The sequence below is a fragment of the Sphingomonas canadensis genome, from assembly GCF_026013525.1.
Lineage (GTDB): Bacteria > Pseudomonadota > Alphaproteobacteria > Sphingomonadales > Sphingomonadaceae > Sphingomonas > Sphingomonas canadensis.
In genome coordinates this window covers 776,361-832,598 of the sequence record NZ_JAPDRA010000001.1, presented here as the reverse complement: position 1 = coordinate 832,598, position 56,238 = coordinate 776,361, and the positions used below count along the sequence as shown (strand labels likewise).

Genomic DNA, 56,238 nt, shown 5'->3' with positions numbered 1-56,238 from the left:
CGTCCTGGCCGTCGCCTTCCGGCGCGGCGACGATGTCGCGCGTGGTCGTGCCCTTGTCGATCACATTGGTGCCCGGGCTGCCCGCAGTGCTGCGCGCGCCCAGATCGGCGGCGTTGCGGCCGGCCGAATCGAGCGCGGCGGCCTCGCCGGGGCTGCGCGGGGCGGTGCCGCCGAACATCGCGTCGAGCGCCTGGCTCTGCGGCGTGGTCTCCTGCGGACGCGGGGCGCCGGGGCGCGGCGGCACCAGCGCGTAATCGGGCGGGATCACCAGCGGCGCCTGGCGCGCGACGGCGAACTCGTCCGGCCGCTCGCGGTTGAGGCCGCGGCTGCCGCAGGCCGAAAGGGTAGCGGCCAGCGCAAAGCCGGCGGTGACGAGGACGAGCTTACGCATTGACTTCCTTCTCCACGGGATCCGAGGCCGCTCTCGGCTGCTCGCGCACGAAGATCGCACGCACCAGCAGGATCACCACGCCAATGGTAATCGCCGCATCGGCGACATTGAAGACCAAAAAGGGCCGCCATGTGCCGATATGCAGATCGGCGTAATCGACGACATAGCCCAGCCGGGTGCGATCCAGGATATTTCCCGCCGCGCCGCCCAGCACCAGGCCCAGCGAAACCACGTCGGGCAGCTTGTGCTCGCGCAGCAGCCACCACAGCACGCCGGCCGCGATCGCGGCGGTCAGCACCACCAGCCCCCAGCGCATCGCCTCCGTCGTCGCCTGAAGCGCGCCCAGCGAAACGCCGATATTCTGCACGAAGCGCAGGTCGAAGAAGGGCAATACCTCCATCGCCGCGCCCTCGTAGCTGATGCCGAGCGGCCCGGTGACCCAATATTTGATTCCCTGATCGAGCAGGAAGATCAGCAGGGCCGTCATCAGCCCGATGGCGCGCGTCACGTTCATATTCAGCCCACAACCCCCGCGCACCGGTCGCACAGCGCGCCGTCTTCGGCAACCTCCGGCAGATGCCGCCAGCATCGGCCGCATTTATGGTTGCCCGTGGGCCGAACCGTGGCAAGCCCCTCGCCGTTCGCCGGGTCCCCATAATGGACGGTGGAGGTGATGCAGATTTCCTGCATGTCCAGCGGCTGGACGCGCACCGCGATCTCGGGCTCCAGGTGCAGCGTCACCTCCGCCTCCAGGCTGGAGCGGATCGCCTTCGCGCGCCGGTGCGGCTCGATCGCCTCGGTCACGGCCTCGCGCACGCGGCGCACCGTTTCCCATTCGGCGGCGAGCAGGTCGGTCGCCAGATGCGGCAGTTCCGGCCATTCGAGCAGGTGGACCGAGCTGTCCTCGTCCGGATAGCGCGCCTGCCACACCTCCTCGGCGGTGAAGCTCAGGATCGGCGCGGCATAGCGCACCAGCGCGTGGAACAGCAGGTCCAGCACCGTCCGGTACGCGCGCCGCTTCGGGTCCGCGGGCGCGTCGCAATAGAGGCAGTCCTTGCGGATATCGAAATAGAAGGCGGACAGGTCTTCGTTCGCGAAATCGGTGAGCGCCCGGCTGTAGCGGTTGAACTCGAACGCCTCCGCCGCCGCGCGCAGCTCGGTATCCAGCGCCGCCAGCTTGTGGACGATATAGCGGTCCAGCTCCGGCATCCGCGCCACCGGCAGCTTCTCCGCATCGGTGAAGCCGTCGAGCGCGCCGAGCAGGTAGCGGAAGGTGTTGCGCAGCTTGCGATAGGCGTCGGACGTGCCGGCCAGCACCTCCTTGCCGATACGCACATCCTCGAAATAATCGGTCTGCGCGACCCACAGGCGCAGGATGTCCGCCCCGCTCTCGTCGATCACCTTCAGCGGATCGACGACGTTCTTGAGCGATTTGGACATCTTCTTGCCCTGCGAATCGAGCGCGAAGCCGTGCGTCAGCACCGCTTCATAGGGCGCCCGCCCGCGCGTGCCGCAGCTTTCGAGCAGCGACGACTGGAACCAGCCGCGATGCTGGTCCGATCCTTCCAGATACAGGTCGGCGCGCACGCCCTCGCCATAGCGCGCCTCGACCGTGAACACGTGCGTGCTGCCCGAATCGAACCACACGTCCAGGATGTCGTTGATCACCTCATAATCGGCGAGATCGTATTTTTCGCCGAGCAGCGCCTGGTGGTCGGCGGCGAACCATGCGTCGGCCCCGCCCGCGCGGAAGGCGGCCAGGATGCGCGCGTTCACCTCCGGATCGCGCAGGTAATCGCCGGTCTGGCGGTTGACGTAGAGCGCGATCGGCACGCCCCAGGCGCGCTGGCGGCTGATCACCCAGTCCGGGCGGCCCTCCACCATCGCATGGATGCGGTTGCGGCTCTTCTCGGGCACCCAGCGCGTGCGCGCGATCGCGTCCAGCGCCAGATCGCGCAGCGTGGGGCCGTTGCCCGTCTGCATCGGCACGCCCATCCCCATCGGCGCGGGCACGTCCACCGCGACATTGCCCGCAGGCTTGTCCATCGGGATGAACCATTGCGGCGTGCAGCGGAAGATGATCGGAGCTTTGGAACGCCAACTATGGGGATAGCTGTGCCGGGTGCTCTCGTCGTTGCGCGCGGAAAGCAGGGCACCCACGTCCCTCAGATCGTTACAGATCGGCCCGTCCGGCGCGACCAACTTCTTGTTGATGACCGAGAGCGACTTGTCCTCGGGCCACAACCAGTCGTCCCGATATCTGCCGTCACCCTCGACCGCGAACACCGGATCGATCCCATGCGCCTTGCACAGCAGGAAATCGTCCTCGCCATGGTCCGGCGCCATATGGACAAGGCCGGTACCCGCATCGGTGGTGACGAAATCACCCGGCAGAAACGGACGCGGCTTGGCGAAGAAGCCGCCGAGATGGTGCATCGGGTGACGGGCGACGGCACCGGCGAGGTCGGAACCTTTGAATTGACCGAACGCCTGAAGGCCGTTCTTGCCCGCACGTCGCCTTTGAAACTCAGTGAACAGTTGCTCAGCGACGATGACCATCCGGCCTTCCTCGTCCGGCGCCATCACATAAGTGATGTCCGGCCCGTACGCCAAAGCCTGGTTCACCGGGATCGTCCACGGCGTGGTCGTCCAGATCACCGCATGCGCGCCGACCAGTCCGGGCGCGTTGGGCGCCTCCACGATTTCGAACGCGACGTCGATCTGCGTCGACACCACGTCCTCATACTCAACCTCGGCCTCGGCCAGCGCGGTCTTTTCCACGGGCGACCACATCACCGGCTTCGCGCCGCGATAAAGCTGGCCCTCCATCGCGAACTTCAACAGCTCGCCGGCGATGATCGCCTCGCTGTCGAAATTCATCGTGAGGTACGGGTCTTCCCAATCGCCCAGCACGCCCAGCCGCTTGAACTGTTCGCGCTGCACGCCCACCCAATTCGCGGCATAGGCGCGGCATTCGGCGCGGAACTCGGCCGGGGGAACCTCGTCCTTGTTCAGCTTCTTGGCGCGATAGGCCTCCTCGATCTTCCATTCGATCGGCAGGCCGTGGCAATCCCAGCCGGGAACATAGGGCGCGTCCTTGCCCATCAGCGTCTGCGAACGGACGATGATGTCCTTCAGGACCTTGTTCATCGCATGGCCCATGTGGATGTCGCCATTGGCATAGGGCGGGCCATCGTGGAGCAGGAAGCGGGTGCGCCCGGCGCGTTCGCTGCGCAGCCGCTGGTACAGCCCGATCTTCTCCCAGCGCGCAAGGATGGCGGGCTCCTTTTCGGAGAGCCCGGCCTTCATGGGGAACTCGGTCTTCGGCAGGAAGACGGTGTCGCGCCAGTCGCGCGGAGATTCTTTTGCGTCGCTCATGGGTCCGCGCGGATTAGCGACTCTGCCCAAGCGTTGCAAAGCGGGAGTTGTTCCTGATATGTACCAATCCGATCGCGTGAGGATAGGCTGAGCGCGCCAGGCGTTTAGCGGATCAGCGAGAGGAGAGCCCATGGCGACAACCCTGGACGATACCGGCACCCGCGGCCTGTGGGCCAATATCGCGCTGCCCGTGGCGGCGGTGGTGATCGGCAATGCGATCATCTTCGGCCTGGGTGCCGCGCGCAGCGATCTGACCCCCGCGCAGCAGCAATGGGTGCCGCCGGGCGCGGTTGTGGGCAGCGTGTGGGTGGTGCTGTTCGCGCTGCTCGGCATGTCGCGCTGGCTGTATCTGCGCGGCGGCGGCCGCGGCGGGCGATCCTGGCTGCCGGCCTGGCTGGCGCTGCTGGGGCTGGCCTTCCCGGTCTACACCGGGCTGTTCACCGATTCGGGCCTGGGCGCGGCGGGCACGGCGGTCACGCTGGCGGCGACGGTGGCGGTGATGCTGGCGATGGGGCGGCGCGTGCCCGCGGCAGCCTGGGCGATCCTGCCGATGGCATGCTGGCTCGGCTATGTCGCCTGCGTCTATTTCCTGGCCTGATCCGCCAGCGCCGCCCTCGCCGCCTCGGCATCGCGGTCCATCTGGGCCTTGAGCGCGTCGAGCGAATCGAACTTGGCCTCGGGCCGCAGATATTCGATCAGCTCGACCTCGATCGTCTGGCCATAGAGATCGCCCGAGAAATCGAAGAAGAACGGCTCCAGCAGCTCAACCGGCGGATCGAAGCTGGGCCGCAGCCCCAGGTTCGCCACCCCGTCCACGACGCGCCCGCCGGGCAGCCGCCCGCGCACCGCATAGATGCCATATGCCGGCCGCAGGTAATTGCCCATACGCAGGTTGGCGGTTGGGAAATCCAGCGTGCGGCCCAGCTTGGCGCCATGTTCCACCACGCCCTCGATCGCGAAGGGGCGCGTCAGCAGCGCCGCCGCCTCGCGCGGGCGCCCCGCGCGAAGCAGATCGCGGATGCGGCTGGAGGAGATGATCGCGCCGTCCTGCGCCACGGGCGGCACCGTCTCGGCCGAAAAGCCCAGCTCCGCGCCTAGCCGGGCAAGCGCCGCGGCATCGCCCTCGCGCCCGCGGCCGAAGGTGAAATCGTCCCCGGTCACCACGCCCGCGGCGCCCAGCCCGGCCACCAGCCGCTGCTCGGCAAAGGCCCGCGCGCCCAGCGCCGCCAGTTCGGAATCGAAGCGGAAGACGTACATCGCGTCCGCCCCGGCATCCGCGATCAGCTGCGCGCGCTGATCCAGCGTGGTGAGGCGGAACCAGTCGGAATCGGGGCGGAAGAAGCGCTGCGGATGCGGATCGAAGGTGGCGACCAGCGCCGGCCGCCCCTCGGCGCGCGCGCGCGCCACGGCGCGGCCCACCACCGCCTGGTGGCCGAGGTGAAATCCGTCGAAGTTGCCGAGCGCGACGATCCCCCCGCGCAAGCGCCCCGGAACCGCCGAGCCGCTGTCCAGCCGCTCCATGGCGCGGGCGTATAGGCACGCGCCGTCCCGCAATCAAATCCCCGCGGGGGCGTCAGCCCCTGGGCACGATCCCCGCGCGCAGCACGCGCAGCACATTGCCGCCCATCACCTTGCGGATATCCTCCGGCGTGAAGCCGCGATCGACCAGCGCCTGGGTTACGGCGGCAAGCTGCGAGGTATCGAATCCGGTGGTCACCGCCCCGTCGAAATCCGATCCCAGCCCGACGTGATCGATCCCCACCAGATCGCGGACATAGGCGATGGCGCGCGCGATCTCGGCCGGGGCGGTGGAGCAGATCGCGGCATCCCAGTAACCGATGCCGATCACGCCGCCGGTGCGCGCCACGCCGCGGATCTCGTCGTCGGTCAGGTTGCGGTTCACCTTGCAGGTGGCCTGCACCCCGCCGTGGCTGGAAACCACCGGGCGGCGGGCCAGCGCCAGAATCTCCGCCACCGCCGCATGGCTGGAATGGGCGATGTCGACCACCATGCCGATCTGCTCCATCCGCGCCATCACCTGGCGGCCGAACGGGGTCAGCCCGCCCTTCTTCTCGCCGTGCATCGATCCGGCGACCTCATTGTCGAAGAAATGCGCCAGCCCCGCCATGCGGAAACCCGCGCCATAGAGGATGTCGAGGTTGCCGATCTTGCCCTCCAGATTCTGGAGCCCTTCGATCGAGAGCATGCCGCCCACCACGCGCGATCCCGCCGCGCGCTGCGCCAGCAGATGGTCCAGGTCCGCAGGCGTGCGGATCACGCGAAGCCGGCCGCCCGATCCGGCCGCCGCGCGATCCAGCTTGGTGGCGTGCCATAGCGATCGTTCGAGCAGCGATCCCCAGGTCCGCACCGGCTGGAGCTGGGCGATCACCAGCGGGGTGATGTTGTCGCCGTCCGCCGAGTTCGAATCGTAATTCTGCCCCTTCGGCGTCTTGGTGACCGAGGAGAATATCTGGAGCGCGACATTGCCCTGCTGCAGCCGCGGCAGGTCCACCTGGCCGCGCGTGCCCGCCGCCAGCAGGTCGCGCCGCCACATCAGCGTGTCGCCGTGCATGTCCGCGATCTGGAGCGATGCGTGCAGCTTGCGCGTCGCATCGGTCACCTTGGGCATGGTGGTGCTCACCACGCGGTTCATCCCCGATTCGATCAGCGCGGGCGCCAGCCCGAAGAATATCAGCGCGCCCGCGCACAGCAGCACGCCGGTCCAGATCAGCAGCCTCTTCATCGCACCCTCTCCAAGGTGACGAAGCTGTAGGCGGGACGCCCCGCTTCGCTTTCGAAATCCTCGCGCGCCGTCTCGCGCCATGCAAGCGGATCGAACGGCGGGACGATCGCATCGCCTGCGATATCGCCATGCACCTCGGTCAGCTCGATGCGGTCCGCCATCGGCAGGAACATCGCGAATATCTCCGCGCCGCCGATCACCGCCGCGTCGCCGCCCGCCAGCGCCAGCGCCTGATCGATCGAATGCGCCGCCTCGGCCCCCGGCGCGCTCCAGCGGGGATCGCGCGTCAGCACGATGTGGCGGCGCCCAGGCAGCGGCGCGGGAAAACTGTCGAAGGTCTTGCGGCCCATCACCATCGGCCGCCCCATCGTCTCCACCTTGAAGCGCCTCAGGTCCGCCGGGATATGCCAGGGCAGCTTGCCCTCGCGGCCGATCACGCCGTTCGCGGCGCGCGCCAGGTGAAAGCTGATCACACCGCCACCGGCGCCTTGATGTGCGGCTGGGCCTCATATCCATGGATCAGGAAATCCTCGAACTCATAGGCGTCGATCGACGGCGGGCGGCGCAGAATCTCCAGCCGCGGCAGCGCGCCGGGCTTGCGCGATAGCTGCTCGCGCGCCTGATCGAGATGGTTCGAATAGAGGTGGCAATCGCCGCCGGTCCATACGAACTCGCCCGGCTCCAGCCCGCATTGCTGCGCCAGGATATGGGTGAGCAGCGCATAGCTGGCGATGTTGAACGGCACGCCCAGGAAGATGTCGGCCGAACGCTGGTAGAGCTGGAGCGAGAGCCGCCCGTTCGCGACATAGGTCTGGAACAGGCAATGGCACGGCGCCAGCGCCATCGCGCCCAGCTCGCCGGGGTTCCACGCGCTCACCACCTGGCGGCGCGATCCGGGATTGGTGCGGATGATCCCGATCAGCTCCGCGATCTGGTCGACATGGGTGCCGTCCGGCGCCGCCCAGTCGCGCCACTGCTTGCCATAGACGGGGCCGAGATCGCCGTTCGCATCGGCCCATTCGTCCCAGATGCTCACGCCGCGCTCCTGCAGCCAGCGCACGTTGGTGTCGCCGCGCAGGAACCACAGCAGCTCGATCACGATCGAGCGGAGGTGAAGCTTCTTGGTGGTCAGCAGCGGAAAACCTTCGGACAGGTCGAAGCGCATCTGATGGCCGAACACGCTCAGCGTGCCGGTGCCGGTGCGGTCCATGGTTTCCGCGCCATGGTTCAACGCGCGGGCCATCAGGTCGAGATATTGCTGCATGGGCGGGCTCTAAATTCTGTCTCAGCCAGGCTGAACCGATTCAACGAAGCAGGGCAGGACCCTAGCCCCGGTGCGGCCACGCGCCAAGCAGACGTTCGGACGGGCATGATTCCTCCGGAACGGAGCAACCCGCCGCCGCATCGGACCCGGTAGCGCTTCGGCGCGGGCGGCGGCGGTGGCAGCCTCGGCGGCATGACCCAGCCCCCGCCCCGCACGCTCGCCGGACCCGAGGAAGCCGCGCGCCTCTTCGCGCCGATCGCGCGCGAGCCGGTGGAGGTGCTGGCCTTCGCCTATCTGGGCGCGGACCTGGGCCGGGGCCGCCATCTGCTCGGGCTGCGCCAGCGCCGCTCCGAATCGGCGCACGGGCTGGACATGACGATCCGGGAAGTGGCCGCCGACGCGCTGGCGTTCGGCGCGGAGGCGCTGGTGATGGCCCACAATCACCCGTGCGGCGATCCCACGCCCAGCGACGCCGATCATGCCGCCACACGGCGGCTGGCCGGCGCGCTCGATCCGCTGGGGGTGCGGCTGATGGATCATCTGGTGCTGGCCGAAGGCGGCGTCACCAGCTTCCGCACGCTGGGGCTGCTTTAGGAAACCCCGCGCGAACGGATGGGGCTGACCTCAGCCCGCCTTGCCGGTGGCGGGGGTGGGGCCTTTGCACGCCTTGATCGTGCGCGGCTCGGGGCGTTCGCCGCTGGCCTGGAAGATCGCGATATAGCCGCCCGCCTTGGGCATCTTCTCCATCGAGACCAGCGAATAGCCGACCGCCGCGAATTCGCACTTCAGCAGCTCGGGCGGAGTGCCGTGGTGCTGGGTCGGCCGGTCGGCGTCGACCACGATCACCTGCCCGCCGGGGCGCAGCGACGGGCGCATCCGCCACAGGAACTCATAAGGCTCGCCGATCTCATGGTACATATGGACCATCAGCACGCGATCGAAGCTGTTCTCCGGCAGCCGCGGATCGGCGGGCAGGCCAAGCACGACGCTGACGTTGTTCAGCCGCTCGCGCGCCACGCGCGTGGCCAGCGCGTCGCGCACGTCGGGGATGATATCCTCGGCCAGCACGCGGCCTTCCTTGCCCACGCGCTGCGCCAGGCGGATCGTGTAATAGCCCTCGCCCGCGCCGATATCGGCCACGGTCATGCCCGGCTTGATGCCGGCGCGGTCCATCACCTCCTCGGCCTCGTTCACGCGGTCGCGCGCTTCCTCGCTAGACCAGCGGGCGGAAACGATCTCGGCCACCGGCCGGTCCGCCGCGGGGAAGCCGACATGCCCCTCCTGCCGCTCGCGCGATGCGTTGGCCGGTCCGCCCTCGCACGAAGCGAGCAACGCCAGCAGCACCAGCGGCAGGAACGGCATCCGGCGCATCAATCCACGTCCTCCACAACGACCTGCTCGCCGGTCACGCGCTGCGAGAGCGCGGCGGCCATGAAGGGATCCAGCGCGCCGTCCAGCACGTCCGATGGCGCGGTGGAGGCGACGCCGGTGCGCAGGTCCTTCACAAGCTGATAGGGCTGGAGGACATAGCTGCGGATCTGGTGGCCCCAGCCGATGTCGGTCTTGGTCGCGTTCTCCGCATTGGCCTGCGCCTCGCGGATCGCCAGCTCGCGTTCGTAGAGGCGCGCGCGGAGCTGGTTATAGGCCTCGGCGCGGTTCTTGTGCTGGCTGCGCTGGTTCTGGCACTGCACCACGATGCCGGTGGGCAGGTGGGTGATGCGCACCGCCGAATCGGTGGTGTTGATGTGCTGCCCGCCCGCGCCCGACGCGCGATAGGTATCGATGCGCAGATCGGATTCGTTGATCTCCACCTCGATATTCTCGTCGATCACCGGATAGACCCACACGCTGGCGAAGCTGGTCTGGCGCCGCGCGTTCGAATCGAACGGGCTGATGCGGACCAGCCGGTGTACCCCGCTCTCGGTCTTGGCATAGCCATAGGCGTTCTCGCCCTTGATCAGCAGCGTGGCGGACTTGATGCCCGCCTGTTCGCCGGCATGATAGTCCACCAGCTCGACCTTGTATCCATGGCGTTCGGCCCAGCGCGTGTACATGCGCTGCAGCATCTCCGCCCAGTCGTTGCTTTCGGTGCCGCCGGCGCCGGCGTTGATTTCCAGATAGGTGTCGTTGGCGTCGGCCTCGCCCGAAAGCAGCGCCTTCACCTTGTCCTGCTCGGCGCGCTCGGCCAGCGCGGAAAGGCCCGCGGTGCCGTCCGCCGCCATCTCCTCGTCGCCCTCGGCCTCGGCCAGCTCGATCAGCTCGACGGTGTCGTTCAGCTCGCTCTCGATCGCGCGGGTGGCGGTGATCGCCTCGTCCAGCCGGCGGCGTTCGCGCATCACGTCCTGCGCCTGCTTGGCGTCGTTCCACAGGTCGGGGTCCTCGACGCGCGCGTTCAGCTCGTCGAGCCGGCGCAGCGCGCGGTCCCAGTCGAGCGAGCGGCGCAGCAGCGCCAGCGCCTCGGTGATCTTGTCGGCATAGGCCTGCGCTTCGGCGCGCATCACGAAAACTCCGGGTCGGTCCGCGGGGGCGGACACGCAATAGGTTGGCGGCCACTATCAGGCGCGCAAGGGCTTAGGAAGATGCCGAAAGCCCAGCGCGGGCGCGATGCGGTGCGCCGCGGCTAATAGATGCCGCCCTCGCGCTGCAGGAACTCGTCGTCCTTGGGCGCGTCGTTGCGGCGCTCGACGCGCTTCTTCTCCTCGACCTTGGGCGCGGTCTCCTCCTGGCCGGCCGTGCGATCGGGCTCGCTCTCGGCCTTGAAGGCTTCCCAGATCACCGACGACATCGGATCGTTGCCCGGCCAGCCGCCATAGACGCGGCGGCCGCTCGCCCGGTCGATGCGCACCATGCGGATGCCCGGCGGGGCGACGAAGGGCAGCCTGTCGAGCCCCTCATAGGCCTTGACCGCGAAATCCTTGAAGATCGGCGCCGCGATCGATCCGCCCTGGGCATAGCCGCCCAGGTTGGTCGGCGTGTCATAGCCGATGTAGAGCCCGGCCAGCATCTGCGCCGCGCCACCCACGAACCACACGTCGGTGGGGCCGGATGTGGTGCCCGTCTTGCCCATCAGCGGGCGGTTCAGGTCGCGCAGGATGGTGGCGGTGCCGCGCTGGATCACGCCTTCGGTGATATGCACCATCTGATAGGCGCTCTGCGCGTCCACCACCTGGCGTGCGCGGGGGGCCGGGCGGGGCATCGGCTTGCCGTCCCAATCCGGCATGTTGCACCCTTCGCAGGCGCGCCAGTTCTCAGGCCAGATCACCTCGCCGCGGCGGTTCTGGACGAAATCGATCAGCGTGGGATTCAGCGCGCGGCCCTGGTTCACCAGGATCGAATAGGCGTTCACCATGCGCAGTACGGTCGTCTCGCCCGCGCCCAGCGCGTAGGAGAGATAGGGATCGTACTTCCGCTTCGACACGCCGACGCGCTGGATCAGGTCGACGACATGCTCCATGCCGACCTGGTTTGCGGCCTGGACGGTCATCAGGTTGCGCGATTGCTCGACGCCCCAGCGCATCGTGTGCGGCCCCGATCCCGCGCCGCCGCCGAAGTTGCGGAAGCATTTCTGGCCAAGCTGCGCGCCCTGCCACACGCAGAAGGGGCCATCGACGATGATCGTCGCGGGCGTCATCCCCTGTTCCAGCGCGGCGGCATAGACCAGCGGCTTGATCGTCGATCCCGGCTGGCGCTGCGCCTGGGTGGCGCGGTTGAAGCTCTGGATGCGCGAATCGAACCCGCCCTGCATCGCCAGGATGCGGCCGGTGCGTGGATCCTCCACCACCATGCCGCCCGAAACCTTGGGAATGCTGCGCAGCGCGAAGGCGCCGCCCTCGGGCGCCACCGCCAGTATGTCCCCGGCCTTGATCGCGCCGAACGCCTGCGCGCCCTGGCCGCGCACCTGCATCGCCGCCGCCCATTTGGGCAGGCCGCCGGTGCTGCCGTCGTCGAAGCCGATCTTCCACACGTCGCCGGTGCGTTCGATCGCGATCGCCGCGCGCCAGTCCTCGTAATCCAGGCCGATGTTGGTGTTCAGCAGCGCGCTTTGCCACGCGCCGTTGCGGATCTCGACATGCGCGATAGGGCCGGACCAGCCGCGCCCGCGCTCGAACCGGATCAGCCCGTCGCGTAGCGCCTTCTGCGCATATTGCTGGAGCTTGGGATCGAGCGAGGTGCGCACCCACAACCCGCCCGAATAGACGCTGTACGGCCCGTCCTCGGCCTTCTCGCCGAACTTGTCGATAAGCTGGCGGCGCACCTCCTCGACGAAATAGCCGCCGACGCGCTCGAACTTGGGCGTCTGGCGCGGCACGGTGCCCAGCGGCTTGTTGACCGCATCGTCATACTGCGCCTGATCGATGAAGCGGTTGCGCAGCATCTCGCTGAGCACCCAGTTGCGCCGCTCCAGCGCGCGTTCGCCGAATCGCTCGGGATCGTAATTGGCCGGGCCTTTGGGCAGGATCGCCAGATAGGCCATCTGCTCCAGACTCAGGTCCTTCAGCTCCTTGCCGAAATAGGCGTGGCTGGCGGCGTCCACGCCGCCCGCGTTGCGGCCGAGCTCGATCGAGTTGAGGTACAGCTCCAGGATCTGCTGCTTGGTCAGCGTATCCTCGATTCGCCAGGCGAGGATCGCCTCCTTCAGCTTGCGCAGGTAGCTGACCTCGTTGCCGACGACCAGGTTCTTGGCCACCTGCTGCGTGATCGTGGAGGTGCCGCGCGGCGTGCTGCCGCTGGTGATCCCGTCCAGCGCGGCGCGCACCAGCCCGGGGAAGTCGAGCCCGTGGTGCTCGAAGAAGGTCCGGTCCTCCGCCGCCAGAAAGGCGAACACCAGCGGCTTCGGATATTCGGCGTAGCTGAGCTGGACGCGGCGCTCGCGCGCATAGCTGTGGATCGGCTCGCCGCTGATCGAGCGGACATAGGTGGGCAGCGGCGGCTCGTAATGGCGCAGCGTGTCGACCGAGGGCAGGTGCCGCGCGACGAAGAACCACAGCAGGAAGAAGAAGGCGCCGGCCAGCAGCGCCAGCCAGGACAGGATCCGGAACCACAGCTTGTAGCGGACGCTGTCGTACCAGCCGCGCAGCCCCCCGATCTCGCGCGTGATGCGCATCTTTACGCTGCTGAGGTCGGCTTCGGCCATGATGGCGGGGGTCTAGCAGGATTCGATGCGGATTCCAGCGGCAGCGCGCAACGCCGGAGCGGAGCCTGCCCGCTCCGGCGTCGCCGGAAGAATCAGCGCGACGCCATCCGCGTCGCGAAATGGATCTCCACCGCGCGCCGCACCGTCGCCGCCACCCGGCGCTGCCCCTCCTCGGAAGCCAGGAAGCGGGCGTCCGATGCGTTGGAGATATAGCCCGTCTCGAACAGCACGCTCGGCATGTCCGGCGCCTTGAGCACCATCAGCGATGCCATGCGGTGGAAATTGTCCTTGATCGGGATCAGCGGCATCGCCTCGCGCCCCAGCAGCCGGGCAAAGCTGGCGGACATGTTCATCGTCTCGCGCTGGGTCAGGTCGATCAGGATCGACGAGATGTCGGGGCTGGTACCGCCCAGGTCCACGCCGGCCAGGATGTCCGCCTTGTTCTCGCGCGCGGCCAGGCGGGCGGCCTCCTTGTCGGATGCCACTTCGGACAGGGTATAGACGGTGGCGCCCGATGCTTCGGCGCTGGTCGCGCTGTCGCAATGGACCGAGATGAACAGGCTGGCGCCCAGCTTGCGTGCCAGGCCGAAGCGCTCCTGCAGGATCAGGAAGCGGTCGTCCTCGCGGGTCAGCGCCACGCGCACCCGGCCCGACTTGAGCAGTTCGTCCCGGATCGCCAGCGCGACCCGCAGCGTCAGGTCCTTCTCGCGCAGCCCGTTGGGGCCGATCGCGCCGGGATCATGCCCGCCGTGGCCCGCATCGATCACCACCAGCGGACGGCTGGCGTCGTTGCCATAGATGCGCGGCAGCGCGGCCGGAGCCACCCGCGGCGGCACGTTGACGCGCTCGCTGTAGCGGCTGCGCTGCACCGGCTGGAAATAGCTGAAGGGCGGCAGGAAGCTCATCCGCCCCTCCGCCGCAGCGCGCGCGAAGCTGGCGTTGTCCACCGGGCGCAGCGCAAGCGTGAGGGTGGTGCCGTCCTTGCCGAAGCGGCCTTCGGTCACGATCGCCGGCCGCGCGAGATCCAGGACGATGCGCGCGTTGCCGCCGTCCTGCACGCCCTGGCGGACGCGCGTCACCGAACCGCCGGCACGCACGCTGCCGCCCGGCGCCGCTCCGGCGACATCGACCGCGATCCGATCCGGCCCGGCCAGCACGAACGCGCTCGCACGCGCCACGGGCTCGTCGAAACGGATGACCACGCGGTCACCCTTGACACTGATCTCCTGCACCGCACCCGCCCAGCTTGGTACTCCGGTCAACCAGCCGGAAAGCAAGGCGAGAAGGAACAGCACCCGCGCGATATGCCGCGCAGGCTGGCGGGGGGTCCAGCCTAAATGCATACTCGGTTTACTCGGCTCTAAAAGAAGCCCTGACGGTGCCGCTGTAGGGGCCTGGCCCTCAAACCGCGGTGAAGCAGGGCGGTTAATCCTGCATCAGTCATGATTTGATTCCGGGTCCGAATCGATCCGGGAACGTCACGCTAAGGGTTCGTGCTTTCAGGGATTCTCCGGAACCCCGCGCGACAATTCGGCGCGGTGCGGTTGCCGCCCCGGCGGCGGGATGCTAGGCAGCGCATGTGCCCCGGCTTGCGCCGGCCGCACGCGCTGGCCACATTCGGCCCGCGAAACTTTTCAGGTTGACGCTGCATGAGGCAATTTCCCCCCAGACCGCATTGTCCGGCCCGTTCGGCCGGCGGCGCGGTGGCGGTGGAGCATCCGGGCCAGGCGCCCGGACGTGCCCGGGCAGCAGAGGCATTTCTTGAAACCCGCGGGATTTCCGCCGGCGCCGCCGGCCGGAGCCGCACACTATCTCGCGCGTCCGCGCTCCCGCCCTGCGGGAAAGCGCGCCGGCGCGCCCGGAGAACAATAAATGACGATGCGCATGTTGATCGACGCACGCCACCGGGAAGAAACCCGCGTGGCGGTCGTCAAAGGGAATCGAATCGAGGAATTTGATTTCGAGAGCGCCGAGCGCAAGCAGCTCAAAGGCAACATCTATCTGGCCAAGGTGACCCGCGTCGAACCGTCGCTGCAGGCGGCGTTCGTCGATTACGGCGGGAACCGCCACGGCTTCCTGGCCTTCTCGGAAATCCATCCCGATTACTATCAGATCCCCAAGGAGGATCGCGACGCGCTGCTCCGCGAGGAGGCCGAGCACGCGGCCGAGGAAGCCGCGCTGCGCGCCGAGGAAGACGGCGACTATGACGACGCCGAGGGCGATGCCGACGGCGTCGAGGTGCTCGAGCGTCCCGTCGACGACGAGGACGATTCCGACGGCGAAACCGCCGAGGGCGACGGCGAGGGCGGCGAGGAAGGCGGCGAGGCGCCCGCGCGCGGCCGCCGCAAGCGCCGCGGCAAGGGCGGCGGCGACGAAAGCGCCGCCGATCAGCTTCGCGAACGCCGCATGGCGCTGCGCCGCCGCTACAAGATCCAGGACGTGATCCGCCGCCGCCAGGTGCTGCTGGTTCAGGTCGTGAAGGAAGAGCGCGGCAACAAGGGCGCGGCGCTGACCACCTATCTGTCGCTCGCGGGCCGCTATTGCGTGCTGATGCCCAACACCGCGCATGGCGGCGGGATCAGCCGCAAGATCAGCTCCTCTGCCGATCGCAAGCGGCTGAAGCAGATCATGGCTGATCTGAAGCTGCCGCCGTCGATGGGCTGCATCGTCCGCACCGCGGGGCTCCAGCGCACCAAGACCGAGATCAAGCGCGACTTCGACTATCTCGCCCGGCTGTGGGACGAGATCCGCGAGAAGACGCTTTCCTCCACCGCCCCGGCGCTGGTCTATGGCGACAGCGACCTGATCAAGCGCGCGATCCGCGACATCTACAACAAGGACATCGACGAGGTGATCGTCGAGGGCGACGAGGGCTATCGCCAGGCCAAGGACTTCATGAAGCTGCTGATGCCCAGCCACGCGCGGCGGGTGAAGCATTATGCGGACAGCGTGCCGCTGTTCCAGCGCAGCCATGTCGAGGATCAGCTCGCGGCGATGTATCACCCGGTCGTCCAGCTCAAGTCGGGCGGCTATCTGGTGATCAACCCCACCGAAGCGCTGGTTTCGATCGACATCAACTCGGGCCGCTCGACGCGCGAGCACAATATCGAGCAGACCGCCACCGCCACCAACCTGGAAGCCGCGCAGGAAATCGCGCGCCAGCTCCGCCTGCGCGACATGGCCGGCCTGGTCGTGATCGACTTCATCGACATGGAGCATGGCTCCAACGTCCGTAAGGTCGAGAAGGCGATGAAGGAGGCGCTGAAGAACGATCGCGCCCGCATCCAGGTGGGCCGCATCTCGGCGTTCGGCCTGATGGAGATGAGCCGCCAGCGCCTGCGCACCGGCGTGCTGGAGGCGTCCACCCGCCAGTGCCCGCATTGCGAAGGCACCGGGCTGGTGCGCACCGCTTCTTCGGCAGGACTTTCGGCGCTGCGCATGCTGGAGGACGAGGCCGGCCGCGGCCGCGGTTCCGCGCTGCTGCTGCGCGCGAGCCAGGAGGCCGCCTTCTACGTGCTCAACCGCAAGCGCGCCGAGCTGGCCGAGATCGAGGATCGCTACGGCGTCACCGTCGAGGTCGCGTCGGACGGCGAGCTTGAAGGGGCGCGCATGGCGGTAGAGGTCTCCGGCCCGCCGCCCGCACGCGCGCCGCGCTTGCCGGTGCTGATCGAGGAGCCCGAGGAAGAGGACTTCATCGAGGAGATCGAGGAAGAGGAAGAAGAGGCCGAAGAGGCCGCCGCCCCGCGCGAGCGCACCGGACGCGGTGATCGCGGCGAGCGTGACGAAGGCGAGGGCCGCGGCAAGCGCCGCCGCCGCCGCCGCGGCCGCCGCGGCCGCCCGGGCGAGGACGGCCGTGCCCCCGGCGATGGCGAGCAGGACGCCGCCGACGAGGCGGAGGAAGCGGCGGACGCCGTGGAATCCGGCGAGGGCGAGGAAGCGGCCGAGGGTGCCGGTGAGGCCGTTTCCGCCGATGGCGAAGCGCCGCGCAAGCGCCGCCGCCGCGGCCGCCGCGGCGGACGCCGCGCGGGCAACGGCGAAGCCGCCGGCACGGTCGAAGGCGAAACCGAAGCCGACGCTGAGGCGGATGCAACGGAAGCGGTGACCGAAGCCGCCGCCGAGGTTCCCGTCGAGGAAGCCCCTGCCGCCGAGGCCAAGCCGAAGCGCTCGCGCAGCCGCAAGAAGGCGGTAACCGAGACCGAAGCGGAAGCTCCGGAAGCCGTGGAGGAAACCCCCGCGGCCGAAGCTCCCGTCGAGGAAGCGCCCGCCGCCGAGGCCAAGCCGAAGCGCTCGCGCAGCCGCAAGAAGGCCGTAGCCGAGACCGAGGCGGAAGCGCCCGCCCCCGTCGCGGAAGAAACCCCCGCCGCCGAAGCTCCGGCCGAGGAAGCGCCCGCCGCCGAGGCCAAGCCGAAGCGCTCGCGCAGCCGCAAGAAGGCCGTAGCCGAGACCGAGGCGGAAGCGCCCGCCACCGTCGCGGAGGAAGCTCCGGCGGTCGAAGCCCCTGCCGGGGAGACGGAGGCAGAGCCGGAGCCTGAGACCGCCGACGCCGGGGAGGAATCCGCAGCCGATTCCGCGCCGCGCCGCGGCTGGTGGCAACGCACCTTCGGCCAGTAACCGGCCGGGGTAACGCGGCCGCTCGCTTAATCCGGGGTTCATCGCCCCGGATCGAGCTTGCGGCCCCGGGAGTTTGGTAGGATCATGCAGGCAATGAAACGCTTCTCGGCTCTGCTGGCGTTCCTTTGCCTGCTGGTCTTCGCCGCCCAGCCGGCGGCGGCGCAGGGCATTCTGCGCGATGCCGAAACCGAATCGCTGCTTTCGGACATCGCCCGCCCGCTGGTTGTCGCCGCCGGGCTGAACCCCCAGAATTTCCGCGTCGTGCTGATCCACGACAATTCGATCAACGCCTTCGTGGCGGGCGGGCAGATCATCTATGTCCACACCGGGCTGATCGACGCGGCCGATACCGCCAACGAGGTGCAGGGCGTGCTGGCGCACGAACTGGGCCACATCACCGGCGGCCATGCGGTGTTCCAGAACGATGGCGGGGCGGGCGGCATCTCGCTGCTCAGCCTCGCGCTGGGCCTCGCCGCCATCGCGGCGGGCGCGCCGGAGGCGGGCAGCGGCATCATGATGGCCGGCCAGCGCGCGGCGATCGGCAAATATCTCGCCTTCTCGCGCACACAGGAGGCATCGGCCGATGCCGCGGGCGTGCGCTATCTCAACACCGCCGGGATCAGCGGCCGGGGGATGTTGGAGTTCTTCAAGAAGCTCCAGAACCTCGAATACCGCTATGGCTATTATGCCTCCGATCCGGACAACGACCCCTTTTACCGCACCCACCCGATGTCGGCCGATCGCGTCGCGACGCTGACCACCGACCTGCAGAAGTCGGCGGCTTGGAGCGCTCCCACCGATGCCGCGATCGAGCTGCGGTTCAAGCGGGTGCAGGCCAAGCTGCGCGGCTTCGTCAACGAGCCGAAGAAGACGCTGGCCGCCTATCCGCTGTCGAACCAGTCGATCTTCGCCCATTATGCGCGCGCCTATGCCTATCACCTGTCGGGCTATCCCGATCAGGCGGCGGCCGAGAGCATGGCGCTGGTGAAGATCGCGCCCGATGACCCCTATTTCCTCGAACTCGAAGGGCAGATCCTGCTCGAATCGGGCAAGCCGGCCGAGGCGCTGGTGCCGCTCCGCAAGGCGACGGAGGCGACCAATTATCAGCCGCTGATCGCCACGTTGTTCGGCCACGCCCTGATCGCGACCGAAGACCCGAAGCATCTGGAAGAGGCCGAGAAGGTGCTCCGCCAGGCGGTCGCGCGCGACAAGGAGAACCCCGCCGCCTGGTATCAGCTCGGCATGGTCTATGAACGCAAGGGCGATATCGCGCGCACCGCGCTGGCCACCGCCGAACGCGCCAACCTGACCGGCGATCCGATGACCGCGCTGGCCAGCGCCCGCGCCGCCATGGCCGGGCTGCCCCAGGGTTCGTCCGACTGGATCCGCGCGCAGGACATCATGATGGTATCGCAGACCGCGGTCGAGGAACTCCGCAAGAACCAGGGCCGCCGCCGGTGATCGAAAAGCTGACGAAGAACCGCTGGGCGTTCGCCGCGGCGCTGGCCGGCGCGGCCGCGGCCGGCGCGCTGATCTATATGTTCGCCCAGCGCGCACTGCCCGGATCGCCCGGCGATCGCGCGCAGGTGGAGCAGGTCGTCCGCGATTACCTGCTGGAGCATCCCGAGATTCTGCCCGAGGCGATGGAGCGCCTCCAGGCCAAGCAGGAAGCAGCGGCGATCGCGCGGATGCCCGGCGTCACCACGCCCTATGCCGGCGCATGGATGGGCAATCCGAAGGGCGACGTCACCGTCGTCGCCTTCCTCGATTACAACTGCGGCTATTGCCGGTCGAACATCGCCGCGCTGACCCGGCTGGTGCAGAGCGATCCCAACGTCCGCATCGTCTATCGCGAATATCCGGTCCTGGGCGAGGAGAGCGTCCTCGCCGCGCGCTGGGCGCTGGCGGCGGCCGAGCAGGGCAAGTTCCGCGAGTTTCACGAGGCGCTCTACGCCATCGGCCGCGCCACGCCGGAAACGATCGACCAGGCCGCCACCCGCGCCGGGCTGGACAAGGCACGCGCCACCGCCGCGCTCGCCTCCAAGCCGGTCGAGGGCGAGATCGGCACCAATTATCAGCTCGGCCGCGAGTTGCGGATCACCGGCACCCCGGGCTGGGTGATCGGCCACCGGCTCTATCAGGGCGCGCAAAGCTATGAGGAACTGGTCAAGGCCGTGACGGCGGCGCGCAACAAGGGCTGACCCGCTCCCCCGCCGGGCATCTCCGCCCCGGCCTTGTACCCCGCCCCCCGCCACCCTAGATCACGCCCCTCTCAGGCGGGGTTTCCATGCAACCAGTCCTCTCGGTCCGCGGGGTCGGCAAGACCTATGGGTCCGGCCATCGCGCGCTCGAATCGGTCGATCTCGACATCCATCGCGGCGAGATTTTCGCGCTGCTCGGGCCGAACGGCGCGGGCAAGACGACGCTGATCTCGATCATCTGCGGCATCGTGAACCCCAGCAGCGGCACGATCCTGGTCGACGGCCACGACGCCATCCGCGACGCGCGCGAGGCGCGCAGCCGGATCGGGCTGGTGCCCCAGGAACTGTCGATGGACATGTTCTCCACCGTCTGGGCCACCGTCACCTTCAGTCGCGGCCTGTTCGGCAAGTCGCCCGATCGCGCCTATTGCGAGCAGGTGCTTCGCGATCTCTCGCTGTTCGACAAGAAGGACACGCCCGTCCGCATGCTTTCCGGCGGGATGAAGCGGCGCGTGCTGATCGCCAAGGCGCTGGCGCACGAGCCCCAGATCCTGTTCCTGGACGAGCCCACCGCGGGCGTGGACGTCTCGCTGCGCCGTGATATGTGGCGGCTGATCGGATCGCTGCGCGAACGCGGCACCACGATCATCCTCACCACCCATTATATCGAAGAGGCCGAGGAGATGGCCGATCGCGTCGGCGTGATCGACAAGGGGCAGTTGCTGCTGGTCGAGCAGAAGGACGCGCTGATGAAGAAGCTCGGCAAGCGCGAGATGCATGTGACGCTGGCCGAGCCGCTCGATGCCATCCCGGCGGAGCTGGCCGACTGGCAGCTCACGCTGGAGGACGAGGGGCACGGGCTGCTCTATCGCTTCGACGCGCAGGCGGAGCGCACCGGCATCCCCTCGCTGCTGCGGCGCATGTCGGATCTCGGCATCGGCTTCACCGATCTCGACACGTCCAAGTCCAGCCTTGAGGACATCTTCGTCGATCTGGTGGAGCGCCGCTGATGAAAGGGTTCAACTTCAACGGCGTGCTGGCGATCTATCGCTGGGAGATGGCGCGCACGGGCCGCACCCTGTGGCAGAGCGTGGTCGCCCCGGTGATCACCACCTCGCTCTATTTCGTCGTCTTCGGCAGCGCGATCGGCAGCCGGATGCAGAGCGTGGACGGCGTCGCCTATGGCAGCTTCCTGGTGCCCGGGCTGATCATGCTCTCGCTGCTGACGCAGAGCATCTCCAACGCCGCGCTCGGCATCTATTTCCCCAAATTCACCGGCACGGTGTTCGAGCTGCTGTCGGCGCCGGTCTCCGCGATCGAGATGGTGATCGGCTATGTCGGCGCCGCGGCCAGCAAATCGGTGCTCATCGGGCTGATCATCCTGGCCACATCGGCGCTGTTCGTGCCGCTGCGCATCGATCACGTCTGGGCGATGCTGGCCTTTCTGCTGCTCACCGCGCTCACCTTCAGCCTGTTCGGCTTCATCATCGGCATCTGGGCCGACGGATTCGAACAGCTCAACGTGGTGCCGGTGCTGGTGGTGACGCCGCTCACCTTCCTGGGCGGCGCCTTCTACAGCATCAAGGATCTGCCCGAGCCCTGGCACACGGTCAGCCTGTTCAATCCGGTCGCCTATCTGGTCAGCGGCTTCCGCTGGAGCTTCTTCGGCAAGGGCGACATCTCGCTCGGCTGGAGCCTGGGCTTCATCGCGCTGTTCCTGGCCGCCTGCCTGGGCGTGGTGGTGTGGATCTTCCGCACCGGATACCGCCTGAAGAGCTAGGGCATCGCGATACAGACCCCTCGCCCGGTTGGACGCACGCTTCTGTAAAGCCTGGTCCGCGGTGCCCGGGCGGCGGCGTTGGCATGCCGCTATTTGAATCACGCGAAGGCGCGAAGGCGCGGAGAGGGACTTGCCGCGATAGCGGCCTTCCATGTCCAGCACCGCCGCACGAACCCGATTCCCCTGAAATCTTCGCGCCTTCGCGTGCAACATAAGCCAAGCAGGGACAGCTCAGGCGAACGGCTTGGATTCAACGCGATCCAGAGGCGCTGAGCGCCACCCGGCGCCGGGCAGCTTCAGCGCACCACCGGCAGCTCCACATAGCTGCCGTCGCACACGCGCTGGGTGGCCTTCACATAATCCCCGCGCTGCGCCTTGTAGATGTTGGGGACGAAGGTCTGCGGGTTGCGGTCGATCACGGGAAACCAGCTCGATTGCACCTGCACCATGATCCGGTGCCCCTTGCGGAACACATGGTCATGGTCGCGCAGCGGCACGTCCCAGGCGACCACCTTGTTCGGCACCAGCGGCCTGGAAACCTCGAAGCCCTCCAGATATCGGCCCCGGCGGACCTCCATCGCGACCGGGAGCTGATATCCGTTGAGCTGGCGCGTATAGCCGCCCAGCGCATCCTCCACGTCGCGGGTATAGCCGTCGGGGAAGACGTCGATCAGCTTGACGATGAAGTCGCTGTCGGTGCCGCTGGTCGATGCCATCAGCCGCGCGGCGATGGCGCCGGTGACGGTCAGGTCCTCGGTCAGCGGATCGCCTACCCAGGTCAGCACATCGGGCCGGCCGTCCACGAAGCGCTGGTCCTCCGCCTCCCACCATTGCCATTCGGGGCGCGGATAGGTGGGCGAGATCGGGCGCGGGCGGAACGGCACCGGATTGGCCGGATCGGAGACGAACTCGCGGCATCCCTCCAGCCCCGCGGGCGCGCCGAAGGTCAGCGATCCGTTAGCGCGCAGCGTCAGCCGCTCGGCGTGCGCCTGGGGCAGCGGCCATTTGGCATAGGTCTTCCACGTCCAGCTCCCGGACTGGAAGCTCTTCACCTCATAATCCGGCCTGGCGCCCTTGCCGTGCAGCCAATAGGCGAAGAAGGGCGCCTCCACCTCCTCGCGGAAGCTGGTGCCGCTGTCGACGCCATAGGGGATGCGGCCGAGCGAACTCAGCGATCCGCGCCAGCCGCCATGATTCCATGGGCCGGCGACGATCTGGCTCAGGTTCCCCGGATCGTCCTGCTGCTGCTTGTAATAGATCTGCCAGCTACCCCAGGGGTCCTCCTGATCGTAATAGCCGGCGACATTGAGCGTGGGCACGGTGGTGCGGCCAAGCTTGTCCGACCAGCGCTGGCGCTTCCAGAAATCGTCATAGTCCGGATGCTCGATCATCTCGGTGAAGCGCGGCAGGCGGCCCTTGATATAGGCTGCCTCCAGCTCCGCCGGCGATCCGGCCTTCAGGAAGAAGTCATAGGTGTCGATCCCGTCATAGGCGAAATCGACATTGGCGTCCTTCTGCCACTGCAGGATCGTCAGCCAGTCGGTGGCATAGGTCAGCCGCATCGCGCCCCAGCGATGCAGGTCGTCGTTCATGAAATAGTCGGTCCAGGCGGCCTGCGGGCTCACCGCCTTCAGCGCCGGATGCGGGCGGGCGAGTGCGATCGCCGCAGCCAGCCCGGGATAGGAAACGCCCCACATGCCGACGCGGCCGTTGTTGGGCTTCACCTTCTTCACCAGCCAGTCGATCGAATCCCAGGCGTCGGTCGATTCGTCGACGGCCTTCTTGCCGGTCTTGATCTCGGTGGAGAGCGTGAACGGCCCGCCTTCTGACCCAAAGCGGCCGCGCATGTCCTGTTGGACAAAGATATAGCCGTCCCTGGCCAGCGCCGCCCAGCTCCGCGGCATGCGCGCGGGCGCGTCGGCGGAGGCGCCATAGGGCGTGCGGCTGAACAGGATCGGCAGCGGCCCCTTCTGGTCGCGCGGGCGCAGGATCACGGTGTGCAGCTTCACGCCGTCGCGCATCGGGATCATCGCCTCCTCGACGACGAACGGCCCCTGCGCCCGGGCCGCGGGCACCAGCGATGCGGCGGGCGCCGCGAACAATATCAGCAGCGCCGCCAGCAATCGCATCCCCGGTCTCCCCTTGCCGCTATCCGCCCGCGCTCAGGCGGTGCGGTGCTCGCCCTTCACCCAGCGCACCGTACCCGAACTGGCGCGCATCACCACGCTTTCGGTGGTCATCTTGCCCTTCAGCCGCTTGACGCCCTCCAGCAGCGAACCGTCGGTCACGCCGGTGGCGGCGAAGATGCAGTCGCCCTTGGCCAGCTCGGTCAGGTCATAGATCTTGTCGAGATCCTCGATGCCCCATTTGCGCGCGCGAGAGCGCTCGTCCTCGTTGCGGAACAACAGCTTGCCCTTGAACTGTCCGCCCACGCAGCGCAGCGCGGCGCACGCCAGCACGCCTTCCGGCGCGCCGCCCGATCCCATGTACATGTCGATCGTGGTCGTGGGATCGGTGGTGGCGATCACGCCCGCCACATCACCGTCGCCGATCAGCACGATGCCGCAGCCAAGCTGGCGCAGCTCGGCGATCAGCGCCTCGTGGCGCGGACGATCGAGCACGCAGACGATGATCTCCTCGGGCCGCACGCCCTTTGCCGCGGCCACCGCCTTGACGTTGTCGGTCGGCGATTTCGCCAGATCGATCACGCCGTCGGGCAGGCCGGGGCCGACCGCCAGCTTCTCCATATAGACGTCGGGCGCGTTGAGCAGGCCGCCCTCCTCGGCCACCGCCAGCACCGCCAGCGAGTTCGGCCCGGCCTTGGCGCAGATAGTGGTGCCTTCCAGCGGATCGAGCGCGATGTCGATGCGCGGCCCCTTGCCGATCGCCGCGCCCACCTTCTCGCCGATGAAGAGCATCGGCGCCTCGTCGCGCTCGCCTTCGCCGATCACCACGGTGCCGTCCATATAGAGGCCGTTCAGCGCGGCGCGCATCGCCTCCACGGCGGCGTGATCGGCGGCCTTCTCGTCGCCGCGGCCGACCAGCGTGGATGCGGCGATGGCCGCCGCCTCGGTGACGCGCACCATTTCAAGGACGAGGACGCGGTCGAGGACGTTGCTGGTCTGCATGGAATCGGTCACCCTTGGTTGCGACTAGGCCTGATTGACGGCAGCACCGGACCGGCGCTGCCTGACGGAAAAACGACTCCACGCGCCGATACGGGAGCGAATCGTCCCCGGCAACCGCCTGCGCCACGATTTCGCCACGAAGCCGCGGCGCCGCGCGAACATCCGGTCAATCGCCCAGGATCGGCATCCACATCGGTTCGCCCGCCAGGCTCTGCGATCCGCGCAGCCGCTCCAGCGCGGCGGCGACCGATCGTTCCGGCCCCTCATGCGTCACGATGGCGACCAGCACGCTGCCGTCCGGATTGGCGCCGCGCTGCATCAGGCTCTCGATCGAGACCCCGGCGTCGCGCATCGCAGCGGCGATCTCCGCCAGCACGCCCACCTTGTCCGCCACGGTGAAGCGCAGATAGGCGCGGCCCCGCCGGTCGCCCGTCGGCGCGGGCGGCAGCGCGCTCAGCGCCGCGGCGGGCATCGCATAGGGCGGGCCATATTCGCCGCGGGCGATGTCGATCAGGTCGGCCACCACCGCGCTCGCGGTCGGGCCGTCGCCCGCGCCGCGGCCCTGGAACAACAGCCGGCCGACGAAATTACCCTCGGCCACCACCGCGTTGAGCGAGCCGGAGACATGCGCCAGCGGGTGATCGAGCGGCACCAGATGCGGGTGGACGCGCTGGAACAGCCCGTCGCCGCCCGCCTCCGCCACGCCCACCAGCCGCACGCGATAGCCGAGCGCCGCCGCCTCGGCGATGTCGGCGCCCAGCACATGGCGGATGCCTGTGATCGCGATGTCGTCGAACGCGGGCTCGGCGCCGAACGCGATCGATGCAAGGATCGACAGCTTGTGCGCCGCGTCGATGCCGTCGATGTCGAAGCTGGGATCGGCCTCGGCATAGCCCAGCCGCTGCGCCTCGGCGAGCACCTCGGCGAAGTCGCGGCCCTCCGCCTCCATCTTGGAGAGGACGAAGTTGCAGGTGCCGTTGAGGATACCATAGACTTGGGTGAGAACATTGGCCGCCGCGCCTTCGCGCAGCCCTTTGATCACCGGGATGCCGCCCGCCACCGCCGCCTCGAACTTCAGCGCGACGCCGGCCGCCTCTGCCGCCCCCGCCAGCTCCAGCCCGTGGTGCGCGATCATCGCCTTGTTGGCGGTGACCAGGCCCTTGCCCCCCTGCAGCGTCTTGCGCGCGAGCGATAGCGCCGGCCCGTCCGATCCGCCGACCAGCTCGACCACCACATCGGCGCCGGCATGGCCCGCCAGCTCGGCGGGATCGTCCACCCAGTCGAACCGGGAGATGTCGATGCCGCGATCCTTGGTCCGATCGCGCGCGGATACGGCGACCACCTCGATCGGCCGTCCGGCGCGGCGCGCGATCAGATCGCCGTTGGCATCGAGCAGCCGGACCACCCCCGCGCCGACGGTGCCCAGGCCTGCGAGAGCGATGCGAAGCGGTTCTGCCATGGGAATTCCGGACCTCCGGGGGAGCGTGAAGATGCGCTGGCGCCTATAGCCACCCGCGCTCGCCGCCAACAAGGCGCTTCACGCCCCGGCGCTGCCGAATCAGCCGACTTCCTGCCGCACCAGATCGTGAAAGACGTCCGGCACCGATGTCTCGCGGGGGCCGGGGGCCGCGACGGTGATCTTGCGATAGGCCAGGCCGATCGTCTCAAGCGGCATGCCAGCCCCGTCTCCGGCCACATCGTAGCTGGCGATGATCACCCCCTCCAGCGTGAGGCGCAGCGCCGGATTGCCGTCTTCGCCCGCCACGGCCAGCGTCGCCCGCGGCACCTCCCGCCCGTTCAGGCAATGGCGCAGCAGCAGCGGCGTCACGCCATCGGCGCGGCGCGTGATCGCCAACTGCCCGTGCGTCGCGAATTCATATGTCTGGGCCGCGGGCTTGGAGCCGTTGTGGAAGCCGATGTTCCACGAAAGCACCGTGATCCCCGCCTCGTTCGCCCTCGGCAGAAACCCCGAGTCGAACTTCAACACCGTATTGCCCATGTCCGCTTCCCCTCCCCCAGGAAAGTGTTTCAGTTCTTCAGGCCGATCTCGCGCAGGCGTTCGGCCAGATAATCGTGCGCGGTGATCGGCGGCTCGCGCTCGGGGTTCTCCGCCGTCACGCACTGGGGCAGCGCCTTGATCAGGAAATCGGGCGCCGGATGCAGGAAGAAGGGCATCGAATAGCGCGGCACGTGCCGCCGCTCGGGCGCCGGGTTCACCACGCGATGCGTCGTCGACGGCAGGACATGGTTGGTCAGCCGCTGGAGCATGTCGCCCACATTGACCACCATCGCGCCCTCGGGCGGCTTCACCGGCAGCCAGCGGCCGTCCTTGTCCAGCAGTTGCAGCCCCGCCTCCTCGGCGCCGAGCAGCAGCGTGATCAGGTTGATGTCCTCATGCGCGCCCGCGCGCACCTCCGGCGCGTCGGCGGGCACCGGCGGATAATGGAGCAGGCGCATCACCGAATTGCCGTCCTTCACCGCCGGATCGAACCAGTCGGGCGCCATCCCCAGATAGCGCGCGATCGCGGAAAGCAGCCGGTCGCCCGCCGCGTCAAAGGCGGCGAACAGTTCCAGGAAGGTCTCCTTGAACCCCTCCGGCCGGTCCGGCCAGACGTTGGGCGCCATCACCGCCGAATAGGGATGGCCGGCCGGCAGATCGCGGCCGATGTGCCAGAATTCCTTGAGGTCGACGAGCGCCGCGCCCTTGGCGATCTCGGTCTTGAACGGGGTATAGCCGCGCGCGCCGCCGCCGCCGGGAATATGATACTGGCGCTTATAGTCTTCCGGCAGCGCGAAGAATTCCTTGGTGATCCGCCAGGCGCGATCGATCAGTTCCTGCGGGACGCCATGATCGCTGACCATCGCGAAGCCGAAGCGCTGGAACGAGCTGCCGAACGCCTGGGCAAAACCGTCGGGATCTTCCGCCTGGGTCTTCATCGAGACCAAGGGCACTTCGGCGAGCGGGGTGTCGAGCATGCGATTCTCCGGGGTTACTCCCCAGATTAGGCGTGCCCCGCCGCGCTCACAAGCTTGTGGACTTCCCGCAATGACAGCCGGAGCAGCCGCTGCGGCGCCTCAGCGCCTCAGCTCCCCACCTCCATCCGCCCGCGCGTCTTGCCCTCGCCGCCCGCCTCCAGTTCCAGGCGGATCGGATCGCCCTCGGCGGTGGTGCCGGTGAAGCCCCCGCCCGCCGGCGTCAGCTTGAACCCGCGCTGCACCATGTTGTCGCGGAACCAGGGCCGCACCTTGTCCAGCGGCGCGGGCGCGTCGAACGTGATCGTCAGCCGTGCCTCGCTCTTCTCGCCGATCCGCTCGTTGGCCTTCAGGTTGAAGTCGCGGATCGTCGAGCCGGGGTAGAGCTTCACGCCGCCCACCTCGAAATCGGCGGCCTCGATGTCGATCTTGGGCAGGCGCGCGGAGATGTCGATCCCCGGGCCCTTCACCGCGGCGGTGCCCGATCCGTCCGCCTCGATCGTGATGTTGGCGCTGTTGCCCGCGCCCGTCCCGCCCGGTCCGCATGCCGCCAGAGGCAGCGCGAGCGCCAGCACCGTCCGCTTCATCGCACGACCGCTCCCATGTGTATTATTTAGACAATACACTATCCTGCGCGGGAGGGCGCGTCAACCGGCGCGAACGGCAAATTCGATCGCTGTCATCGGGATTCCCCCATGGTGCGGCGCGCCCGGCCACCTATATCGCTCTGGTACCCAAGGCCCCAACCCAGCGGAGGAAGACATGGCAGACGGCAAATCGGCGCTGAAAACCCCGACCGACCTGAGCAGCAACGCCGCCAAGAGCGTTGCCCAGGCGCTGAACGGCATCCTCGCGGACAGCTTCGCGCTCTATCTGAAGACCAAGAACTTCCACTGGCACGTCTCCGGACCGCACTTCAGGGATTACCACCTGATGCTCGACGAGCAGGCGGCCGCGATCCTGGCGACCACCGACGTGATCGCCGAGCGCGTGCGCAAGACCGGCAACGCCACGCTGCGCTCGATCGGCGATATCGCCCGTCACCAGACGATCGCCGACAACGACAAGGAGTTCGTGAGCGCGGCCGACATGCTGGCCGAGCTGCGCGACGACAACCTCAAGCTGGTGGAGGCGCTGCGCGAGGCCAAGGACATCGCCGATACGGCGAAGGACAACGGCACCAGCGCCGTGATCGACGAATGGACCGACGCCGCCGAGCAGCGCGCCTGGTTCCTGTTCGAAACGAGCCGCAACGCCTGAGGCGCGGCCCGATGCGGCACGGGGCCGGGGGTGAATCCCCCTGGCCCCGGCGCGTCACTTGATGGCGGCCAGATCCGCGTCGATCTTCGCCAGAATCTCGTCGGTGATCTTGCCTTCCGAGAAGGGCTGGAGCTGGCGCAGGCTCATCGCCTTGAACATCTCATAGGATGGGTGCGTCAGCATGCCGGGCATGTCGGCGTCGAGCACCGCCTTGGCGGCCGGATCGGCGGCCAGCACCTCGACGGGCGTATCGATGTTGAACTTGGCGGCGGCCGGCGCCGACTGGCCCGGCGCGGCAAGCGCGGCGGCGGGAGCGGCAACGGCGAACAGCATGGCGGCAACAACAGTCTTCATCTGGATGGTCCCCTCCGGATCACGAGCGATCGCGCGAACGCTGCTTCGGCGAAGCTCGCGGCTGCTCTAGCGCGGATCGCGCGGCACCGCGAGCGGGATCGCACGGAACTCCGCAGCGGGTTCGCGCATTCCATAGCCGTCCCTAGCATGGAGGCGTATCATGTTGCGTTGGGCTCTTATTTTCCTGGTCATCGGCCTCATCGCCGCGGCGCTGGGCTTCGGCGGGATCGCCGGCACCTCGATCGGCATCGCCAAGATCCTGTTCTTCATCGCGGTCGCGCTGTTCGTCGTCTTCCTGATCGCCGGACTTGCCACCGGCAAGGCGATCAAGAGCGCGGTGGACTGACGCCGCCAAGCTTCAACAGCCACCAATCGGGCGGGGCGCCATAGCGTAGCGGCAGCACGCTGGCGCCCCAGCCTCCGGTGATGATCGCGACGCGCGCGCCTTCGCGCACCACGCCGCACCGGTATCTCCCGCTATAGCGCGAGGAGCTTGCGACCGGGCCGATCAGCGGCAGCACGATCTGGCCGCAATGCGTATGCGCGGCGAGCACCAGGCCGAACTTCGAACCCAACCGCGGGATCACGTCCGGGCTGTGGGTGAACGCCAGCCGCGGCCCGCGCAGCTTGTCCGCCGCCTTGGCGACCACCGCGGGCCGCGCCTTGCCGCTGTGCCAGTCGCCGATCCCCGCCAGCACCAGCGGGCCGGCCTTCACCACCCGGTTTTCCAGCGTCGGGATGCCGGCCTTTTCCAGCGCCTTCAGCATCGGGCCGCGCCGCCGCCCGTTGTCGTGGTTGCCCAGCACCGCCCACACGCCCATCGGCGCGCGAAACGCGGCGAGCGCCTGCGCGATCTCGGCTTCCGAATAGGCGCGCGTCGAAAGCTCGCGATCGCCCACATAGTCGCCCGCCAGCAGGATCAGGTCCGGCTTCGCCGCATTCACCTGCTCCGCCAGCCTGCGCACGCGCTCGGCCGGCATGTCCGGGCCCTGCATGTGGATGTCGCCGATCAGCGCGACGCGCAGCGGCGGCGCCCCGGCCGGCCAGTTGGTCATCGCCACATTCGCATCGTGCCGCACCGGATCGGCAAGGAGATTGGCATAGCCCCAGCCAAGCACCAGGAAGGGCGCGGCCAGCATCGCGGGGAGCAGGGTCTTCCACAGCCGGGTCATCAGGCGGGACGCTATCGCCAAGCGTCCCCGCGCGCCATGCGAAACGCTGCGCTGCACAACAAATCCCCGGCGGCTCCACAGGCGCTGGACGCCCGGCTGGCGCTTGTCCCGCGCCCGCGCCATCTATGCGGCATGCGCGCCTTCGCCGAACTGCTCGACTCGCTGGTCTACACGCGATCGCGCAACGCCAAGCTGCGCCGTATCGCCGCCTATCTGCGCGCCACGCCCGATCCCGATCGCGGCTGGGCGATGGCGGCGCTTACCGGCGGGCTGGATCTGCCGGCGGTGAAGCCCGCGCTGATCCGTGCGCTGGTGGAGGCCCGCGTCGATCCCGTGCTGTTCGCGCTCAGCCGCGATTTCGTGGGCGACAGCGCGGAGACCGTGGCGCTGCTGTGGCCCGCGCCGCAGGACGGGCGCGGCGAGCCGATGCGGCTGGCCGAAGTTGTCGACACGCTGGCCTCCGTCTCGCGATCCGGCGCTCCTGCCGCGCTCGCAGCCATGCTCGACCGGATGGACGCCGGCGAACGGTTCGCGCTGTTGAAGCTCGCCACCGGGGCTCTGCGCGTCGGCATCTCCGCCCGGCTCGCCAAGACCGCGCTGGCGCAGGCCTTCGCGCTCGATGTCGATGCGGTGGAGGAGCTGTGGCACGGGCTGGCGCCGCCCTATGCGCCGCTGTTCGCCTGGGCGGAGGGCCGTGGCGCGCGCCCGGCGGCGGAGGATGTGCCGGTATTCCGCCCCTTCATGCTCGCCCATCCGCTGGAGGACGAGGCCGGGGTCAGCCTGGCCGAATATGCCGCCGAATGGAAATGGGACGGCATCCGCGCCCAGATCGTCCGCGCCGGCGGCGAGACCCGGCTGTACAGCCGCGCGGGCGACGACATCACGCGCAGCTTCCCCGAGGTGGCGGCCGCCTTCGCCGCCCAGGGCGTGCTGGACGGCGAGCTGCTGGTGCGGGGCGAGGCGCAGGGCGATGCGGCGCGCGGCGCGGCCGGCAGCTTCAACGCGCTTCAGCAGCGGTTGGGCCGCAAGTCGGTGCCCGCCCGGATGCTCGCCGAATATTCGGCCTTCGTCCGCCTCTATGACATTCTCTTCGACGGAGCCGAGGATCTGCGCGCGCTGCCCTGGGCCGAGCGGCGTGCGCGGCTGGAGGCGTTCGCGGCGCGGCTCGATCCCGCCCGGTTCGACGTTTCGGCGCTGATCGAGGCCCCCGGTTTCGACGCGCTGGCGGAGTTGCGCGCGGGCGCCCGGGACGCGGCGATCGAGGGCGTGATGCTCAAGCGCCGCGATTCACCCTATGTCGCCGGGCGCCGGGCCGGGCTGTGGTACAAATGGAAACGCGATCCGCTCACCGCCGATTGCGTGCTGCTGTATGCCCAGCGCGGCAGCGGCAAGCGCAGTTCCTTCTATTCGGACTATACCTTCGGCGCCTGGACCGCGAACGGCGAGCTGCTGCCCGTCGGCAAGGCCTATTTCGGCTTCACCGACGAGGAGCTGAAATGGCTCGACCGGTTCGTGCGCCAGCACACGGTCAACCGCTTCGGCCCGGTGCGGGAGGTGGAGAAGGTGCTGGTGCTGGAAGTCGCGTTCGATTCGATCCACGAATCGAAACGCCACAAATCGGGCCTCGCGATGCGCTTCCCCCGCATCAGCCGCATCCGCACCGACAAGCCCGCCGCAGAAGCGGATACGATCGCCGCGCTGCGCCTGCTGGCGAACTGATTTCCTATTCCCCGCGAGTCGGCCACGATTATAGTCGAGGCAAGATATCGAAGGGGAACCCATGATCTTCGACAGCAAAGTCAGCTACGCCGATCTGGTTCAGACAATTGCCCTGATTGTCACTATCGCGATCTTCGTGTTGCAGTCGCGCCGAACGGAGCGAGATCACAAGATCGCCGAGGCAAAGGCCGCCGCCGAACGCCGAAAGGTAGATGAGGAGGCCGCCGCGGCCCGGCGCATTCAAATCTATCAGACGCTTGAAATCGAATCGAATGCGATTTTTCGCTTCGAGGCCGAGCACAAATACATCCTACCCTATTTCAAATCGAATCTCGCTCCATTGGGCCTCTACGAACGCAAGGATATCGAGGACAAGGACAATACGCTCGTTACCGATGACGAGATGAAGCTCATCGCCCGGAAATATTATGAGATCACCTGCAACCTGTTCGAGGTCGCATCAAGGCTTCGCAAGCAGGGTTTTGCCGATCCGGAGGTGTTCGGCAGTTGGGTGGCATGGTATTTCGATACGCTGATCGAATGGGGCTTCCGTGCGGCCTGGCACGGGCTGCGTGACAACTACACCCGCGACCTGCGCCGAATTTTCGATCCCTTCGTTTCCCGGCTGCTCGAGCAATGGGATACGCCGCACCATGCGTGCGAGGATCGGCCCTATTTCGGCCCGGCGACCGATTCGGGACGCGAGGTCGATCCGGGCACGATCGACGCTCTGAAGGCCGATTTCTACCGGCACGTCGCGGACCTGTTCGGAACCATGGGCGTCAAGGAGGCGACCGATATCGAGGCGGAGCGCCTGGTTGCGAAAGGCGCGCCGTATCCGCAGTGCGTCTACGTCCGCGACTGGCTGAAAAACGCGGAGACAGGTGCGCCGCGGATAGCCCATAAGATGGCGTATGACTGACACCCGTACCGCCGAACCCAATTCCGCCACTCTCACCGTGCGCTGGGCCACCCCGGGCGAGATGGAGGGCGCGGCCCGCTTCTTCGCACGCACCATCGTGCTCGACCGCAGCTATGTCAGCCACGGCGAGATCCAGACCGGCCTCAGCCTCGACGGCACGGGCTGGGCGCCCGATCTGGAGGAGAAGTTCGTCGAGGACCTGGGCGATCCCGGACCCGACCGGCAGGTGGCGCTCGCGTATCTCGACGGCAAGCTGGCGGGCGCGGCGATAGTGCTGTGGGTGCGCAGCGATCGCGTGTCCTACATGGTAATCGAGGATGTGGCGGTCGATCCCGCCGCCCGTTCGGCCGGCGTCGGCCGCGCGCTTATCGCGTTCGTGGAGGCAGAGGGCCGGGCACAGGGAATCGGCTGGTCGTTCCTGGAAAGCGGCCTGGGCAACGAAGGCGCGCACCATTTCTTCGAAGGCCTGGGCTATGCCGCGATGTCAAAGGTCTTTGCGCGCCGGCTGGACGGCTGACGACCGCCCTGCCGGGCGGCGAATACGGCGAAAACCGGTCCGCACCGGCCATTGCGCGGCCCCTTGCGCATCGCCCCGATCCCGGCATAAATGTGCCGCAGTGTATTAATACACTGAGTCTGCATTCGCGGCTCGGCGAATTGCAGGCGCTGCCGCGTTGTATGGCGCGGCATTCCGGAGATTCGCGTGGGAGAGGCGGCAGAAATGGGCGCGGTTCGGGACAAGCTCGACATCCGGCTGCTCGAACAGCTTCAGCGCAACGCGCTGTTCACCGCCGACGAGCTGGCCGAGCGGCTACCGCTCTCCCCCTCCGCGATCGCACGCCGCATCCGCCGCCTGCGCGACAGCGGGGTGATCGCCGCCGACGTTTCGGTTCTGGCCGAAACCGCCGTCCCCTGTCTCTCCGCGTTCGTCCATATCCAGCTCGATCGTCACGCGCTCTCGGCGGTGGAGGCGCTGCGGCGGCGGCTGACCACCAGCCCCAACGTCCAGCTCTTCATGGAGGTGTCGGGCGCGTTCGACGTGGTGCTGCTGGTCACCGTGCGCGACATGGAGGGGTTCAACGCCTTCGCCGACGCGGAGCTGGCGGGCGACCCCGTCGTGCGCCGCTATGAGACCAGCTTCGTGAAGAAGCGCCGCAAGCTCAGCCTGGCGCTTCCGCTGCCCACCGACGAGGTTTAGAGCGGCGTGCATCCGGCTGCGCCGGGCGGCCGCCCTATTCCCCCTAGCTGCCGCGATTTCCGGGCCGGCAGGTGATTCCACCTGCCTCGAAATCGCTCTAGTAGCGCGCGGATGGAACATCCCGCGCCGCAGATTCCGCCCCGCCTGATCGTTATCGGCCTGGCCGCCGCTACGCTGATCGAGATGCTGCTGATCCTGGCGCTGGGGCTGGCGGCGAGCGGCCTCTCCGGTCTCGCGCCGCTGCGCCAGCTTGGCGGGCTGGTGTTCGTCGTGCTGCCGGTGGGGCTGTTCCTGGCGCTGCCCGCGGCGCTGGTGCGGCTGCGCGATCCCGCGCGCACGATCCTCGACTGGGCACGCACCGTGGCGATGGCCGCCACCATGGCGGCGACGGTGCTGAGCGTGCTGCTGGCGATCGTAGCCATGTCGGCGCCGGTTCCCGATCCGGTGCTGCCGCTGCGCATCATCACGCTGCTGCTCGGCTTCGGGATCGGCGGCGCCTTCACCGGCGCGATCGCGCGGTTCCTGACCCTTTACCTGTACGAACGCGCGCGTTGAGCGCGGCGCCCGCCTGGCTGCCCGCGGCGATGATGATCGCCTCCGGATCGATCCACGCGGTCGTCAACGCGATCCTGAAAGGCGGCAGCGACAAGCTGGCCGGGCGCGCGGTGATCGACGGGACAAGCGCGCTGATCCTGCTGCCGGCGCTCGCCTTCGTGCCGCTGCCGCATGGCGCATGGGGCTGGATCGCGGCCAGCGCGGCGCTGCATTGCCTCTATCTGTTCGCGCTGGTGAAGGCGTTCGAATCGAGCGACTTCTCCGCCGCCTATCCGATCCTGCGCGGATCGGCGCCGCTGCTCACCGCCACGCTGGCGATCGGCCTGTTCGGCGAGGCCGCAAGCCCGCGCGAGATCGCCGGGATCGCGCTGATCGGCGGCGCGGTGACGGTGCTGGTGGTCGGCCGCCATGTGGCGCTGGCCGGGCTCGGCTGGGCGCTGCTCACCGGGGTCACCATCGCGGTCTACACCGTGATCGACGCGCAGGGCGTGCGCGCGGCACCCAGCCCCGCCAGCTTCACCGCCTGGCTGTTCGTGGTCATGGGGCTGTGCGTCGTGACCAGCTTCGGGCTGCTGTCGCGCGGGCGCGTCTTCCGCACGGCGCGCAGCCAGTGGCGCCCCGGAGTCGCGGCGGGGGCGCTCTCGATCCTGACCTATGGCCTCGCGCTCCAGGCCTTTGCGCTCGGCCCCACGGCGCCGCTCGCCGCGCTGCGCGAGACCGGGATGGTCACCGCACTGGCGATATCGGTGCTGTTCCTGGGGGAAAGGGTGACGTGGCCGCGCGCGGCCAGCGTGCTCGGCATCCTGGGCGGCGCGGCCCTGATCCTCACGCGCTGACCCTCACGCGCCGAGCCGGGCATCGCGCGGCGCGCATGCGCAAAGCAAAGGGGCCGGACGTTTCCGCCCGGCCCCTTCCGATTCGCTGCCGATTCGCCTCAGCTCGAAGACTGAAGGTTCACCGCCGCATATTTGCCGCGCCGGTCGACCTCGAGCTCGAACGAGAGGCGATCGCCCTCGTTGAGGCTGGTCATGCCCGCACGCTCCACCGCGGAGATGTGGACGAACGCATCGGGCTGTCCGTCATCGCGCTGGATGAAGCCGAAGCCCTTCATCGCGTTGAAGAACTTGACCGTGCCGGTCGCCTTTTCGCCGGTAAGCTGGCGCTGCGGGCCACCGCCGCCACGCGGGCCGCCGGGGCCTGCGTCGCGATCGCGCGGCGGGCCGCGGTCCTCGACCGGCATCGGCTCGCCGTCGATCTTCAGCTCGGTCGCCGAGATGCGGCCGCCGCGGTCCACCAGCGTGAAGCCCAGCGGCTGGCCCTCGGCCAGGCCGGTGAGGCCCGCCTGCTCGACCGCAGAGATATGGACGAACACGTCCTCGCCGCCATCGTCACGGACGATGAAGCCGAAACCCTTCTGGCCGTTGAAGAACTTGACCACGCCGGTCGCCTCGCCGACGACCTGGGGCGGCATGCCGCGGCCGCCGCCGAAGCCGCCACCACCGCCGCCGCCGCCGCCGCGGAACCCGCCGCCACCGCCGCCGCCGAAGCCGCCACGATCGCCGCCAAATCCGCCGCCACCGCCACGGAAGCCGCCACCGCCGCCGCCGCCGAATCCGCCCCGGTCACCACCGAAGCCGCCGCGGTCTTCAAAACCGCCGCCGAAGAATCCCTCGTCGCCGAAACCGTCGCGCTTGTCCCTGCCGCGCCCGCCGCGATCCCCACGGCGCCCTCTGTCGAAACTCATGCCCTGTTTATCTTCCCGGTTCGCCCTCGTACCAATCGAAACCCAAGCGCCGGACGAAAAACGCAGGTCTTCGGGCACAAAATAGTCGTGCCGATAAGACTCGCCATAGCCCAAAATCGGACAGGGCGCGAACGAAATTCGACTTGATTGCCCAAGCTTTGGGGAAACCGTGACATCAAAAGCGCGCAGACCGCCCGCGGGACGGTTCGGACGGCTTGCGCGCGGCCCGCTCGCGCGGCAGGAACGAGGCCCATGGAAAACATCCTGGAACTGCTCGCCAGCCCCGCCGCCTGGGCCGCTCTGGTCACCCTTATCGTGATGGAGGTGGTGCTCGGCATCGACAACCTCATCTTCATCTCGATCCTGTCGAACAAGCTGCCGCCGGAGCAGCGCCAGAAGGCGCGGCGCATCGGCATCGGCCTGGCGCTGATCATGCGCCTCGCGCTACTGACGATGATCGCATGGATCGTCGGGCTGGTGGCGCCGGTGTTCGATCTGGGCATCCAGGGGCCGCTCGATTCGCACGGCTATCCGGCGTTCGAGACCCAGTTCTCGTGGCGCGACCTGATCCTGATCGCAGGCGGCCTGTTCCTGGTGTGGAAGGCGACCAAGGAAATTCACCATTCGGTGGACACCTCCCCCAGCGACGACATCCTCGACAAGAAGCACGTCGCGTCGATGAACTTCACCGCCGCGATCGTGCAGATCCTGCTGCTCGACATCGTCTTCTCGATCGATTCGATCCTGACCGCCGTGGGCATGACCGAGCATGTCGAGGTGATGTATGTCGCGGTGATCTTCGCCGTCGGGGTGATGCTGCTGGCCGCCGATCCGCTGGCGAACTTCATCAACAAGAACCCCACGGTGGTGATGCTGGCGCTGGGCTTCCTGCTGATGATCGGCATGGTGCTGATCGCCGAGGGCTTCGGCGCACACATTCCGAAGGGCTATATCTACACCGCCATGGCCTTTTCCGCGGGCGTGGAGCTGCTCAACATCTGGGCGCGCCGCTCCAAGGCGAAGCGGGGCGGCGGGGAGGCGGATTCGGGCGCGGGCCATTGAGCCCCGCCGCGAACCGGCGTAGGCGCAGGCCATGACCGTCCACTTCCACGAAGAAGATCTGCCCGCGGGCCTTTTCGCGCCCGGCGCCGCGCTCGCCGTCGATACCGAGACGATGGGGCTGATCACGCCGCGCGACCGGCTGTGCATCGTCCAGGTCTCCGACGGCAGCGGCACCGAGCATCTGGTGCGCTTCGGCCCGGGATCGGACTATGCGGCGCCAAATCTGCGCGCCGTGCTCGCCGATCCCGCGCGGCTGAAGCTCTATCACTTCGCCCGGTTCGATCTGGCGGCGATCAAACATTATCTGGGCGTCGTCGCGGCCCCGGTCTATTGCACCAAGACCGCGTCGCGCCTGGTGCGCACCTATACCGACCGGCACGGGCTGAAGGATCTGGTGAAGGAACTGCTGGGCGCGGATATCTCCAAGGCGCAGCAGTCCTCGGACTGGGGCGGCCCGGACATCAACGACGCCCAGCGCGAATATGCCGCGTCCGACGTGCGGTATCTCCACGCGATGAAGACCGAGCTCGACAAGCGCCTGGCGCGCGAGGGGCGGACCGCGCTGGCCCAGGCCTGTTTCGATTTCCTGCCCTTCCGCGCCGACCTCGATCTCGCGGGGTGGCCGGAGACGGACATCTTCGCGCATGTCTGAAGTCGCCGAGCGCCTGCAGGACCAGCGGCGCGCGCGCGCACACACCGGCAGCGCGCACGATCGGATCGTCCATTGGGCGCTGATCATCCTGCCGGCGGGCATCGGCATACTCGCCGCCTTCCTGGTGCTGTCGCCGCTGTTCGCGGGCGGCGACGTCAGCTTCGTGCTCGACAAGAACCGCGTCGATGTAGCCAGCGAACGGCTGCGCATCCAGGCGGCCGAATATCGCGGCGAGGACAGCAAGGGCCGCCCGTTCCGCCTGCGCGCCGGATCGGCGGTGCAGAAAAGCTCGTCCGAGCCGGTGGTGCAGCTCCACCAGCTCTCCGCCGAGATCAAGATGCCCGAAGGCCCCGCCACGCTGAAGGCCAACGACGGCCGGTATGACATGGAGCGCCAGCAGGTGGCGATCGACGGCCCGATCCGGTTCGAGGCGTCGGACGGCTACACGCTCGACACCCGCGACGCGACGGTGGACCTGAAGACGCGGCGCGTGGCCAGCGGCGGCGCGGCCAGCGGCACCACGCCGATGGGCACCTTCTCGGGCGACAAGATGTCCGCCGATCTCGAATCGCGCGTCGTGTCGCTCGATGGCAATGCGCGCTTGCGAATATTCCCGAGGCGCGCGAATAGGCGGTGATGGTCCGTCCTCTGGCCTTGCTGCCCCTGGGGCTCAGCTTCGCGCTCGTCGCGTCGGTTTCCGCCGTCGCCCAATCGGGGCACAATTCTGACGCGCCGATCGATTTCGCGTCGGACCATATCGAGCTTCAGGACCGCGCGAATCGCGTGCTGCTGACCGGCAACGTCCGCATCACCCAGGCGGAGATGACGCTCACCGCCGCACGCATGACCGTGAACTACACCGGCCAGCTTACTGAGGGTTCGCCCGAGGTATCGCGGCTGGACGCCGCCGGCGGGGTCACCGTGACGCGGCCGGACCAGAGCGCCAGCGCGCAATATGCCGTCTATGATCTCAACGATCGCGTGATCACCATGATCGGCGGGGTGACGCTGAAGCAGGGCGCCAATATCGTCCGCGGCGGGCGGCTGATGATCGATCTGGACACCGGCCGCGCGACGATCGACGGATCGGGCGTCGGCGGTTCCGTGCCCGGCACGCAGAATCAGGGCGGCCGCGTCACCGGCCGCTTCACCGTGCCCAAGCGCGACGAAACGAAGAAATAGCGCGCCCCGCGCGCCGCGCTGCGGCGACGCCCCCTTCCCTTGCCGCCAATTCTCATGCAGGAATCCTGCCAACCAGCCCATCGATAAGAGGCCGGTAACCGGAACCGTCCATGCAGGTAGCCGCGATGAACGACGTCACTTCCCTGGACCATGTGATCGCGGACCCCGCGCCGATTCCCGACAAGGGGCTGGCAGTCGTCTCGATCGCCAAGGCCTATGACAAGCGCGTCGTGCTGTCCGACGTGTCCGTATCGGTCGGCCGCGGCGAGGTGGTCGGCCTGCTCGGCCCCAATGGCGCGGGCAAGACGACCTGCTTCTATTCGGTGATGGGACTGGTGAAGCCCGATCACGGCCGCATCATGCTGGACGGCGAGGATATCACGCCGTTGCCGATGTACCGGCGCGCGATCCTGGGCCTGGGCTATCTGCCGCAGGAAACCTCGATCTTCCGCGGACTTACCGTGGAGGGCAACATCCTGGCCGTGCTGGAACTGGCCGAGCCGGACAAGGACGCGCGCCAGCGGCGGCTGGATCAGCTTCTCGACGAGTTCGGGCTCACCCGGCTGCGCGCCGCGCCCGCGATGGCGCTGTCGGGGGGCGAGCGGCGCCGGGCGGAAATCGCCCGTGCGCTGGCCGCCAACCCCACGATCATGCTGCTCGACGAGCCGTTCGCGGGCATCGATCCGATCTCGATCGCCGACATCCGCGATCTGGTGAAGGACCTGAAGAACCGCGGCATCGGCGTGCTGATCACCGATCACAACGTCCGCGAGACGCTGGACATCGTCGACCGCGCCTACATCATCTATGACGGCCGCGTGCTCTTCGCGGGATCGCCCGAGGATCTTGTGAAGGACGAGAATGTCCGCCGCCTCTATCTCGGCGAGGGCTTCGAGCTGTGATCCCGGCGCTGCGCACCAAGGCGACATGAGCCTCGCGCCACGCCTCGACCTGCGCCAGTCGCAGTCGCTGGTGATGACGCCGCAGCTCCAGCAGGCGATCAAGCTGCTGGCGCTGAGCAACCTCGAGATCGAGACCTTCATCGCCGAGGAGCTGGAGAAGAACCCGCTGCTGGAAGCGACGCCCGGCGACGGCGAGCGCGATGCCGCGCCCGAACCCGATTTCGACGCCGCCGCCGAGGCCGATTTCGCCGCGGACCATGACGAAGCGCCCGCGCCCGCCGACGCCAGCGACCTGCTGACCGGCACCGCCGCCGCGGCGGACGAGGCCGCGCTCGACGTCGATTTCACCGCCGAGACCTTCCATCACGACAGCGCCGCCGATTCGATCGGCGGGCTCGACGGCGGGCTGGGCATGGCCGGAACCGGCGGCGGCGGATCGGAAGACGGCCCGGATTTCGAGAATTTCGGCTCCGCGGACATCAGCCTGGCCGATCACCTGATGGCCCAGGCGGGCACCAGCGTGGACGGCGCCGACCTGTTCATCGCCGCGCACATGATCGACCAGATCGACGAGACCGGATACCTCACCGTCCCGCTGCTGGAGATCGCCAACCGGCTCAACGTTCCGCTGGCCCGCGTCGAGCAGGTGCTGGGCGTGATCCAGACCTTCGATCCCACCGGCGTCGGCGCGCGCAGCCTTTCCGAATGCCTCGCGCTCCAGGCGAAGGAGGCGGACCGATACGATCCGTGCATGGCGCGGCTGCTCGACAATCTCGACCTGCTGGCGCGCGGCGAGCTGGCGCGGCTCAAGCGGATCTGCGGCGTCGACGACGAGGATCTGGCGGACATGATCCGCGAGCTGCGCGCCTATGATCCCAAGCCCGGCTGCCGTTATGGCGGCGAGCCCGTGCCGGCGATCGTTCCCGACATCTTCGTCGCGCGCCGGGGCAACGGATGGGCGGTGGAGATCAACGCGGCCACGCTGCCGCGCCTGCTGGTCAACCGCGCCTATTATGTCGAGCTTTCGACGGGCAGGCAGGACAAGGGCGGCAAGGCCTGGCTTTCGGACATGCTGGCCAGCGCCAACTGGCTGGTGAAGGCGCTCGACCAGCGCCAGCGCACCATCATCAAGGTGGCGAGCGAGATCGTGAAGCAGCAGGAGGCCTTCTTCCTCCACGGCGTCGCCCATCTGAAGCCGATGACGCTGCGCCAGGTGGCCGAGGCGATCGAGATGCACGAATCGACCGTCAGCCGCGTCACCAGCAACAAATATCTGAGCTGCGCGCGTGGCGTGTTCGAGCTGAAATATTTCTTCACCAGCGCGATCCAGTCGTCGGAGGGCGGCGACGCGGTGTCGGCCCAGGCGGTGAAGAGCGCCATCCGCACGCTGATCCAGGCCGAGGACCCCAAGGCGATCCTGTCCGACGACACGCTGGTCGAGCTGCTGAATGCCAAGGGCTTCGACATCGCCCGGCGCACCGTGGCCAAATATCGCGAATCGATGGGCATCGGCAGCTCCGTCCAGCGCCGCCGGCAAAAGGCGCTGGAGGGCGTGGGCTGAGGCGCGCGTGACACCGGACCAGGCGCTGGCCGCGCTCCAGGCGCTCGGCGATCCGGCGGTGATGGAGGCGGATGCCCGCGCTGGGCTCGCCCGCTTCGGCATCGCCACTTCGGACCGGGTGATCGGCATCAGCGTCGGCGATATCCGCGCGCTGGCGAAGCAGATCGGGCACGATCAGGCGCTGGCCGAGGCGCTGTGGCCCATCGGGTGGTATGAAGCGCGGCTGCTGGCGGTGTTCCTGGCCGATCCCGCGCGGATCACACCGGAACTGATGGACATCTGGCGCGCGGACTTCGACAATTGGGCGAGCTGCGACACCGCCTGTTTCCACCTGTTCGATCGCACGCCGCATGCCTTTGCGAAGGTTCGCGAATGGGCCGCGCTGGAGGACGAATATGGCCGCCGCGCCGCCTTCGCCCTGCTCGCCAGCGTGGCGCTGCATGCGAAGAAACTGCCCGGCGAGCCCTTCCTGCAATGCCTGCCGCTGATCGCCGCGCATGCTGCCGATGGCCGCAATTTCGTGTGGAAGGCGGTCAACTGGGCGCTGCGGGCGATCGGCCAGCGCGACGCCGCGCTCAACCGCGAATGCGTCGCCCTGTCCCGGCGCCTCGCCGCCTCCACGATCACCGCCGAACGCCGGGTCGGCAAGGACGCGCTGAAGGCACTCACCGCGCCCAAGCTGATGGCCAGGCTGGGCGTCTGAGGCCGCTCACCCCAGCAGCCACAGCGACATCATCCGCCCCGGCAGGAAGGCGAAGGCGCCCGGCACCAGCAGCCCGATGGCATAGAGCCGCACCAGATGGGCCTTGTGCGCCGCGATATTGCCCGCGCGGGCGGCCATCACCGAAAGCACGATGGTGTAGATCGTCAGCGGCACGAACAGGTGGATCAGGCTGAAGCTGCCCTGGTTCAGGTGCCGGATGAACACGGCGGAGATCGCCGCGGTCAACATCATCAGCATCCAGATCCGGCCCAGCGCGCGATGGCGGGCATCGCCCTTGCGCGCAAGCAGCAGCCACAGCCCCAGCGGCAGCGCGGGGAGAACCGACGCCAGATGCACCGCCACCGCGGCCTCCCGCATATAGGGATAGGTCGGCGCCAGCCCGGCAAGCCCGCGCGCCACCGCCAGCGCGCCCACGGCGCTGAGCGCGATGCCCCCGGCCGCGATCGGCACGCGCAGCGCCGGGTGGATGGTGAAGGCGACGGGACGGGTGGTGGCGGCGGTCATGCGGGGCTCCCTGGCTTGATTGCCCCGCCTTCCTGCCCGCCGCCCGCCCGCCGGCAACCGCGGCTTCGCGGGCGGTCGTGCGGCTTCGCGGCCGGTGCGCTCCCGGCCGCTTTTGCCATTTCGCGCTTCGCCAACGGGCGCTAGGATTCCGCCGGATTGCCGAACCGGCTCAGCCCCACACCCGACCGGTCATCGGCAGAATCTTCCGGGCGGCCGGATGGGGGCGCGGGCGCCAGCGGAGAAAAGACGGGGCAATGCCGGACGCGCGAAGGCTGATCATCGATGTGGCGGCGATGGCGGCGATCGCGCTGGTGGTCGCGCTGCTGGGGCCGTTCGGCACCTTCGCCATGCCCTTCGCCGTGCGGCTGATCTATTGGGGCGCGCTCGCCTACGCCGGCTATTTCCTCTACCTGCCCGCGATGGTCGCCGCGTCGCGCCTGGCGCAGCGGCTCGACCTGCCGGAGCCTGCGTCATGGGCCGCCGCCTGCCTTGCGGCGACGCTGCCGATGAGCGCGGTGGTGTGGTGCGTCAACCGGCTGGGGCGCGCGCCGCGCTGGCCGGGGCTGGAGGAGGCGTTCGATCTCTATCTCCATGCGCTGGTGCTCGGCGCGGCGGTCTGCGCGATCTTCTGGTTCGTGCATCCGCGCCGCCGCCCCGCCATGCCCGGTCCCGCCGATCCGGCCCCGCCGCCGCCGGAGGAAGCCGCGCCCGCGGACGCGCCCTTCCTCGATCGCCTGCCGCCGCACCTGGGGCGCGATCTGCTCGCGCTGGAAATGGAGGATCATTACGTCCGCGCGCACACCGCGCTCGGCTCCGCGCTGATCCTGATGCGGATGCGCGATGCGGTGGCCGGGCTGGACGGGATCGAGGGCATGCAGGTCCACCGGAGCTGGTGGGTGGCGCGCGCCGCCCTGGTCCGCACGCGGCGCGACGGCCGCAACCTGCGCCTGGAACTCTCCAACGGCGTCGAGGCCCCGGTCGCGCGCGGCACGGTGGAGGAACTGCGCGGCGCGGGCTGGATTACGGGCTGATTGCCCAGATGGCGTAGCGCGCGGGACGGGGCAGCCAGCGCCCAACCGTTTTCCCGGCGAACAGCCTCAGCCCGGCAGCCGCGCCGTCAACGCCGCGTCGCGCATGCCGCGCCACACGCGCAGCGCCTGCGCGGTTTCGAACACGTCATGCACGCGCAACCATTGCGCGCCCAGCTCCGCGCCCTTCAGCGCCAGCGCCAGCGACCCGCCCAGCCGCTGCGCCACCGGCGCCTCGTTCGAAAGCGCGCCCACGATCCGCTTGCGGCTGGCGCCCAGCAGCAGCGGACAGCCCAGCCCGTGGAACAGCGCCAGCCCGTTGAGCAGCGCCAGATCCTCCGCAAGCTGTTTGCCGAAGCCGATGCCGGGATCGACGACGATCCGATCGCGCGCCACGCCAGCCGAAACGACGGCCTCGATCCGCGCCTCCAGCCAGTCATAGGTGTCGAGCAGCGGATCGCCGCCCGCGCCGGCGGCATACGCGCCCTTCGCCCCTTCGGCCCCGCGCTTCGGATCGGCGGCGTGCATCAGCACCACCGGGCATCCGGCGCGCGCCACCACCTCGATCGATCGCGGGTCCCACAACAGCGCCGACACGTCGTTGACGACATGCGCCCCGGCGGCCAGCGCGGCCTCCATTACCCCGGCCTTGCGCGTGTCGATCGATATCGCCGCGCCGCTCCGCGCCAGCCGCTCGATCACGGGCACCACGCGGGCGCTCTCCTCGCCCTCCCAAACGGTTTCGGCCCCGGGCCGGGTCGATTCGCCACCCACGTCGATCAGCGCCGCGCCCGCCGCGCCCAGATCGACGCCCGCCGCCGCCGCGCCCTCCGGATCGCCCGCATGCGCGCCGCCGTCAGAGAAGCTGTCGGGCGTCACGTTCAATATGCCCATCGCCTGCGGCTGATCGAAACGCAGCACGCGCTCGCCCAGCGTCAGCGGCGCGCGGGGCGCCGTCACCCGCGCGGCGACCGGCAGCAGCACGTCCGCCTCGGGCTGGTCCGCCAGCGCCGCCACGGGCACGCTGCGCTGCGCCACGCGCCGCCCGTCGTCCGCCACGATCACCTCCCAGGCGGCGAACCACAGCAGCCCGCCGGCCAGCCGGGCGACCTCGCCGTCGCGGCCCACCGGGGTATCCACGAACTGCGTGGGGCGAAGATAATGGCGGCGGGCCACGGCTATTCCTTCAGCTTGCCCTTGAGCGCCGCCAGCGCCGCGAAAGGCCCGGCCTCCTCCTCGCTCAGCACCCCTGCCTGCTTCAGCGCATCGGCCGCGGCGGGGCTGCGCGGAAAGGGATCGAGCGCCAGCGCCAGCGTTTCCGCCGCCGCCTCGCCCAGGTCGATCGCGCCGCCGGTGAAGAACACGGTGTCGCAATCCGCCTCGTCCAGCTCGATCTCGTCGCCTTCGGGGCTGCCGTCGGGCACGAAGCGCAGGTCGAAATCCTCCTCGATCCGCGCGGGCACGGGATCGCCGGTCGCGACACAGGGCTGGACGACCTCAGCCGACAGGTGGCCGCTGGCCCGCACGCTGCCCGCCTCCGGCCGCAGGTGATAGGACGCCTCCAGCCGCCCGATCGCGATCAGGCCGAACCGGACCGCCAGCGCCTCGCGCTCGCCGGGCTCGGCGCTCACCGTCACGCGGGTGTCCGCGCCGATACGGTCCAGCCGCTGGGGGCGGGGGAATTCGGGGCCGGTCATCCGGGCAGCCTGCCCGCCGCCAGATCGCCCACCGGCACCGTGGCCAGCGAATCACGCCACGCCAGCAGGGCGCGCTCGACATGCGCCAGCGCCGCGGGATCGGGGGCCTCGCCACGCCACAGGTTGCGGACCAGCGCGGGCTTCAGATCGCCCGCGGCCATCGCGTCGCGGAACGCGCCCAGCCGGCCGCCCAGCATCCCCATCATCTTGCCCATATGCTTGCCGATCACGACGTCGCCCACGCCGATCTCGCGCAGTTGCGCGTCCATGTCGTCGATGAAGCATTCGGCCAGCATCGTGGCGGCGGGCACGCCCACCGGATCCTGCTCCAGCCGCAGCAGCAGCATGCACAACACAGCCGCGATCATGTCGAACCGGCCGTCGATGCTGTCGGGCACGGCGCCTTCCACATACCAGTGCGGTTCGCGCCCGCGCGCCACCATCGCGGCATAGATTGCGGGCGCCGCGCCGCGTTCCGGGCGGCCGAACAGCCGTTCGAACAATGCCATGGTGTCCCTGTTGCCTGCCTCTGAGCTGTTTCCCGGCCTTGTTTGGCCGCAATTGCGCGCATATTGAGATGTTCCGCGCGGGATGCAACGCCGCGTCGTGACTGGAGAAGTACATGCCGGCGTTCCGTGTCCGCCTTCTTGCCCCGGCCGCGCTGGTCGCGATGCTCGCCGCGACCACCGCCTGCGTGCCGCTGCGCACGCATCAGGGCTATGTCGTCGACAAGGAGCTGGTGGACGCGATCCAGCCCGGCGTGGACAATCGCGATTCGGTGCTCCGCACGCTGGGCAACCCGACGCTGGCCGGTCAGTTCGGCAACAGCGAATGGTATTATGTCTCGCGCGACAGCCGTAACCTGGCCTTCAACAATCCGCGCGCCCGCGAACAGCTCACGCTGCGTATCCGCTTCGATCAGGCGGGCAACGTCGTCGGGGTGGACCGCACCGGAACCGAGCTGATCGCCTCGGTCAGCCCCACCGACAAGAAGACGCCCACCCTGGGCCGCAGCCGCAGCTTCTTCCAGGATCTGTTCGGCAACATCGGCACGGTCGGCGCGCCCGGAACGGGCGGCGGCGGCGGGCCGGACCAGTAAGCTTCCTTTCTGCCGCATGAAGGCCGCGTTCCCGCGCGGTTCAGAGCGGCGCCTCCATAACGGCACCAACCGGCGCGAACCCCAGGGAGAGACGGGGCGGCCGCCGGTTCAGTATTGCATGTTGGAGGAAGCCCCATGAAGAAGCTCATCACCGCCGCGCTGATCGCCGCCGTCGCGATCCCGACCGTGGCCGTGCCCACGGCCGCCAGCGCCCAGTCGCACCGGGAACTGCAGCGCGACCGTCAGGATATCCGTCAGGAGCGCCGCGACGTCGAGCGCGCGCGCCGTTACGGCAACCCGCGCGACGTGCGGCGCGAACAGCGCGAGCTGCGCGACGCCCGCCGCGAGTATCGCGAGGATCTGCGCGATCGCAACCGCAACTGGGGCCACAACGATTGGCGCGACTATCGCACGCACAATCGCGGCGCTTTCTCGCGCGGCCACTGGCGTGCCCCGTTCCGCTACCAGGCGTTCCGCCCGGGCCTGCGCATCGGCGCGTCCTTCTATGCGCCGGGCTACCGGATCGCCGATCCGTGGCGCTATCGCCTGCCGCGCCCGGGCTACAACCAGGTGTGGGTGCGCCACTATGACGACCTGATCCTGGTCGACACGCGCCGCGGCATCGTGATCCGCGTGATCAACAACTTCTACTGGTAAGGCGCGCCGGCGCCCCAAAAAGCCCCGGGCGGTCTCCCTCTCCGCCCGGGGCTTCGGCCGCGCCATGCCCATCGGGCGGCGCGGCCGGGTGCCCGCGGCACCGGTCCCGAAAGGGGGGTGGGACCTCTGCGGCAAACGTTCCAGCGGCGAATTGGTTCGATTCTTTTTCGCTCAGCGCACCGTAAAGATCACCTGATCCACCGTCCGCCCCGACAGATCGACCAGCCGCAGCCGGTGGCGCCCGCGCGCGGCGGCCAGCATCGGACGCGAATCGGCGGTTCCCAGATCCTGGTTGTCGAGCACCAGCCGGTGGCCCGCCGTGGCGCCGCTCACCGTGATCGCCATGCGCTGGCGATCCGCCGGGATGTCCGGATCGAGCGCATAGACGCTGCCCGCCACCGGGCTCACGATCCGCGGCCGCCGCGATTCGGGCGGGGCCACCGCCACTTCGGTCAGCCCGGTTCCCTTCAGGAAATACTCGCGCCGCGGCTGCTCCAGCCCGCCGGCAAAGCGTATCTGGCGCATCTCGACGCCTGGCGGGGGGGCGGGCTCGCGGCTGGCGCTGCCGGAATGAAGCGCGATCATCATGTCGCGCCATACCGGCGCCGCGCCGCTGGTTCCCGAAACAGCGCGCATCGGATCGCCTTCCAGGTTGCCGATCCACACGCCCACGGTGAACCGGTCCGAAAAGCCGATGCACCAATTGTCGCGCATCGCCTTTGACGTGCCGGTCTTCGCCGCCGCCCAGAAGGGCAGCCGCAGCGCCGAATCGACGCCGAAGGTGCCCGCACGCGCATTGGGATCGGACAGGATGTCGGCGACGATCCACGCCGCCTCGGGCGTGGTGGTGCGCCGCACCGGCGCGGAAGGATCGCCGGGCACCAGCTTGAGCGGACCCCAGCGCCCGCCGCGCGCCAGGCTGCGGAACGCCGCCACCTGCTCGAACAGCGTCACCTCCGCCGATCCCAGCGCCAGGCTGTACCCGTAATAGTCACCCGCCTCGGTCAGCCCGGCATAGCCGGTGTCGAACAAGCGGTCGCGGAACGCCTCCACCCCCACCAGCAGCAGCGTGCGCACCGCGGGCACGTTGAGCGATCCCGCCAGCGCCATCCGCGCGCTCACCGGCCCCTTGAACGCGCGATCGTAATTCTGGGGCACGTACAGCCCCGAATCGGTGTCGAGCTGCACCGGCGAATCGTCCAGGATCGACGCGGCGGTCAGATAGCCCTTCTCGATCGCCTGGGCATATAGGAACGGCTTCAGCGTCGATCCCGCCTGGCGATAGTTGCGCGACACCGCGTCCACCGCAGGCGCGGTGGAATTGCCGCCGATCCCGCCGACATAGGCCAGCACCTCGCCGGTCGCATTGTCGGCCACCAGCACCGCGCCGTCGCGCGCACGGGTGCCGCCCAGCCCCATGAGCTGGCGCCGTAGCGCCTCGATCGCCAGCCGCTGGATGCGCGCGTCCAGCGTGGTGGTCACGCGCATGCCGGGCTTATCGAGCAGCTTGTCGGCCAGGTGCGGCGCCAGGCCCGGGTCCAGCGCCAGGCTGCGCGCGGGGCCAAGCATCGTCGCCGCCTGCGCCGCGAAGCGCGTGCAATCCTTCTCCTGCGCCATCGCACAGGCCCGGCGCGCGATTCCATCCGCCTTGGCGCCCGGATCGGGGAGCAGCGCGGCGAGCAGCAGCGCATCGTCGCGCGTCAGCGCCGCGGGGGTCTTGCCGAACAGGCCCAGCGCCGCCGCGCCGATCCCCTGCGCCTCGCCCCGGAAACCGGCCAGGTTCAGATAGGCCTCCAGGATCTGGTCCTTGCTCCAGCGGCCCTCGATCGCCCATCCGGCGCGCATCTGGCGCAGCTTGTCGAGCCAGTTGCGCGATCCCGGCGCCGAAAGATCGGGCGTCAGGAAACCCGCGACCTGCATCGAAAGCGTGCTCGCCCCGCGCGTGCGCCGCCCGCTCCACCAGTCGCGCAGCGCCCCGCCGATCGCCCACCAGTCGACCCCGCCATGTTCCTGGAAGCGCCGGTCCTCCGCCGCGACGATCGTCTGGCGCGCGGCCGGCGCCACCTCCGCCAGCGGCGTCCAGGCCAGGCGGCGGACCCGATAGTCGATGCGGCTGCTATCGATCAGCCGCCCGTCGCGATCATAGAGCCAGCTTTCGGACGGCGCCCAGCCCGCCCGCGCCTGGGCATAGCCGGGCAGTTCGGGCGGCAGCGTGGCCAGGTCCACCGCGATCACGCCCGCCAGCGCGGCGACGCCCGCCGCCCAGGCGATCCGCCGCCGCGTGAACAGGCTGCCCCAGCCATGCTCGCCGATCTCGTCCCAGCGCGCGCGTGCCCAGCCCGAAAGCGCGGCCCAGCCCCGTGCGGCGGCCGGGCGCATCCGCCCGGCCAGCGCCACGGCCCCCGCCCGGATGCGGGTGAAGCCGGCAGTCAGATACGCACGAACCCGGTCCAGCGTCACCGTTGCGCCACGGTCATCGCCGCATTGGGGGCCGCCGCGCGGATTTCGGGCGAATACATCGCCTCCACCCGCGTCGACGGCAGGTTGAACGTGCCCGCCGAATTGAGCCGCATCACATAGCTCACCGTGAAGCTGCCTTTGGGCACCCAGCCGTAATAGGCCCGCCAGGCGTCACGCCCGCGTTCGACATAGCTGGGCGATGCCGCCCCGCTGCTGCCTGCGGCGGCGTTGAGCATTTCCGATTGGCCACCCAGCCCGCCGATCACGGTGGCGCCGGTGGGCACCGGGTCGCTGATCACCACCCAGTTGCGCTCGGCCGAGGCCTCGACGGTGATGGTCACCTTCACCACGTCGCCGCGGTGCAGTTCGCCAGGCTTATAGGCCTGCACGACCTCCACCTGCTTGCTGAGCTTGTAGCCCGCGTTGAGCGGCGCAGTGAGCGGCACCGCCGCCTTCACCGATACCAGCGCCCAGGGGCCGGCCCCGCCGGTCTGGCGGATCGGCATCGGCGTGGTGGCGGCGGGCAGCGGGAAGGCGAAGCTGCGCTGCGGCTCGGCCACCGGCCAGGTGAAGCTCAGCGTCTGGGTGCCCAGCGTCGCGGTGGTCACTCCCGCGATCGCCTGCGCCGGATAGAGCGCCATGAACTTGCGCGCCATCACGGTGCCCCAGGCATTGGCCGTGGTGGTGTCCCAGCGCCCGCGCCACTGGCGCGCGGCCACGCCGGTCATCAGCTTGGCGGCATCGTTCTGCCAGGCCGGACGGCCCAGCGTGGCGAGCGCCAGCTTGATCGCCGCCTCGTCGTCGGAAGACATCAGCCACCAGGGCGAATTGCCCTTGTCGCCCAGGTCGATCCGCGTGCCTTCATAGACCAGGCGGGTGCGCAGAATGCGCTCCGCCTCGGCACGCAGCGCGACGCCGTTGGCCAGATCGGGCACGCGGCCCAGCGCCGCGGCATAATCGGCCAGGATCGCCGTCGGCATCTCGTTCATGCCGATGCCGAGCTGGCCGTTCATCGCCGCGGTGGCCGCGCCCTGCCGCGCCAGCGCCGCGAAGGCGGCAACCTTGCGCAGCCGCGCGTCGCCATAGTCCTCGTGCCGCAGCCGACCGTCGAGCACGGCCTTCATCGCCTCGATCATCCGGCCGCGCGGCCCATCGGGCAGCGGCAGCCCCGCCTCGGCGGTGATCGACAGCAGATAGGCGGTCAGCGCCTCCGATCCGGGCAGGTCGTTGCTTGCGAAATAGCGGGCCAGCCCGTCGCTATCCAGATAGGCGGGCAGCTCGCTGGCGATCAGGTTCCATCCCGCGGTATCGCCCAGCGCGATCGCCTTCGACGTGCGCTGCTCCAGGCAGCCATAGGGATAGGCGAGCATAAAGTCGCGCACCCCCGCCAACGGCGGCGCCAGCGTGTCGGCCAGGAATATGTTCACGCTGCCGCGTCCGGGCAGCGCGCCCGCGGGCGGGGCGATGGTGAAGCTGGTGTTGTCGCCCACCCGCGCGACCGTGGCCGCCCAGGTCTCGACCGGAACCGCGGGCGCGATCTCCTGCTTCACGGTCACCTTGTCGGTGGCCTTGCCGTCGGCCGATTTGGCGGTGACGGTCCAGTTCAGCTCGCCCTCGGTCTCGGGCGCGGTCAGGTTCCACACCACGGGCACCGATCCGCCCGCCGGGATATCGACGGTCAGCGGCTTGCCGGTGGCGACGGCGGGGCTCAGCGCCACCTCCGCGGTCACCCGCATCGGCTTGTCCGATCCGTTGCGCAGCGTGAAGATCGCGCCGAACCGGTCCCCGGTGCGCGCCAGCGGGGGCACGCCGGAGAAGATGCTCAGGTCCTGCGCGGTGCGCACGCTGGCCTCGCCCGTGCCGAAGGTGCCGGTGCCGTCGGTGGCGATGGCAACCAGCTTGAACGAGGTCTGCGAGTCCGAAAGCGGCACCTGAACCCGGGCACGGCCGTTGGCGTCGAGCGCCACCTTGCCCTTCCACAGCAGCACCGGCTGGAAATTCTCGCGGTTCAGCCCCGAAAGGTCGCCGCCGCCGCCGCCGCCGGCCTCCACCGCCTTGCGGCCATAGTGGCGCTTGCCCACCACCTGCATCTGCGCGGTGGAGGTCAGCACGGACAGCGGGCGATCGCCCATCATCGCGCCAAGCAGATTCCAGCTATCGTTGGGGGCAAGCTGCAGCAGCGCCTCGTCCACCGCGGCAAAGGCCACATCGGCGCTCGACGCGGGCTTGCCGTCGGGGGTTTTCACCTCCAGATCGACGTTCGCCATATCCCGCGCGGCGTATTTCTCCTTGTCCGCCTTCACGGCCACGCCCAGCCGGTGGCCTTCCCAGCCGACCTTCACCTTGGCGATGCCCAGGCGATAGCTCGGCTTGGCGAGGTCCACCGTCGCGGTGGGGGCGCCGCCGTCCTTGGAGAAGGGCAGGCCCCAGCTCCGCGCCACGTCCGCGCTCCAGCTCGACCAGCCGCCGATGCGCCCGCGCACGGCCAGCACGGAGACATAGACGTCCGGCGCATAATCGGCGGGCATCGGCACCTCGATCACCGGATCGGTGCCGGTCAGCCCGACGACGAAGCTGCTCAGCACGCCCTCGCGCTCCACGGTGACCAGCGCGGTCGCGTCGCGGAAGGGCATGCGCACCTGGAAGCGCGCGGTCTCGCCGGCCTTATACTCGGTCTTCTCGGGGATCACGTCCATGCGATCGCCGTTGTCGCCGCCGAACCACAGCTCGTCCTCGCCGGCCAGCCACACCGAATGGACCGCGCGCGCGACGTTGCCGTTGGCGTCCTTGGTGGTGGCGACGGCATAGACCTCGCCCGAAACACCCGGGCTCATCGCGCATTGCGCCAGGCCCTGCGCATCGCTGGTCGCGGAACAGGCGGCGGCCAGCTTGGTGGTCTTCACCTGGTTCTCATAGGCATAGAAGCCGCCGATCAGCCGCCGCCGCGCCGTCAGTATCTCGCGGCTGTAGAGCTCGACCTGGATCGTCTGGCCCGCCACCGGCTTGCCCGTGGTGTCCAGCGTCACGAAGCGCAGGCGCAGATCGTCCTGCTTCATCAGCCAGCCGTCGGACTTGACGCCGAGCTGCACCGCCGAGGCGTAGAGCGGGATGCGGCGCGATGCGGTCAGGATCTCGCCGTTGGCGTCCTGATAATCCATCTCCACCAGCATGTTGGCGCCCAGTTCCAGCGTGGCGGGCACCTCCACCGTGGCGCGGGCGCCGCCCTCGCCGTTCAGCGTGACGGGCAGCGTCTGGGTAGGCGGCAGCGGCACCTCCTCGTCCTCGCCATCGCCATTCATCGGGCGCGTGCCTTCGGTCATCGCGCGGCCGCCGAAGCTGTAGCTGGAATAGCCCGCGGGCGTCGCCAGCCCGTCGAAATAGCCGACGCGCAGCTCGACCGGCAGGTTCGATGCGCCCCCGCCCGACAGATAGCCGACGAACAGGTCCAGCGGCACGCCCGCCGGGCGCACCAGCGCGTCCTGCGGGCCGGCCACGCTCGCCTTCATCGTCGGCAGCCGGTATTCGTCGACCTTGAACGATTGCTCGGTCCAGATCGTGCGCTCGGCGTCCTTTCCGTCGGCGCCCTTCTCGGTCAGCACGACCTGCAGGTCGTAATCGCCCATCGGCGCGCCCTGCGGCGCGGTCCAGCTCGTCTCGCCCGTGCCGTTGGCGTCGATCGTCAGCGGCAGATCGAACTGGGTGTCCGATCCGCGGTGCGACAGGCGCAGCTTGCCTGCGAACGCCTTGCCGAAGGCGAAGCCCGATGCGATCGGCTTGCGCACGACATGCTTCATGTTGATCGTCTCGCCCTGGCGGACGAGCGCGCGATCGAAGATCGTGTGGAAGATCTCCTCGGGCGCGTTCCAGCCATAGGGCAGGTCGAAGTCGTCGGGCCGGATGCCCTCGCCCCAATCGGTCAGCGTGAAGCTGAAATCGTCGCCCAAGCGGGCGGAGACCATGAGCGCATGGGCGCTGTTCTCGTCGCAGTCGGACCAGGTCTCCGGCTCGGGCAGCGCGCCGGGGACGCCCAGGCGGCCGGAGGCGTCGGTCGTGCCCTTGGCGAGCAACTGGCCGGTGCAGCTATCGGTGACCTGCACCTGCGCGTTGCCCAGCCCCACGCCGCTGTCGAGCGCAGTGACCCACACCAGCGAACCCTCGCGGCCCCATTTGAAATGGACCGCCATGTTGGTGACCAGCGCGCCGGCCGAGACATAGCGCGTCGCCTTGCGCCCCAGCAGCGCCTCGCCCAGCCGCGGCGAGGCGATCTCGACCACATAGAATCCGGGCTTGGCCAGCGGGATGCCGATCACCTCGAATTCCTTGCCGCCGCCATCGAGCGCGACCTGGAACCCGCTGCCGCTGTTGGGCATCAGCAGCGGCTTGGCGCCGGTCTGGTTGACGCGCACCGTCTCCTTGCCGCGTTTGATCTCGTCATATTTGCGGTCGTTGGCGTCCTCGATTCGGCGCAGCCATTTGGCGATCTCGCCATCGGAATCGACCTTCAGGCTCTGCCCCGCGAGCGCGAGCTGCGCGCCGGAGAGCTTGGCCTCCACATTGCGGACGCTGAGCGGCAGCACGCCGCCCTCCTTGGCCTCCAGGATGCCGAAGCCGGCGGCGAACTTGGCGAGCGGCGGCGGATCGTCAAACCGCACGTCGAGCGGGAAGCGCTCGCCGTTGGACAGCGGCCGCGCGCTCGCGTCGGCCAGCTTGGCCGGCAGCACCAGCTTGGCGGTCACCGCGGCGGGCAGCGGCGCCTTGAACCGCACCTCGCTCACCGTGGCGGCATTCTTCTCGGTGATCTCGGGCGTCACCTCCTTGCCGTCGGGCAGCTTCAGGCGGATCGCCTCGGCATCGGTGCGGGCGATCGGCGCGGTGAAGCGCACCCAGGCGGGCTCGACCGGGCTGCACCCGGCCTGCGGATTGACGCGCGAGCATTCGAACCGCGCGGAGAAGGGCTTGCGCACCGAGAAGTCGAACCGCTGATCGGCCCCGGCCAGCCGGCCCGACGGGCTCTTGATGTCCTTGCCCCACACCAGCGATACGTCGCGCCCGGGCGGCAGCGGGCGGCGGCATTTGAGCGCGGTGACACTCTCGGTCGCCTTGGTACGATCGGCCTCGGCCGCGGGCAGCGCCTGCGGCAGCCCCGCTTCCTCCAGGAAGCTGCGTACCTCCCAGCGATCGGTGCCCAGATCGGCGAGCAGCTTGCCCGGTATCTCGGCGCCCAGCACGTCCACCGGGATCTTCTCGCCCAGCCCGTCCACCGCGCAATAGGCCCCGGCCGCCACCGACGCGCGATCGACGTTCATGTTGGACGCGACCAGGAACACCTGGTCCTCCTCGATCTCGCCGCCATAGCGGCTGGGCAGCACGGCGCGCGCGATCGGCCCGCCGCTGTCCACCTTGTACTCGCGCTGGCCCGTGACGTCATACCCGCCCAGGCTGCGCAGCTTGTCGCGCAGCTTGAAGGTGCAGGTGACCCCGCCCGGGAGCGGCGTGGCGAATTCATGGACGAAGGTGGTCTGGTCTACCCAGCGCCCCTCGCCCGCCACGGGGCAGGTCACCTCGAACGGCGATGCCGCGCGCGGATCGCCCAGCGGCACCATCGCCTGGGTGAAGCGCACCGTGAAACGCTCGATCGCCCCATTGCCCACGCCGGGGGTCGCCATCTCGACCTGGGGGCTGTTGTCGCCAAAGGCGGCGATGGCGCCCAGCGGCGCCGCCGCAAGAGCCAGTATTGCGAGACGCATGGCGATCTTCATGATGGGCTCCCCTAAGGCGCAGCGAGACTAGCCCCGTGCGGGGCCGTGTCCAGCGCCGAAATTAACCCTGACCTGCCCGTGCCTTGATCGCCGAACCTCCGGATCGGATAGTGACGCATCCGAATCGGATGGGGGAACTGGCTGTCTTGGGGGATGCGGGAATCCTCGTCGCCGCGATCGACGTGGCCGCGCGCGAGTCGATGCTGTTCGCCGCGATCTGGTTCCTCGTCGGCGGGCTGGACGATCTTGCCGTGGACGTCCTGTACCTGCTCCGCCGCCTGCGCGGGCGCATCCGCGGTGCCCCCGAACCCGCGCTGCCCGATGCGGTGCCGCCGGGCCGCATCGCGGTGTTCGTGCCGGTGTGGCGTGAGGAGCGGGTGATCGGCGCGATGCTGCGCCGCGCGCTGGCCGCGTTCGATCATCC

General features: G+C 68.9%; 52 protein-coding genes (2 of these 52 running past the window's edge). 26 read left to right on the top strand and 26 right to left on the bottom strand.

What is annotated here, in order from left to right; genetic code table 11:
* The 3 genes in view from OM513_RS04035 to ileS are tightly spaced (at most 2 nt apart) and all read right to left on the bottom strand, a layout consistent with a single transcriptional unit that may run on beyond the window.
* Window positions 1-391, bottom strand: the 5' portion of a protein-coding gene (locus OM513_RS04035) for a DUF3035 domain-containing protein (RefSeq protein ID WP_264942833.1). It extends 23 nt beyond the left edge of the window; the window shows 391 of its 414 coding nt (coding positions 1-391); it begins with the start codon at window positions 389-391; its stop codon lies beyond the left edge, outside the window.
* Window positions 384-905, bottom strand: coding sequence for a signal peptidase II (lspA, locus tag OM513_RS04030; RefSeq protein WP_264942832.1), 522 nt, complete (start codon window positions 903-905; stop codon window positions 384-386). Before lspA ends, OM513_RS04035 begins: the two co-directional genes overlap by 8 nt.
* Before the next feature lie 2 nt (window positions 906-907).
* On the bottom strand, window positions 908-3,769 hold the full coding sequence (gene ileS / locus OM513_RS04025; protein WP_264942831.1) for an isoleucine--tRNA ligase: 2,862 nt from the start codon (window positions 3,767-3,769) through the stop codon (window positions 908-910).
* A gap of 130 nt (window positions 3,770-3,899) precedes the next feature.
* Here ileS and OM513_RS04020 point away from each other — a divergent pair, with 130 nt between their 5' ends.
* The gene (locus OM513_RS04020) at window positions 3,900-4,367 is read left to right on the top strand and encodes a tryptophan-rich sensory protein (RefSeq protein WP_264942830.1); all 468 of its coding nucleotides are present in this window, start codon (window positions 3,900-3,902) and stop codon (window positions 4,365-4,367) included.
* Here the strand turns inward: OM513_RS04020 and OM513_RS04015 are convergent.
* From OM513_RS04015 to OM513_RS04000, 4 genes are read right to left on the bottom strand one after another with little or no spacing between them, the layout of a single operon-like run.
* Complete coding sequence (locus OM513_RS04015; RefSeq protein ID WP_264942829.1) at window positions 4,352-5,290, bottom strand: bifunctional riboflavin kinase/FAD synthetase; 939 nt, start codon at window positions 5,288-5,290, stop codon at window positions 4,352-4,354. The genes OM513_RS04020 and OM513_RS04015 overlap by 16 nt on opposite strands.
* Before the next feature lie 52 nt (window positions 5,291-5,342).
* Window positions 5,343-6,512, bottom strand: a complete 1,170-nt coding sequence (locus OM513_RS04010) for a dipeptidase (RefSeq protein WP_264942828.1) — start codon at window positions 6,510-6,512, stop codon at window positions 5,343-5,345.
* Window positions 6,509-6,985 carry a dihydrofolate reductase gene (locus tag OM513_RS04005; RefSeq protein ID WP_264942827.1) on the bottom strand — a complete coding sequence of 159 codons (477 nt, stop codon included), beginning with the start codon at window positions 6,983-6,985 and terminating at the stop codon, window positions 6,509-6,511. The genes OM513_RS04010 and OM513_RS04005 overlap by 4 nt, the downstream gene beginning before the upstream one ends.
* Window positions 6,982-7,776: a thymidylate synthase gene (locus tag OM513_RS04000; RefSeq protein WP_264942826.1), complete on the bottom strand. Its 795-nt coding sequence runs from the start codon at window positions 7,774-7,776 to the stop codon at window positions 6,982-6,984. The genes OM513_RS04005 and OM513_RS04000 overlap by 4 nt, the downstream gene beginning before the upstream one ends.
* A 192-nt stretch (window positions 7,777-7,968) precedes the next feature.
* Between OM513_RS04000 and OM513_RS03995 the strand changes: the two genes are divergently transcribed.
* Window positions 7,969-8,370 (top strand): JAB domain-containing protein, encoded by a 402-nt coding sequence (locus OM513_RS03995; RefSeq protein WP_264942825.1) that lies wholly within the window; start codon window positions 7,969-7,971, stop codon window positions 8,368-8,370.
* Window positions 8,371-8,400: 30 nt separating this feature from the next.
* On the opposite strand, the gene OM513_RS03990 is transcribed toward OM513_RS03995, so the two are convergent.
* The 4 genes from OM513_RS03990 to OM513_RS03975 form a co-directional block, all read right to left on the bottom strand.
* Complete coding sequence (locus OM513_RS03990; RefSeq protein WP_406701256.1) at window positions 8,401-9,147, bottom strand: class I SAM-dependent methyltransferase; 747 nt, start codon at window positions 9,145-9,147, stop codon at window positions 8,401-8,403.
* Window positions 9,147-10,274 carry a peptide chain release factor 2 gene (gene prfB, locus OM513_RS03985; RefSeq protein ID WP_264942824.1) on the bottom strand — a complete coding sequence of 376 codons (1,128 nt, stop codon included), beginning with the start codon at window positions 10,272-10,274 and terminating at the stop codon, window positions 9,147-9,149. Before prfB ends, OM513_RS03990 begins: the two co-directional genes overlap by 1 nt.
* Window positions 10,275-10,396: 122 nt before the next feature.
* The gene (locus tag OM513_RS03980) at window positions 10,397-12,910 is read right to left on the bottom strand and encodes a penicillin-binding protein 1A (RefSeq protein ID WP_264942823.1); all 2,514 of its coding nucleotides are present in this window, start codon (window positions 12,908-12,910) and stop codon (window positions 10,397-10,399) included.
* A gap of 92 nt (window positions 12,911-13,002) precedes the next feature.
* Window positions 13,003-14,253: an N-acetylmuramoyl-L-alanine amidase gene (locus tag OM513_RS03975; protein ID WP_264942822.1), complete on the bottom strand. Its 1,251-nt coding sequence runs from the start codon at window positions 14,251-14,253 to the stop codon at window positions 13,003-13,005.
* Between the two features lie 541 nt (window positions 14,254-14,794).
* On the opposite strand from OM513_RS03975, the gene OM513_RS03970 reads away from it, so the two are divergent.
* The 5 genes from OM513_RS03970 (at window position 14,795) to OM513_RS03950 (ending at window position 21,502) form a co-directional block, all read left to right on the top strand.
* Window positions 14,795-17,521, top strand: coding sequence for a ribonuclease E/G (locus tag OM513_RS03970; RefSeq protein WP_264943039.1), 2,727 nt, complete (start codon window positions 14,795-14,797; stop codon window positions 17,519-17,521).
* 93 nt (window positions 17,522-17,614) lie between these two features.
* Window positions 17,615-18,982, top strand: a complete 1,368-nt coding sequence (locus OM513_RS03965) for a M48 family metalloprotease (protein ID WP_264942821.1) — start codon at window positions 17,615-17,617, stop codon at window positions 18,980-18,982.
* Window positions 18,979-19,722: a DsbA family protein gene (locus OM513_RS03960; protein ID WP_264942820.1), complete on the top strand. Its 744-nt coding sequence runs from the start codon at window positions 18,979-18,981 to the stop codon at window positions 19,720-19,722. The genes OM513_RS03965 and OM513_RS03960 overlap by 4 nt, the downstream gene beginning before the upstream one ends.
* An 86-nt stretch (window positions 19,723-19,808) precedes the next feature.
* Window positions 19,809-20,732, top strand: coding sequence for an ABC transporter ATP-binding protein (locus tag OM513_RS03955; protein WP_264942819.1), 924 nt, complete (start codon window positions 19,809-19,811; stop codon window positions 20,730-20,732).
* A complete protein-coding gene (locus tag OM513_RS03950) occupies window positions 20,732-21,502 on the top strand; it encodes an ABC transporter permease (protein WP_264942818.1) in 771 nt (256 codons plus the stop codon). Before OM513_RS03955 ends, OM513_RS03950 begins: the two co-directional genes overlap by 1 nt.
* A gap of 296 nt (window positions 21,503-21,798) precedes the next feature.
* On the opposite strand, the gene OM513_RS03945 is transcribed toward OM513_RS03950, so the two are convergent.
* From OM513_RS03945 to OM513_RS03920, 6 genes are all read right to left on the bottom strand, one after another.
* Window positions 21,799-23,631, bottom strand: coding sequence for a CocE/NonD family hydrolase (locus OM513_RS03945; RefSeq protein WP_264942817.1), 1,833 nt, complete (start codon window positions 23,629-23,631; stop codon window positions 21,799-21,801).
* A 33-nt stretch (window positions 23,632-23,664) separates the two neighbouring features.
* A complete protein-coding gene (glpX, locus tag OM513_RS03940; protein WP_264943038.1) occupies window positions 23,665-24,630 on the bottom strand; it encodes a class II fructose-bisphosphatase in 966 nt (321 codons plus the stop codon).
* Window positions 24,631-24,796: 166 nt separating this feature from the next.
* Complete coding sequence (locus tag OM513_RS03935) at window positions 24,797-26,089, bottom strand: homoserine dehydrogenase (protein WP_264942816.1); 1,293 nt, start codon at window positions 26,087-26,089, stop codon at window positions 24,797-24,799.
* A gap of 99 nt (window positions 26,090-26,188) precedes the next feature.
* Window positions 26,189-26,617, bottom strand: a complete 429-nt coding sequence (locus OM513_RS03930) for a type VI secretion system tube protein Hcp (protein ID WP_264942815.1) — start codon at window positions 26,615-26,617, stop codon at window positions 26,189-26,191.
* A 41-nt stretch (window positions 26,618-26,658) separates the two neighbouring features.
* The gene (locus OM513_RS03925; protein ID WP_264942814.1) at window positions 26,659-27,606 is read right to left on the bottom strand and encodes an isopenicillin N synthase family dioxygenase; all 948 of its coding nucleotides are present in this window, start codon (window positions 27,604-27,606) and stop codon (window positions 26,659-26,661) included.
* Between the two features lie 107 nt (window positions 27,607-27,713).
* A complete protein-coding gene (locus OM513_RS03920; RefSeq protein WP_264942813.1) occupies window positions 27,714-28,190 on the bottom strand; it encodes a hypothetical protein in 477 nt (158 codons plus the stop codon).
* Window positions 28,191-28,365: 175 nt separating this feature from the next.
* On the opposite strand from OM513_RS03920, the gene OM513_RS03915 reads away from it, so the two are divergent.
* Window positions 28,366-28,863, top strand: coding sequence for a Dps family protein (locus OM513_RS03915; protein ID WP_264942812.1), 498 nt, complete (start codon window positions 28,366-28,368; stop codon window positions 28,861-28,863).
* Window positions 28,864-28,917: 54 nt separating this feature from the next.
* On the opposite strand, the gene OM513_RS03910 is transcribed toward OM513_RS03915, so the two are convergent.
* Window positions 28,918-29,217, bottom strand: a complete 300-nt coding sequence (locus OM513_RS03910) for a hypothetical protein (RefSeq protein WP_264942811.1) — start codon at window positions 29,215-29,217, stop codon at window positions 28,918-28,920.
* Between the two features lie 160 nt (window positions 29,218-29,377).
* Between OM513_RS03910 and OM513_RS03905 the strand changes: the two genes are divergently transcribed.
* A complete protein-coding gene (locus OM513_RS03905) occupies window positions 29,378-29,563 on the top strand; it encodes a DUF1328 domain-containing protein (protein ID WP_264942810.1) in 186 nt (61 codons plus the stop codon).
* Here OM513_RS03905 and OM513_RS03900 read toward each other — a convergent pair.
* Entirely contained in the window at window positions 29,544-30,389 is an 846-nt protein-coding gene (locus OM513_RS03900; protein ID WP_264942809.1) for a metallophosphoesterase, read from the bottom strand. The genes OM513_RS03905 and OM513_RS03900 overlap by 20 nt on opposite strands.
* 132 nt (window positions 30,390-30,521) lie before the next feature.
* Here OM513_RS03900 and OM513_RS03895 point away from each other — a divergent pair, with 132 nt between their 5' ends.
* From OM513_RS03895 to OM513_RS03870, 6 genes are all read left to right on the top strand, one after another.
* Complete coding sequence (locus OM513_RS03895) at window positions 30,522-32,108, top strand: cisplatin damage response ATP-dependent DNA ligase (protein ID WP_264942808.1); 1,587 nt, start codon at window positions 30,522-30,524, stop codon at window positions 32,106-32,108.
* 61 nt (window positions 32,109-32,169) lie between these two features.
* Window positions 32,170-33,030: a hypothetical protein gene (locus tag OM513_RS03890; protein ID WP_264942807.1), complete on the top strand. Its 861-nt coding sequence runs from the start codon at window positions 32,170-32,172 to the stop codon at window positions 33,028-33,030.
* On the top strand, window positions 33,023-33,547 hold the full coding sequence (locus tag OM513_RS03885) for a GNAT family N-acetyltransferase (RefSeq protein ID WP_264942806.1): 525 nt from the start codon (window positions 33,023-33,025) through the stop codon (window positions 33,545-33,547). The genes OM513_RS03890 and OM513_RS03885 overlap by 8 nt, the downstream gene beginning before the upstream one ends.
* Before the next feature lie 204 nt (window positions 33,548-33,751).
* Window positions 33,752-34,228 (top strand): Lrp/AsnC family transcriptional regulator, encoded by a 477-nt coding sequence (locus OM513_RS03880; RefSeq protein ID WP_264942805.1) that lies wholly within the window; start codon window positions 33,752-33,754, stop codon window positions 34,226-34,228.
* Between the two features lie 111 nt (window positions 34,229-34,339).
* Entirely contained in the window at window positions 34,340-34,783 is a 444-nt protein-coding gene (locus tag OM513_RS03875; protein ID WP_264942804.1) for a hypothetical protein, read from the top strand.
* On the top strand, window positions 34,780-35,619 hold the full coding sequence (locus OM513_RS03870) for a DMT family transporter (protein ID WP_264942803.1): 840 nt from the start codon (window positions 34,780-34,782) through the stop codon (window positions 35,617-35,619). The genes OM513_RS03875 and OM513_RS03870 overlap by 4 nt, the downstream gene beginning before the upstream one ends.
* 98 nt (window positions 35,620-35,717) lie before the next feature.
* Here the strand turns inward: OM513_RS03870 and OM513_RS20770 are convergent, their stop codons facing one another.
* Window positions 35,718-36,527 carry a cold-shock protein gene (locus OM513_RS20770; protein ID WP_319951596.1) on the bottom strand — a complete coding sequence of 270 codons (810 nt, stop codon included), beginning with the start codon at window positions 36,525-36,527 and terminating at the stop codon, window positions 35,718-35,720.
* Between the two features lie 252 nt (window positions 36,528-36,779).
* Here OM513_RS20770 and OM513_RS03855 point away from each other — a divergent pair, with 252 nt between their 5' ends.
* The 7 genes from OM513_RS03855 (at window position 36,780) to OM513_RS03825 (ending at window position 42,589) form a co-directional block, all read left to right on the top strand.
* Window positions 36,780-37,589: a TerC family protein gene (locus tag OM513_RS03855; RefSeq protein WP_264942802.1), complete on the top strand. Its 810-nt coding sequence runs from the start codon at window positions 36,780-36,782 to the stop codon at window positions 37,587-37,589.
* Between the two features lie 31 nt (window positions 37,590-37,620).
* On the top strand, window positions 37,621-38,241 hold the full coding sequence (locus tag OM513_RS03850) for a ribonuclease D (protein WP_264942801.1): 621 nt from the start codon (window positions 37,621-37,623) through the stop codon (window positions 38,239-38,241).
* Window positions 38,234-38,878 (top strand): LPS export ABC transporter periplasmic protein LptC, encoded by a 645-nt coding sequence (gene lptC, locus OM513_RS03845; RefSeq protein WP_264942800.1) that lies wholly within the window; start codon window positions 38,234-38,236, stop codon window positions 38,876-38,878. The genes OM513_RS03850 and lptC overlap by 8 nt, the downstream gene beginning before the upstream one ends.
* Window positions 38,878-39,423 (top strand): LptA/OstA family protein, encoded by a 546-nt coding sequence (locus OM513_RS03840; protein ID WP_264942799.1) that lies wholly within the window; start codon window positions 38,878-38,880, stop codon window positions 39,421-39,423. Before lptC ends, OM513_RS03840 begins: the two co-directional genes overlap by 1 nt.
* A 125-nt stretch (window positions 39,424-39,548) precedes the next feature.
* Window positions 39,549-40,325 carry an LPS export ABC transporter ATP-binding protein gene (gene lptB, locus OM513_RS03835; protein WP_264942798.1) on the top strand — a complete coding sequence of 259 codons (777 nt, stop codon included), beginning with the start codon at window positions 39,549-39,551 and terminating at the stop codon, window positions 40,323-40,325.
* Between the two features lie 25 nt (window positions 40,326-40,350).
* A complete protein-coding gene (gene rpoN, locus OM513_RS03830; protein ID WP_264942797.1) occupies window positions 40,351-41,886 on the top strand; it encodes an RNA polymerase factor sigma-54 in 1,536 nt (511 codons plus the stop codon).
* A 7-nt stretch (window positions 41,887-41,893) separates the two neighbouring features.
* On the top strand, window positions 41,894-42,589 hold the full coding sequence (locus OM513_RS03825) for a DNA alkylation repair protein (protein ID WP_264942796.1): 696 nt from the start codon (window positions 41,894-41,896) through the stop codon (window positions 42,587-42,589).
* Between the two features lie 6 nt (window positions 42,590-42,595).
* On the opposite strand, the gene OM513_RS03820 is transcribed toward OM513_RS03825, so the two are convergent.
* Entirely contained in the window at window positions 42,596-43,114 is a 519-nt protein-coding gene (locus tag OM513_RS03820) for a DUF2306 domain-containing protein (RefSeq protein WP_264942795.1), read from the bottom strand.
* 254 nt (window positions 43,115-43,368) lie between these two features.
* On the opposite strand from OM513_RS03820, the gene OM513_RS03815 reads away from it, so the two are divergent.
* Window positions 43,369-44,145: a LytTR family DNA-binding domain-containing protein gene (locus tag OM513_RS03815; protein WP_264942794.1), complete on the top strand. Its 777-nt coding sequence runs from the start codon at window positions 43,369-43,371 to the stop codon at window positions 44,143-44,145.
* Window positions 44,146-44,211: 66 nt separating this feature from the next.
* Here OM513_RS03815 and folP read toward each other — a convergent pair whose 3' ends face one another.
* The 3 genes from folP to OM513_RS03800 are packed head-to-tail and all read right to left on the bottom strand — an operon-like array spanning window position 44,212 to window position 46,348.
* Entirely contained in the window at window positions 44,212-45,318 is a 1,107-nt protein-coding gene (folP, locus tag OM513_RS03810) for a dihydropteroate synthase (protein WP_264942793.1), read from the bottom strand.
* Between the two features lie 2 nt (window positions 45,319-45,320).
* Complete coding sequence (locus tag OM513_RS03805) at window positions 45,321-45,839, bottom strand: YceD family protein (protein ID WP_264942792.1); 519 nt, start codon at window positions 45,837-45,839, stop codon at window positions 45,321-45,323.
* Complete coding sequence (locus OM513_RS03800; protein ID WP_264942791.1) at window positions 45,836-46,348, bottom strand: ubiquinol-cytochrome C chaperone family protein; 513 nt, start codon at window positions 46,346-46,348, stop codon at window positions 45,836-45,838. The genes OM513_RS03805 and OM513_RS03800 overlap by 4 nt, the downstream gene beginning before the upstream one ends.
* A 113-nt stretch (window positions 46,349-46,461) precedes the next feature.
* On the opposite strand from OM513_RS03800, the gene OM513_RS03795 reads away from it, so the two are divergent.
* Both OM513_RS03795 and OM513_RS03790 read left to right on the top strand, forming a co-directional pair.
* Window positions 46,462-46,938, top strand: coding sequence for an outer membrane protein assembly factor BamE (locus tag OM513_RS03795; protein ID WP_264942790.1), 477 nt, complete (start codon window positions 46,462-46,464; stop codon window positions 46,936-46,938).
* Window positions 46,939-47,073: 135 nt separating this feature from the next.
* A complete protein-coding gene (locus OM513_RS03790; RefSeq protein ID WP_264942789.1) occupies window positions 47,074-47,595 on the top strand; it encodes an RcnB family protein in 522 nt (173 codons plus the stop codon).
* Window positions 47,596-47,766: 171 nt separating this feature from the next.
* Here OM513_RS03790 and pbpC read toward each other — a convergent pair whose 3' ends face one another.
* The gene (pbpC, locus tag OM513_RS03785) at window positions 47,767-50,055 is read right to left on the bottom strand and encodes a penicillin-binding protein 1C (RefSeq protein ID WP_264942788.1); all 2,289 of its coding nucleotides are present in this window, start codon (window positions 50,053-50,055) and stop codon (window positions 47,767-47,769) included.
* Window positions 50,052-55,814 (bottom strand): alpha-2-macroglobulin family protein, encoded by a 5,763-nt coding sequence (locus OM513_RS03780; RefSeq protein ID WP_264942787.1) that lies wholly within the window; start codon window positions 55,812-55,814, stop codon window positions 50,052-50,054. Before OM513_RS03780 ends, pbpC begins: the two co-directional genes overlap by 4 nt.
* 146 nt (window positions 55,815-55,960) lie before the next feature.
* Between OM513_RS03780 and OM513_RS03775 the strand changes: the two genes are divergently transcribed.
* Window positions 55,961-56,238: the 5' end (the start) of a glycosyl transferase family protein gene (locus tag OM513_RS03775; protein WP_264942786.1), read on the top strand. Its footprint extends 1,108 nt past the window's final position; only the first 278 of its 1,386 coding nucleotides appear in the window; the start codon lies at window positions 55,961-55,963; its stop codon lies beyond the right edge, outside the window.

Bases quoted from the DNA above. Each gene is read 5' to 3' on its own strand.
- lspA (WP_264942832.1), bottom strand. From the start codon at position 905: ATGAACGTGACGCGCGCCATCGGGCTGATGACGGCCCTGCTGATCTTC.
- ileS (WP_264942831.1), bottom strand. From the start codon at position 3,769: ATGAGCGACGCAAAAGAATCTCCGCGCGACTGGCGCGACACCGTCTTC.
- OM513_RS04020 (WP_264942830.1), top strand. From the start codon at position 3,900: ATGGCGACAACCCTGGACGATACCGGCACCCGCGGCCTGTGGGCCAAT.
- OM513_RS04015 (WP_264942829.1), bottom strand. From the start codon at position 5,290: ATGGAGCGGCTGGACAGCGGCTCGGCGGTTCCGGGGCGCTTGCGCGGG.
- OM513_RS04010 (WP_264942828.1), bottom strand. From the start codon at position 6,512: ATGAAGAGGCTGCTGATCTGGACCGGCGTGCTGCTGTGCGCGGGCGCG.
- OM513_RS04000 (WP_264942826.1), bottom strand. From the start codon at position 7,776: ATGCAGCAATATCTCGACCTGATGGCCCGCGCGTTGAACCATGGCGCG.
- OM513_RS03995 (WP_264942825.1), top strand. From the start codon at position 7,969: ATGACCCAGCCCCCGCCCCGCACGCTCGCCGGACCCGAGGAAGCCGCG.
- OM513_RS03990 (WP_406701256.1), bottom strand. From the start codon at position 9,147: ATGCGCCGGATGCCGTTCCTGCCGCTGGTGCTGCTGGCGTTGCTCGCT.
- prfB (WP_264942824.1), bottom strand. From the start codon at position 10,274: ATGCGCGCCGAAGCGCAGGCCTATGCCGACAAGATCACCGAGGCGCTG.
- OM513_RS03980 (WP_264942823.1), bottom strand. From the start codon at position 12,910: ATGGCCGAAGCCGACCTCAGCAGCGTAAAGATGCGCATCACGCGCGAG.
- OM513_RS03975 (WP_264942822.1), bottom strand. From the start codon at position 14,253: ATGCATTTAGGCTGGACCCCCCGCCAGCCTGCGCGGCATATCGCGCGG.
- OM513_RS03970 (WP_264943039.1), top strand. From the start codon at position 14,795: ATGTTGATCGACGCACGCCACCGGGAAGAAACCCGCGTGGCGGTCGTC.
- OM513_RS03965 (WP_264942821.1), top strand. From the start codon at position 17,615: ATGAAACGCTTCTCGGCTCTGCTGGCGTTCCTTTGCCTGCTGGTCTTC.
- OM513_RS03955 (WP_264942819.1), top strand. From the start codon at position 19,809: ATGCAACCAGTCCTCTCGGTCCGCGGGGTCGGCAAGACCTATGGGTCC.
- OM513_RS03950 (WP_264942818.1), top strand. From the start codon at position 20,732: ATGAAAGGGTTCAACTTCAACGGCGTGCTGGCGATCTATCGCTGGGAG.
- OM513_RS03945 (WP_264942817.1), bottom strand. From the start codon at position 23,631: ATGCGATTGCTGGCGGCGCTGCTGATATTGTTCGCGGCGCCCGCCGCA.
- glpX (WP_264943038.1), bottom strand. From the start codon at position 24,630: ATGCAGACCAGCAACGTCCTCGACCGCGTCCTCGTCCTTGAAATGGTG.
- OM513_RS03935 (WP_264942816.1), bottom strand. From the start codon at position 26,089: ATGGCAGAACCGCTTCGCATCGCTCTCGCAGGCCTGGGCACCGTCGGC.
- OM513_RS03925 (WP_264942814.1), bottom strand. From the start codon at position 27,606: ATGCTCGACACCCCGCTCGCCGAAGTGCCCTTGGTCTCGATGAAGACC.
- OM513_RS03920 (WP_264942813.1), bottom strand. From the start codon at position 28,190: ATGAAGCGGACGGTGCTGGCGCTCGCGCTGCCTCTGGCGGCATGCGGA.
- OM513_RS03915 (WP_264942812.1), top strand. From the start codon at position 28,366: ATGGCAGACGGCAAATCGGCGCTGAAAACCCCGACCGACCTGAGCAGC.
- OM513_RS03910 (WP_264942811.1), bottom strand. From the start codon at position 29,217: ATGAAGACTGTTGTTGCCGCCATGCTGTTCGCCGTTGCCGCTCCCGCC.
- OM513_RS03905 (WP_264942810.1), top strand. From the start codon at position 29,378: ATGTTGCGTTGGGCTCTTATTTTCCTGGTCATCGGCCTCATCGCCGCG.
- OM513_RS03900 (WP_264942809.1), bottom strand. From the start codon at position 30,389: ATGACCCGGCTGTGGAAGACCCTGCTCCCCGCGATGCTGGCCGCGCCC.
- OM513_RS03895 (WP_264942808.1), top strand. From the start codon at position 30,522: ATGCGCGCCTTCGCCGAACTGCTCGACTCGCTGGTCTACACGCGATCG.
- OM513_RS03890 (WP_264942807.1), top strand. From the start codon at position 32,170: ATGATCTTCGACAGCAAAGTCAGCTACGCCGATCTGGTTCAGACAATT.
- OM513_RS03885 (WP_264942806.1), top strand. From the start codon at position 33,023: ATGACTGACACCCGTACCGCCGAACCCAATTCCGCCACTCTCACCGTG.
- OM513_RS03880 (WP_264942805.1), top strand. From the start codon at position 33,752: ATGGGCGCGGTTCGGGACAAGCTCGACATCCGGCTGCTCGAACAGCTT.
- OM513_RS03875 (WP_264942804.1), top strand. From the start codon at position 34,340: ATGGAACATCCCGCGCCGCAGATTCCGCCCCGCCTGATCGTTATCGGC.
- OM513_RS20770 (WP_319951596.1), bottom strand. From the start codon at position 36,527: ATGAGTTTCGACAGAGGGCGCCGTGGGGATCGCGGCGGGCGCGGCAGG.
- OM513_RS03855 (WP_264942802.1), top strand. From the start codon at position 36,780: ATGGAAAACATCCTGGAACTGCTCGCCAGCCCCGCCGCCTGGGCCGCT.
- OM513_RS03850 (WP_264942801.1), top strand. From the start codon at position 37,621: ATGACCGTCCACTTCCACGAAGAAGATCTGCCCGCGGGCCTTTTCGCG.
- lptC (WP_264942800.1), top strand. From the start codon at position 38,234: ATGTCTGAAGTCGCCGAGCGCCTGCAGGACCAGCGGCGCGCGCGCGCA.
- OM513_RS03840 (WP_264942799.1), top strand. From the start codon at position 38,878: ATGGTCCGTCCTCTGGCCTTGCTGCCCCTGGGGCTCAGCTTCGCGCTC.
- lptB (WP_264942798.1), top strand. From the start codon at position 39,549: ATGAACGACGTCACTTCCCTGGACCATGTGATCGCGGACCCCGCGCCG.
- rpoN (WP_264942797.1), top strand. From the start codon at position 40,351: ATGAGCCTCGCGCCACGCCTCGACCTGCGCCAGTCGCAGTCGCTGGTG.
- OM513_RS03820 (WP_264942795.1), bottom strand. From the start codon at position 43,114: ATGACCGCCGCCACCACCCGTCCCGTCGCCTTCACCATCCACCCGGCG.
- OM513_RS03815 (WP_264942794.1), top strand. From the start codon at position 43,369: ATGCCGGACGCGCGAAGGCTGATCATCGATGTGGCGGCGATGGCGGCG.
- OM513_RS03805 (WP_264942792.1), bottom strand. From the start codon at position 45,839: ATGACCGGCCCCGAATTCCCCCGCCCCCAGCGGCTGGACCGTATCGGC.
- OM513_RS03800 (WP_264942791.1), bottom strand. From the start codon at position 46,348: ATGGCATTGTTCGAACGGCTGTTCGGCCGCCCGGAACGCGGCGCGGCG.
- OM513_RS03795 (WP_264942790.1), top strand. From the start codon at position 46,462: ATGCCGGCGTTCCGTGTCCGCCTTCTTGCCCCGGCCGCGCTGGTCGCG.
- OM513_RS03790 (WP_264942789.1), top strand. From the start codon at position 47,074: ATGAAGAAGCTCATCACCGCCGCGCTGATCGCCGCCGTCGCGATCCCG.
- OM513_RS03780 (WP_264942787.1), bottom strand. From the start codon at position 55,814: ATGAAGATCGCCATGCGTCTCGCAATACTGGCTCTTGCGGCGGCGCCG.